The organism is Pseudomonas synxantha (genome assembly GCF_900105675.1).
GTDB lineage: Bacteria > Pseudomonadota > Gammaproteobacteria > Pseudomonadales > Pseudomonadaceae > Aquipseudomonas > Aquipseudomonas synxantha.
Window position 1 is genome coordinate 4674696 of the sequence record NZ_LT629786.1, and the last position, 57671, is coordinate 4732366.

General features: G+C 60.5%; 49 protein-coding genes and 2 tRNA genes (2 of these 51 cut by a window edge). 23 read left to right on the forward strand and 28 right to left on the reverse strand.

What is annotated here, in order from left to right; all coding sequences use genetic code 11:
* The 3 genes from BLU48_RS21660 to BLU48_RS21670 all read left to right on the forward strand — a co-directional run.
* Nucleotides 1-264 carry the 3' portion of a biliverdin-producing heme oxygenase gene (locus BLU48_RS21660; protein WP_046069376.1) on the forward strand. Its footprint begins 345 nt before the window's first position, so only the last 264 of its 609 coding nucleotides appear in the window; its start codon lies off the left edge, out of view; its stop codon occupies nt 262-264.
* Between the two features lie 159 nt (nt 265-423).
* Nucleotides 424-825, forward strand: coding sequence for a YbaN family protein (locus BLU48_RS21665; protein WP_057021646.1), 402 nt, complete (start codon nt 424-426; stop codon nt 823-825).
* A gap of 137 nt (nt 826-962) precedes the next feature.
* The gene (locus BLU48_RS21670) at nt 963-3101 is read left to right on the forward strand and encodes a methyl-accepting chemotaxis protein (RefSeq protein WP_057021647.1); all 2139 of its coding nucleotides are present in this window, start codon (nt 963-965) and stop codon (nt 3099-3101) included.
* Nucleotides 3102-3839: 738 nt separating this feature from the next.
* Here the strand turns inward: BLU48_RS21670 and BLU48_RS21680 are convergent.
* The gene (locus BLU48_RS21680) at nt 3840-4403 is read right to left on the reverse strand and encodes an NAD(P)H nitroreductase (protein WP_057021649.1); all 564 of its coding nucleotides are present in this window, start codon (nt 4401-4403) and stop codon (nt 3840-3842) included.
* 140 nt (nt 4404-4543) lie between these two features.
* Here BLU48_RS21680 and BLU48_RS21685 point away from each other — a divergent pair, with 140 nt between their 5' ends.
* Genes BLU48_RS21685 through BLU48_RS21695 form a run of 3 tightly spaced genes read left to right on the forward strand, consistent with a single transcriptional unit; the run spans nt 4544 to nt 8179 of the window.
* Nucleotides 4544-5983 carry a di-heme oxidoreductase family protein gene (locus BLU48_RS21685; RefSeq protein ID WP_057021650.1) on the forward strand — a complete coding sequence of 480 codons (1440 nt, stop codon included), beginning with the start codon at nt 4544-4546 and terminating at the stop codon, nt 5981-5983.
* Nucleotides 5984-6014: 31 nt separating this feature from the next.
* Nucleotides 6015-7079 carry an imelysin family protein gene (locus BLU48_RS21690; RefSeq protein ID WP_057021651.1) on the forward strand — a complete coding sequence of 355 codons (1065 nt, stop codon included), beginning with the start codon at nt 6015-6017 and terminating at the stop codon, nt 7077-7079.
* Between the two features lie 2 nt (nt 7080-7081).
* Nucleotides 7082-8179: a DUF1513 domain-containing protein gene (locus BLU48_RS21695; protein WP_057021793.1), complete on the forward strand. Its 1098-nt coding sequence runs from the start codon at nt 7082-7084 to the stop codon at nt 8177-8179.
* Nucleotides 8180-8255: 76 nt separating this feature from the next.
* Here the strand turns inward: BLU48_RS21695 and BLU48_RS21700 are convergent, their stop codons facing one another.
* From BLU48_RS21700 to colR, 5 genes are all read right to left on the reverse strand, one after another.
* The gene (locus BLU48_RS21700) at nt 8256-8483 is read right to left on the reverse strand and encodes a hypothetical protein (RefSeq protein ID WP_043051098.1); all 228 of its coding nucleotides are present in this window, start codon (nt 8481-8483) and stop codon (nt 8256-8258) included.
* Nucleotides 8480-9199: a lipopolysaccharide kinase InaA family protein gene (locus BLU48_RS21705; RefSeq protein ID WP_057013231.1), complete on the reverse strand. Its 720-nt coding sequence runs from the start codon at nt 9197-9199 to the stop codon at nt 8480-8482. The genes BLU48_RS21700 and BLU48_RS21705 overlap by 4 nt, the downstream gene beginning before the upstream one ends.
* A gap of 4 nt (nt 9200-9203) precedes the next feature.
* On the reverse strand, nt 9204-9884 hold the full coding sequence (locus BLU48_RS21710) for a class I SAM-dependent methyltransferase (RefSeq protein WP_057013230.1): 681 nt from the start codon (nt 9882-9884) through the stop codon (nt 9204-9206).
* Nucleotides 9885-10072: 188 nt separating this feature from the next.
* Complete coding sequence (locus BLU48_RS21715) at nt 10073-11353, reverse strand: sensor histidine kinase (RefSeq protein WP_057021652.1); 1281 nt, start codon at nt 11351-11353, stop codon at nt 10073-10075.
* On the reverse strand, nt 11343-12026 hold the full coding sequence (colR, locus tag BLU48_RS21720) for a two-component system response regulator ColR (protein ID WP_003208587.1): 684 nt from the start codon (nt 12024-12026) through the stop codon (nt 11343-11345). The genes BLU48_RS21715 and colR overlap by 11 nt, the downstream gene beginning before the upstream one ends.
* Before the next feature lie 200 nt (nt 12027-12226).
* On the opposite strand from colR, the gene BLU48_RS21725 reads away from it, so the two are divergent.
* On the forward strand, nt 12227-14176 hold the full coding sequence (locus BLU48_RS21725; RefSeq protein ID WP_057021653.1) for an LTA synthase family protein: 1950 nt from the start codon (nt 12227-12229) through the stop codon (nt 14174-14176).
* Nucleotides 14177-14227: 51 nt separating this feature from the next.
* A complete protein-coding gene (locus BLU48_RS21730; RefSeq protein ID WP_057021654.1) occupies nt 14228-14962 on the forward strand; it encodes a phosphatase PAP2 family protein in 735 nt (244 codons plus the stop codon).
* Nucleotides 14963-15018: 56 nt separating this feature from the next.
* Here the strand turns inward: BLU48_RS21730 and groL are convergent, their stop codons facing one another.
* The 5 genes from groL to BLU48_RS21755 form a co-directional block, all read right to left on the reverse strand.
* Entirely contained in the window at nt 15019-16665 is a 1647-nt protein-coding gene (gene groL, locus BLU48_RS21735) for a chaperonin GroEL (protein WP_057021655.1), read from the reverse strand.
* A 49-nt stretch (nt 16666-16714) separates the two neighbouring features.
* Entirely contained in the window at nt 16715-17008 is a 294-nt protein-coding gene (locus BLU48_RS21740) for a co-chaperone GroES (protein ID WP_043051598.1), read from the reverse strand.
* A gap of 247 nt (nt 17009-17255) precedes the next feature.
* Complete coding sequence (locus BLU48_RS21745; protein ID WP_043051599.1) at nt 17256-17732, reverse strand: FxsA family protein; 477 nt, start codon at nt 17730-17732, stop codon at nt 17256-17258.
* 66 nt (nt 17733-17798) lie between these two features.
* On the reverse strand, nt 17799-18530 hold the full coding sequence (locus BLU48_RS21750; protein WP_057021656.1) for a HugZ family pyridoxamine 5'-phosphate oxidase: 732 nt from the start codon (nt 18528-18530) through the stop codon (nt 17799-17801).
* Nucleotides 18531-18632: 102 nt separating this feature from the next.
* Nucleotides 18633-19640 (reverse strand): DUF481 domain-containing protein, encoded by a 1008-nt coding sequence (locus tag BLU48_RS21755; RefSeq protein ID WP_056847589.1) that lies wholly within the window; start codon nt 19638-19640, stop codon nt 18633-18635.
* A gap of 196 nt (nt 19641-19836) precedes the next feature.
* Here BLU48_RS21755 and BLU48_RS21760 point away from each other — a divergent pair, with 196 nt between their 5' ends.
* The 4 genes from BLU48_RS21760 (at nt 19837) to BLU48_RS21775 (ending at nt 24618) form a co-directional block, all read left to right on the forward strand.
* A complete protein-coding gene (locus BLU48_RS21760; protein ID WP_057021657.1) occupies nt 19837-20151 on the forward strand; it encodes an MGMT family protein in 315 nt (104 codons plus the stop codon).
* A gap of 43 nt (nt 20152-20194) precedes the next feature.
* The gene (locus tag BLU48_RS21765; protein ID WP_057021658.1) at nt 20195-21727 is read left to right on the forward strand and encodes an AmpG family muropeptide MFS transporter; all 1533 of its coding nucleotides are present in this window, start codon (nt 20195-20197) and stop codon (nt 21725-21727) included.
* A gap of 202 nt (nt 21728-21929) precedes the next feature.
* On the forward strand, nt 21930-23645 hold the full coding sequence (locus BLU48_RS21770; RefSeq protein WP_043051604.1) for a proline--tRNA ligase: 1716 nt from the start codon (nt 21930-21932) through the stop codon (nt 23643-23645).
* Nucleotides 23646-23664: 19 nt separating this feature from the next.
* A complete protein-coding gene (locus tag BLU48_RS21775) occupies nt 23665-24618 on the forward strand; it encodes a hypothetical protein (protein WP_057021659.1) in 954 nt (317 codons plus the stop codon).
* A 129-nt stretch (nt 24619-24747) separates the two neighbouring features.
* Here BLU48_RS21775 and dinB read toward each other — a convergent pair whose 3' ends face one another.
* Entirely contained in the window at nt 24748-25806 is a 1059-nt protein-coding gene (dinB, locus tag BLU48_RS21780; protein ID WP_057021660.1) for a DNA polymerase IV, read from the reverse strand.
* Between the two features lie 278 nt (nt 25807-26084).
* Between dinB and BLU48_RS21785 the strand changes: the two genes are divergently transcribed.
* The 4 genes from BLU48_RS21785 to BLU48_RS21800 all read left to right on the forward strand — a co-directional run bounded on the left by BLU48_RS21785 (nt 26085) and on the right by BLU48_RS21800 (nt 30616).
* Nucleotides 26085-26161: transfer RNA gene (locus BLU48_RS21785), tRNA-Met, on the forward strand.
* 176 nt (nt 26162-26337) lie between these two features.
* Nucleotides 26338-26414, forward strand: a tRNA-Met gene (locus BLU48_RS21790).
* 279 nt (nt 26415-26693) lie between these two features.
* The gene (mprF, locus tag BLU48_RS21795) at nt 26694-29336 is read left to right on the forward strand and encodes a bifunctional lysylphosphatidylglycerol flippase/synthetase MprF (RefSeq protein ID WP_057021661.1); all 2643 of its coding nucleotides are present in this window, start codon (nt 26694-26696) and stop codon (nt 29334-29336) included.
* Nucleotides 29336-30616 carry a virulence factor family protein gene (locus tag BLU48_RS21800; protein WP_057021662.1) on the forward strand — a complete coding sequence of 427 codons (1281 nt, stop codon included), beginning with the start codon at nt 29336-29338 and terminating at the stop codon, nt 30614-30616. Before mprF ends, BLU48_RS21800 begins: the two co-directional genes overlap by 1 nt.
* Nucleotides 30617-30752: 136 nt before the next feature.
* Here the strand turns inward: BLU48_RS21800 and recJ are convergent, their stop codons facing one another.
* Both recJ and BLU48_RS21810 read right to left on the reverse strand, forming a co-directional pair.
* On the reverse strand, nt 30753-32462 hold the full coding sequence (gene recJ / locus BLU48_RS21805; RefSeq protein WP_057021663.1) for a single-stranded-DNA-specific exonuclease RecJ: 1710 nt from the start codon (nt 32460-32462) through the stop codon (nt 30753-30755).
* A 157-nt stretch (nt 32463-32619) separates the two neighbouring features.
* The gene (locus tag BLU48_RS21810) at nt 32620-33162 is read right to left on the reverse strand and encodes a YaeQ family protein (RefSeq protein WP_003193952.1); all 543 of its coding nucleotides are present in this window, start codon (nt 33160-33162) and stop codon (nt 32620-32622) included.
* A 137-nt stretch (nt 33163-33299) separates the two neighbouring features.
* On the opposite strand from BLU48_RS21810, the gene BLU48_RS21815 reads away from it, so the two are divergent.
* A complete protein-coding gene (locus BLU48_RS21815) occupies nt 33300-34499 on the forward strand; it encodes a CaiB/BaiF CoA transferase family protein (protein ID WP_043046867.1) in 1200 nt (399 codons plus the stop codon).
* A gap of 172 nt (nt 34500-34671) precedes the next feature.
* Here BLU48_RS21815 and BLU48_RS21820 read toward each other — a convergent pair whose 3' ends face one another.
* Nucleotides 34672-34956 carry a DUF3509 domain-containing protein gene (locus BLU48_RS21820; RefSeq protein ID WP_046069398.1) on the reverse strand — a complete coding sequence of 95 codons (285 nt, stop codon included), beginning with the start codon at nt 34954-34956 and terminating at the stop codon, nt 34672-34674.
* A gap of 207 nt (nt 34957-35163) precedes the next feature.
* Here BLU48_RS21820 and BLU48_RS21825 point away from each other — a divergent pair, with 207 nt between their 5' ends.
* Nucleotides 35164-35826: a response regulator gene (locus BLU48_RS21825; protein WP_057013216.1), complete on the forward strand. Its 663-nt coding sequence runs from the start codon at nt 35164-35166 to the stop codon at nt 35824-35826.
* On the opposite strand, the gene BLU48_RS21830 is transcribed toward BLU48_RS21825, so the two are convergent.
* Nucleotides 35795-37039: an EAL domain-containing response regulator gene (locus tag BLU48_RS21830; protein WP_057021664.1), complete on the reverse strand. Its 1245-nt coding sequence runs from the start codon at nt 37037-37039 to the stop codon at nt 35795-35797. The two genes, BLU48_RS21825 and BLU48_RS21830, sit on opposite strands and share 32 nt — an antisense overlap.
* 547 nt (nt 37040-37586) lie before the next feature.
* Here BLU48_RS21830 and BLU48_RS32740 point away from each other — a divergent pair.
* Nucleotides 37587-37952 carry a hypothetical protein gene (locus tag BLU48_RS32740; RefSeq protein WP_156422407.1) on the forward strand — a complete coding sequence of 122 codons (366 nt, stop codon included), beginning with the start codon at nt 37587-37589 and terminating at the stop codon, nt 37950-37952.
* Nucleotides 37953-38227: 275 nt separating this feature from the next.
* On the opposite strand, the gene BLU48_RS21840 is transcribed toward BLU48_RS32740, so the two are convergent.
* From BLU48_RS21840 to xerD, 5 genes are all read right to left on the reverse strand, one after another.
* The gene (locus tag BLU48_RS21840; RefSeq protein WP_057021666.1) at nt 38228-41797 is read right to left on the reverse strand and encodes an ATP-binding protein; all 3570 of its coding nucleotides are present in this window, start codon (nt 41795-41797) and stop codon (nt 38228-38230) included.
* A gap of 128 nt (nt 41798-41925) precedes the next feature.
* Nucleotides 41926-43335: a threonine synthase gene (gene thrC / locus BLU48_RS21845; protein ID WP_057021667.1), complete on the reverse strand. Its 1410-nt coding sequence runs from the start codon at nt 43333-43335 to the stop codon at nt 41926-41928.
* Between the two features lie 66 nt (nt 43336-43401).
* Nucleotides 43402-44706, reverse strand: a complete 1305-nt coding sequence (locus BLU48_RS21850) for a homoserine dehydrogenase (protein ID WP_043046862.1) — start codon at nt 44704-44706, stop codon at nt 43402-43404.
* Nucleotides 44707-44834: 128 nt separating this feature from the next.
* Nucleotides 44835-45566 carry a thioredoxin fold domain-containing protein gene (locus BLU48_RS21855; protein WP_043046861.1) on the reverse strand — a complete coding sequence of 244 codons (732 nt, stop codon included), beginning with the start codon at nt 45564-45566 and terminating at the stop codon, nt 44835-44837.
* 149 nt (nt 45567-45715) lie between these two features.
* Nucleotides 45716-46612 carry a site-specific tyrosine recombinase XerD gene (gene xerD / locus BLU48_RS21860; RefSeq protein ID WP_046069403.1) on the reverse strand — a complete coding sequence of 299 codons (897 nt, stop codon included), beginning with the start codon at nt 46610-46612 and terminating at the stop codon, nt 45716-45718.
* Between the two features lie 106 nt (nt 46613-46718).
* Here xerD and BLU48_RS21865 point away from each other — a divergent pair, with 106 nt between their 5' ends.
* Nucleotides 46719-48527, forward strand: coding sequence for a cation:proton antiporter (locus tag BLU48_RS21865; RefSeq protein ID WP_057021668.1), 1809 nt, complete (start codon nt 46719-46721; stop codon nt 48525-48527).
* Here the strand turns inward: BLU48_RS21865 and BLU48_RS21870 are convergent, their stop codons facing one another.
* The 6 genes from BLU48_RS21870 to ffh form a co-directional block, all read right to left on the reverse strand.
* Nucleotides 48528-48941, reverse strand: a complete 414-nt coding sequence (locus BLU48_RS21870; protein ID WP_034115851.1) for an acyl-CoA thioesterase — start codon at nt 48939-48941, stop codon at nt 48528-48530.
* An 82-nt stretch (nt 48942-49023) separates the two neighbouring features.
* Nucleotides 49024-49374 carry a 50S ribosomal protein L19 gene (rplS, locus tag BLU48_RS21875; RefSeq protein ID WP_003175895.1) on the reverse strand — a complete coding sequence of 117 codons (351 nt, stop codon included), beginning with the start codon at nt 49372-49374 and terminating at the stop codon, nt 49024-49026.
* 45 nt (nt 49375-49419) lie between these two features.
* Complete coding sequence (gene trmD, locus BLU48_RS21880) at nt 49420-50193, reverse strand: tRNA (guanosine(37)-N1)-methyltransferase TrmD (RefSeq protein ID WP_172833430.1); 774 nt, start codon at nt 50191-50193, stop codon at nt 49420-49422.
* Nucleotides 50175-50711, reverse strand: a complete 537-nt coding sequence (gene rimM, locus BLU48_RS21885; RefSeq protein WP_003175898.1) for a ribosome maturation factor RimM — start codon at nt 50709-50711, stop codon at nt 50175-50177. Before rimM ends, trmD begins: the two co-directional genes overlap by 19 nt.
* A 5-nt stretch (nt 50712-50716) precedes the next feature.
* Nucleotides 50717-50968, reverse strand: a complete 252-nt coding sequence (rpsP, locus tag BLU48_RS21890; protein WP_003175899.1) for a 30S ribosomal protein S16 — start codon at nt 50966-50968, stop codon at nt 50717-50719.
* Between the two features lie 251 nt (nt 50969-51219).
* On the reverse strand, nt 51220-52596 hold the full coding sequence (gene ffh / locus BLU48_RS21895; RefSeq protein ID WP_010207982.1) for a signal recognition particle protein: 1377 nt from the start codon (nt 52594-52596) through the stop codon (nt 51220-51222).
* A 219-nt stretch (nt 52597-52815) separates the two neighbouring features.
* Here ffh and BLU48_RS21900 point away from each other — a divergent pair, with 219 nt between their 5' ends.
* From BLU48_RS21900 to BLU48_RS21910, 3 genes are all read left to right on the forward strand, one after another.
* On the forward strand, nt 52816-53628 hold the full coding sequence (locus BLU48_RS21900; RefSeq protein ID WP_057013212.1) for a cytochrome C assembly family protein: 813 nt from the start codon (nt 52816-52818) through the stop codon (nt 53626-53628).
* Between the two features lie 12 nt (nt 53629-53640).
* On the forward strand, nt 53641-54879 hold the full coding sequence (locus tag BLU48_RS21905) for a transporter associated domain-containing protein (RefSeq protein ID WP_057021669.1): 1239 nt from the start codon (nt 53641-53643) through the stop codon (nt 54877-54879).
* 368 nt (nt 54880-55247) lie between these two features.
* The gene (locus BLU48_RS21910) at nt 55248-56558 is read left to right on the forward strand and encodes an MFS transporter (RefSeq protein WP_057021670.1); all 1311 of its coding nucleotides are present in this window, start codon (nt 55248-55250) and stop codon (nt 56556-56558) included.
* A gap of 103 nt (nt 56559-56661) precedes the next feature.
* Here BLU48_RS21910 and purT read toward each other — a convergent pair whose 3' ends face one another.
* Nucleotides 56662-57671, reverse strand: the 3' portion of a protein-coding gene (gene purT, locus BLU48_RS21915) for a formate-dependent phosphoribosylglycinamide formyltransferase (protein ID WP_057021671.1). 172 nt of this gene lie beyond the right edge of the window; the window shows 1010 of its 1182 coding nt (coding positions 173-1182); the start codon falls outside the window, past its right edge; its stop codon occupies nt 56662-56664.

Below are 57671 nucleotides of genomic sequence, written 5' to 3' on the forward strand. Positions count from 1 at the left end.
GTGTCCGAAGGCTCCAAACTGGGCGCCGCGTTCCTGATCAAGCGCGCCGTGGGCTTGGGCCTGAGTGAAACCTTCGGCGCCCGTCACCTGGGCGAACCGGCCGGCGGTCGCGCCGAAGGCTGGAAAAGCTTCACCCGCACCCTCGACAGCCTGGAATTCAGCGCAGAAGAAGAAGCTGCGGTAGAAAAAGGCGCGATCGATGCGTTTGTGCGCTTCACCGTGTTGCTGGAACAGGCGTACGCTAGCGCCCCTGAAATGGCCTGACCTCCAGATTGAAATGCAATCAGAAAATGTGGGAGGGGGCTTGCTCCCGATGGCAGTGTGCCAGCTAAACATAAGCTGACTGACACTCTGCCATCGGGAGCAAGCCCCCTCCCACACTGAGCACTCATTTCACATTGATTTTCTGTGATATTCCTACCTATGACCGGCAAAACCCAATCCACCTCCAAAGTCGCCCAAGTCCTCTTCGGCCTGCTGGCCTACGCCAGCCTGGGGATCGGCCTGGTGGCGATTGTCATACCGGGTTTGCCGACCACCGAATTCATCCTGCTCGCCGCCTGGGCCGCCACCAAAAGCTCACCGCGCCTGAGCGCCTGGCTGGAAAACCACCGCCTGTTCGGGCCGATCCTGTTCAACTGGCGCAACGGCAAGATCATTGCGCGCCGGGCCAAGGTCAGCGCCACCGTGAGTATGTTGCTGTGTGCCATCCTGATGCTGGTGATGCTGGATCACGGCTGGCCGGTGTACCTGGCCATTGCCGGGATGAGCCTGGGCAACCTGTGGATCTGGTCTCGCCCCGAGCAGCTGGCACGGCCCATATAGGGCTGCATGTAGGCGTTATCCTACCGCTCATCGCCTATTTCTCATGAATCGATTTGTGACGCCGATGTTTCAGGCATGGCGCCGAATGGACTTGGCTCTGCTGCCTGCATTCCAACAAGTCATTCGTGAGTGAACCTATGTTCGACACCCTCTCCATTCGCTTGAAAATCGTGCTGCTGTCCGGTCTTTGCCTGTTGGGGGTCATTGCACTGGTGGTCGGCATCAATATCTACAACACCAACCAGAATGACCTATTGGTCAGTGACTCAAGCTCACGAATGCTGACCGCCAGCGTGGAACAGCTGCTGCAAGCCAAGGCAGCCGAACAGGCCGGGCACTTACAAAAGACCTTCGGTGAAAACCTGCTGGTGGTTACTGCCCTCGCCGACCAGATCAAAGACCTGCGTCAGCTGGGGACCAAGCGCTCTCTTGAAGCCGGCGCCCTGCGCGAAGAAATCAACCAGAGCGTAAAAACCGCATTCGAGCGCAACACCAAGGTACTGGGTATCTGGCTGTCATTCGAACCCAACGGGCTGGACGGCAAAGACAGCGAATTCGTCGACGACAAAGCGCGCGTCTCCAACGAAAAAGGCCGCTTTTCCAGCTACTGGAGCCGTGCAGGTGGTGAAGGCCTCAACACCATCATGGTCGAGGATGACTTGACCAAGACCACCCTCAACCTCAGCGGCACGCCCTACAACATTTGGTATACCTGCCCACGGGACACCCGCAGCACCTGCCTGCTGGACCCGTACGAAGACACTGTGGCTGGCAAACCTGTGCTGATGACCACCATTTCCCTGCCACTGATCGTCGATGGCAAAGTCATTGGCGTCGTCGGCATCGATATCGCCCTCACGGCCCTGCAAGCGACTACCGATGCCGCGCAGAAAGATCTTTTCAACGGCGCAGCGCACCTGGAGATTCTGTCCAGCACTGGCTTGATCGCGGCCTATAGCGGTGAACCGGCCAAGGTAGGCAAGAACCTGATCGATAGCCTCGGCGCCGAAGGCAAGGAAATCGTGCAACTGCTCGCCAATGACCGGCCAGTGATCCGCGGGCAGAACGACATCATTCGCGCCGTGTACCCGGTCAAGCCGATTGCCGACGCCAAGTCCTGGGGCGTGGTGATCAAACTGCCGAAAGCCGTGATGCTGGCCGATAACGTCAAGCTGCAAGCGGTACTCGACGAAGCCCAGGCCAGCGGTACCCTCAAAGCCTTGCTGGTGGCGGCGGCTGCCGGCCTGTTGGGCTTGCTGCTGATCTGGCTGACCGCCACCGGCGTCACCCGGCCGATCAACAGCGTCGCCGCGATGCTCAAGGACATCGCCAGCGGCGACGGCGACCTCACCCAACGCCTGGCGTACGCCAAGAAAGACGAACTGGGCGAGTTGGTGAACTGGTTCAACCGCTTCCTCGACAAGCTGCAACCGACCATCGCGCAGATCAAGCAAAGCATTACCGAAGCCCGTGGTACGGCGGATCAGTCCTCGGCCATTGCGCGCCAGACCAGCGAAGGCATGCAGGTGCAGTTCCGCGAAATCGACCAGGTGGCGACCGCCTCCAATGAAATGAGCGCCACTGCCCATGACGTCGCCAACAGCGCCTCGAATGCTGCCAGCGCGGCACGCGGTGCCGATCAGTCGGCCCGCGAAGGCATGTCGATCATCGAGCAGAGCACCCGTGATATCACCACCCTTGCCGAGGAAGTCAGCAAAGCGGTGACCGAAGTCGAAGCCCTGGCGGTCAACAGTGAACAGATTGGCTCGGTTCTGGAGGTGATCCGCAGCATCGCCGAACAGACCAACCTGCTTGCATTGAACGCCGCGATTGAAGCGGCACGCGCCGGCGAAAGCGGGCGTGGCTTTGCGGTGGTTGCCGACGAAGTACGCAACCTGGCCAAGCGCACCCAGGATTCGGTCGAGGAAATCCGCCTGGTGATCGAACGTATCCAGAGCGGCACCCGAGGCGTGGTAGCGACCATGCACTCCAGCCAGCAACAGGCCCAGAGCAATGCCGGGCAGATCCACCAGGCGGTGCAGGCCCTGGGCAAGATCAGTGACGCGGTCACGGTGATCAGCGACATGAACCTGCAAATCGCCAGTGCCGCCGAAGAGCAGAGCGCAGTGGCCGAAGAGGTCAACCGCAACGTCTCGGCGATTCGCACCGTGACCGAAACCCTCACCGGCCAGGCCACGGAATCGGCGGCGATCAGCAGCCAGCTCAATGCACTGGCCAGCCAGCAGATGAAGTTGATGGATCAGTTCAGGGTGTAATTCACACCACAGGTCCAATGTGGGAGGGGGCTGCGCGACAGCCCCATGTTGACGATGTGACCGGTCCGTACAAACAGCGCAAAAGTAAGCAAAACGCTCTTGCCCAACCACTCAGCACCTCGCCCAGGCTCGGTGTGCCCGTAATCCGACATTGATTTGGGGGGCCGCCTGAGATCAAAAGCACAGCGAGGCGGCCTTAGAGCCGACCTGATCGTTGAGGCGTACGCGTACCTCTGTGGGAGCGGGCTTACCCGCGATGGTCGTTAACGATGACGCGGGAGATCAGAATGAACGCGGCGCCCTCAAGTTTTTCGCGGGCAAGCCCGCTCCCACAGAAAAGCAAAGGCGCCCCAAGCGTATCCACGATGCGAAGCGAGTCGCTCTTGATCTTGATCTCAGGCGCCCCGTTAAACCACGCTGGCCGAACGCAGGCTTGAATCCGTGGGTAACCCGGCAGGACGCCGGGTTAGCCGCCCCGCGCCATGGATGGCGCGTGGCGGCGGCCCACGGATTCAAGCCGGAGAGAGGGCATGCCGAGCCTAGGCGAGGCACCGAGTGGTGGGGCGAGGACCTTTTGCTTACTTTTGGGTCCTTCCAAAAGTAAGCCGCTGTAAGAGCGGAACCAATAGCAGCCGTGACCTAAATAACGGATATGTACTCGGTCCCCCCCAACATCCTGGTTAGCTGTCAGGCCGCCATCGGGGGCAAGCCCCCTCCCACATTTTGACCGCACACCGCTTAGCGTCCGGTCCAGGCCTGGACGAACGGCGTCAGGTCTTCCTTCGGCGCCGTACGCGGCGGGTTCTGCGGCGTACCGAGGTAAAGAAAGCCAATCACTTCTTCACCCGCCGTCAGCCCCAAGCCTTTGGCCACATGGGCCGAGTAGGACAACTCCCCGGTCCGCCACACCGCACCAATCCCCTGCGCATAGGCCGCCAACAGGATGCCGTGGGCCGCACAGGCCGCCGCCAGCAATTGCTCGGACTTGGGCACCTTGAAGTGCTCCTGCAGGCGTGCAATCACCACCACCACCAACGGCGCACGCAGCGGGCCGTTCTGGGCCTTGTCGATGACCGCCTGGGGAGCGTCGGCATCCTGCAGGCGGGCGGCCTCGGCCAACAGCGCGCCCATCTGCTCACGGGCTGCGCCTTCTACGGTAAGGAAACGCCAAGGGCGCAGCTGACCGTGGTCGGGCGCACGCATGGCGGCGGCGAACAACAGGTCGCGCTGCTCCTGGGTCGGTGCCGGTTCCAGCAGACGTGGCACGGAAACACGGTTGAGCAAAGCGTCGAGAGCCTGCATTGGCCACCTCCAGAAAAAAATGTGCAGTCATTCTAGCGGGAATGAATCCGGATGCCACCAAACGATAATTGCTCTTATTCAAACCGCCCTGCCCTGTTAGACTTTGCGACCGTATTTTCCGCCCTTGTCCAGGAATCTCGATGTTCCGTTCGCTCCTCTGCCTGTCCGCAGCGTTGATGGCTTTAAGCCTGACCGCTTGCGACGATGCCCCCCGCTTCACCAAGGCCGAGCCTGGTGAGTCGCGGTCAGGTGGTGCAACGACGGTGAACAAGCGCGACCAGAACGCCTTTTCCCTGCCCTCGGCCAACCTGGCGCCCACCCGCCGCCTGGATTTCAGCGTCGGTAACAGTTTCTTCCGCAGCCCCTGGGTGATTGCGCCGTCCACCACCACGGCACGGGATGGCCTGGGCCCGCTGTTCAATACCAACGCCTGCCAGAACTGCCATATCAAGGACGGTCGGGGCCATCCGCCGCTGCCTGATGCGCCGAATGCGGTGTCGATGCTGGTGCGCCTCTCCATCCCTCTCTCCATTACAGAGCAGCCCCCCTACGCCAAGCTCATCGAACAGCTCGGCGTGGTGCCCGAGCCGGTGTATGGCGGGCAGTTGCAGGACATGTCCGTGCCGGGCGTCGTGCCGGAAGGCAAGGTGCGGGTCGACTACAGCCCTGTCCAGGTCAGCTTCAAGGACGGCACCGTCGTCGAACTGCGCAAACCCGACCTGCAAATAACCCAGCTCGGCTACGGCCCGATGCATCCTGATACGCGCTTCTCCGCCCGGGTGGCACCGCCGATGATCGGCCTGGGCCTGCTCGAAGCAATCAGTGACGCCGATATCCTGCGCAACACCGACCCCAAGACCGCCGACAAAGACGCCATCGTCGGCCGCGCCAACTGGGTCTGGGATGACGCCCAGCATAAAAGCGTACTCGGGCGTTTTGGCTGGAAAGCCGGGCAACCCAACCTCAACCAACAAAATGTTCACGCGTTCTCTGGTGATATGGGCCTCACGACCTCCCTGAGACCCTTCGATGATTGCACCGATGCCCAAGTGGCCTGCAAGCAGGCGCCCAACGGCAATGGCCCAGATGGCGAGCCGGAAGTCAGCGACAACATCCTGCGCCTGGTGCTGTTCTACACCCGCAACCTCGCGGTGCCCGCGCGCCGAGGCGTCAACACGCCGCAGGTGCTGGCCGGCAAGAACCTGTTCTACCAGGCCGGTTGCCAGGGCTGTCACAAGCCGACATTCACCACGGCCGCCAACGCCGCCGAACCGGAGCTGGCCAACCAGGTGATACGCCCCTACAGCGACCTGTTGTTGCACGATATGGGCGAAGGCCTGGCCGACCACCGTACCGAATTCAAAGCCACTGGCCGTGACTGGCGCACCCCGCCGTTGTGGGGCATTGGCCTGACGCAAGCCGTGAGTGGTCACACCCAGTTCCTGCATGACGGCCGCGCCCGCAACCTGCTCGAGGCCGTGCTGTGGCATGGCGGGCAAGCACAAGCGGCGCAGCAACATGTGTTGTCGTTCAATGCCGAGCAGCGTGCCGCGTTGCTGGCGTTCCTGAATTCTTTATAAGCTTTGCCCCACTTACAGAAGGGAGCTCGACATGTTTCGTCCCAAGTTGTTGTTCACCAGCCTGGCCGCCCTGGCGCTCGGTGCCTGCTCGCCCCAGGACCCGCAAGCGGTGACCTCGGCGGCCATCGCCAAGCAAGTGATCCTGCCGACCTACAGCCGCTGGGTTGAAGCCGACCGCCAACTGGCCGTCAGCGCCCTGGCCTACTGCCAGGGCAAGGAAAGCCTGGACACCGCCCGTGCCGACTTCCTGCACGCGCAAAAAGCCTGGGCCGAGTTGCAACCACTGTTGATCGGTCCGCTGGCCGAGGGCAACCGTGCCTGGCAGGTGCAGTTCTGGCCGGACAAGAAGAACCTGGTCGGTCGCCAGGTCGAGCAACTGGTCAGCGCCCAGCCGCAGATCGATGCCGCCGCCCTGGCTAAATCCAGTGTCGTGGTGCAGGGCCTGTCGGCCTACGAATACATCCTCTACGACGCCAAGCCGGACGTCGCCGACCAAGCACAGAAAGCCCGCTACTGCCCACTGTTGATGGCGATCGGCGAACGCCAGAAAGTCCTGGCCGAAGAGATTCTCGCCAGCTGGAACAGCACCGACGGCATGCTCGCGCAGATGACCAAGTTCCCGAACCAGCGCTACGCTGATTCCCACGAGGCCATTGCCGACCTGCTGCGCGTGCAAGTGACTGCCCTGGACACCCTGAAGAAAAAACTCGGCACGCCCATGGGCCGCCAGACCAAGGGCATCCCGCAACCGTTCCAGGCCGATGCATGGCGCAGCCAGTCGTCGCTGCAAAGCCTGGAGGCGAGCCTCGCCGCGGCCCAGACCGTGTGGGTCGGCGTCGACAACAAAGGCTTGCGTGGCCTGCTGCCGGCGGATCAGAAGCCGTTGGCCGAGAAGATCGACGCTGCCTATGCCGCATCTCTGAAACTGTTCGCCAGCAACCAGCGCAGCCTCAACGAACTATTGAACGATGACGCCGGGCGCCAGCAGCTCAACGACATCTACGACAGCCTCAACGTGGTCCACCGCCTGCACGAAGGCGAGCTGGCCAAGGCCCTGGGAATCCAACTGGGCTTCAACGCCAACGACGGTGACTGATGATGCTCAGGCGACAGGCTTTGGCGGTGGGCAGCGTGCTGCTCAGCGCCCTTACGTTGGGCGGCTGGACGCTGTTCAAAGGCAAGGATAAAGGCCCGCTGCTGCTGTCGGCGCGGGATGATGCCGACGGCAAGCACTACGCCGTCGGCTATCGCCTGGATGGCAAGCAGGTGTTTGCCACCCAGGTCGACCAGCGTTGCCACGACATCGTCAACCATCCGACGCTGCCGATTGCGCTGTTCGTCGCCCGCCGCCCGGGCACCGAGAGTTACCTGATCGACCTGCGTGATGGCGCGCTGCTGCAAACCATCAGTTCGAACGCCAACCGCCATTTCTACGGGCATGCGGTGATCCATAGGAGCGGCGACTGGCTGTACGCCACCGAGAACGACACGTCCGACCCCGGCCGCGGCCTGTTGGGTGTGTATAAGTTCGAAGGCGAGCGGCTGGTGCATAGTGGCGAGATTTCCACCCACGGCATCGGCCCGCATCAGGTCTCCTGGATGCCCGACGGCGAAACCCTGGTGGTGGCCAACGGCGGTATTCGTACCGAAGCCGAAAGCCGGATAGAGATGAATCTCAACGCCATGGAGCCGAGCCTGGTGCTGATGCATCGCGATGGCACCTTGATCAGCAAGGAAACCCTGGGCCAGCAGATGAACAGCGTGCGCCATATGGGCATCGCCAACGATGGCACTATCCTTACCGGGCAGCAGTTCATGGGGCCGTCCCAGGAACGCTCGGAGTTGCTGGCGATCAAGCGCCCAGGCCAGCCTTTCGTGGCGTTCCCGGTGGCTGATGAGCAGTTGCAGGCGATGGGGCACTACACCGCCAGCGTAGCGGTACACAGCGAACTGCGCCTGGTGGCCCTGACCGCGCCACGGGGCAATCGTTTCTTCATTTGGGACATGGACAGCGCCGAGCTGCGCCTGGATGGGCCGCTCCCCGACTGCGCCGGTGTGGGTGCAGTGGCCGATGGGTTCGTCGTCACGTCAGGCCAAGGGCGTTGCCGCTTCTATGATTGCCGCCAGACAACGTTGCTGGCCAAGCCGCTGGAATTACCGGCCGGCTTTTGGGATAACCACCTGCACCTGATCTGAAATCCCCCTCTGTAGGAGCTTCAGGCGTAAAAAAAGGGCCTCGCATCGCAAGGCCCTTTTTTTGAGGGCAATCGTTTCAACTCTGCGGCTTCATCGCTTGAGACATCCCGAACATGAATAACAGCAACTCATGATCAGGCTTGGCCGCCACACTTGCCTTGGCAATGCGTGGCAACAGGCATTGCCCACCGCCATCTACCGCACTGAGCACTTGTGTGCGAGGTTGTTCCCACACCGCCAGGGCCAGGGCTGAAACGCCCAACGCCCCGACCAGGAACAAACCTCGTGCTATTTCTAGCTTCATCTGATTAAACCCTTGATAGCGCTGCCAAACGCCGTCTCGTAAAAGTAGCTGAGTTTTTTCCAGTCGGTATCATTCCACGACGAATGGCGGCGCAATTGCAGCATGTCATGGGAGGCGGCCCGATAAGCGGTCAAGCGTTGGCGACATTTTTCAAAGTCCAACAGGGCCACTTCTACAGTCGCCGCCTCGGGCTCGCCGGTGACCCGCACGAAGATGTGCTTGATATACAAGCAACCGTGCTGCCAGCGGCCTTTGTGCATGCGGGCCAGGGTGCCGGCCAATTCCTGCAGCAAGCGCTCGTGGACGGCCTCGCCATACTGCTCACGGCCGCCAGCGGCGTACCAGTTTTCGATCTCGTCGAAACCGTCCAGGGACGCAGTGACCAGCAGGGCCTTCCATTGGTGCTCCGGGTCGCGTCGCGCCTCGCAGAACACCAGCTCCGGCACGCGCACATCCAGCAAACGCAGGCCCTTGAGGGCATCACGTTCACGTAGCACGGTCGGGCGCCCAAAGGGGTGCAGCCAACTGCGGTAAATGTGGCCGGTCTGGCGCTTGCTATAGAGCAACCGCCCGTTGGGGCCTACCACACGCTGCACGCCGCTTTCGCCACCACGTCGGCGATTGGGTTCTTCAACCCACTCGCCTTGCTGACGCCAGAAAAAATCAAATCGTTCTTCGGGAGCTACATGACTGCCTGCTACGCACTCAACTGCCATCCTGTTACCTCTTGCGCAATACATATACTCGCCACATGGCGTAGAGCGGTATGAAGTCCAGGGATTCCTGAACACGGAAACCGGCCTGCTCGAATTCTGCCTCGACAGTAGCAGCCGGTAACACAAACCGGTTTTGGTAACCTTCCTGCTCACCTCGTTTGCGACGACGTACTTCGCTGCGCTTGCGCTTCCAGGCCTTGAAATTGCCGTCTACCCACAGCGAAATAATCACGCTGTCACGGGTAACCCGCTGAAACTCGCGCAATATTGTCAGCCTGTGCTCAGGTTCACCGATGTGGTGCATCAAGCGCATGCAGAAAATACTGTCGACGGAGTTATCTGGCAAATCGATATCAAAGGCAGATGTCTGCAAAGGGCGTACCCGTTTCACCACATCCGCCGGTTGGGCGGTGGTGGCGATCTTTAACATCGACGCCGAATTGTCAGCCCCGATAATTACACGATTGGGTTTTTCGGCCAGCAACGGCCAGAAGCGTCCAGCGCCACAAGGCAGATCCAGCACCAGGCCGGGTTCACCGGCCATGGCCAGCGCACCGCGCGCCAGTTGCTCGTCGCGTTTGTGGGACAACCGGCGAGCCAGATTGTCCTGATGTTTGAGCAAATATTGTTGCGCGTGTTGATCGTCGTACTTTTCGGAAAATTCCAACTTGATTGGGGAAGGCATCGCACGTCTCCAGTAACTGATGCCTACAACCTTATGCAGCGAACTGTGATCAACAGGTCAACTCATTGTGAAAATCTTGTCCTGTCCAACTGCATACATTTCAAGACTTTACAGAAACATTCAGTAGCATGGGGCCATCTTCGCTGAAAAGCGGGCAGTCTGCATTAGCAAAACGACAGACTGAACGGTCAGCTTTTGACCTGGCTCAATTCCACATGAAAACGACAGCCATTGGGCTCCATCGTCGTCAAGCTCACGCTCCAGCCCTGGCTCTCGCAGATCCGTTGCACCAGCGACAGGCCGAGCCCCAGCCCCTCGCCACGGTTCTCGCTGCCGCGTACAAACGGCTCGAACATCGCTTCGCGTTTTTCTTCGGGAATGCCGACACCGGTGTCCTCCACCACGAAGCCACTGGGCTCCAACGTGAGGCGGATAAACCCGTGCTCGGTGTAGTGCAGGGCGTTGCGCAGCAGGTTGCCCATCACCGCATGCAAGAAGGTGGTGTTGTAGCGGGTGTCCAGCGGGTTGCCTGGTCGGTAGATCAACTCCAGGCCTTTTTTCTCGATAGGCTCACGCCAGATGCCGAGCAGGTCTTCGGCGACCTGGCTGAGGTTGCCCTGGGGCGCAACGGCAGCATCATCGTGCTTGGCGCGTGCCAGCATCAGGAAGGTCTGCACCAGCTCGCGCATTTCTTCACAGGCACGGGCGATGCGCTCCACCTGGCGGCGGCCACGCTCATCAATGGCCGGGTTTTCCAGCAACAGTTCGCAGGAGCTGGCCAATACCATCAAGGGCGTGCGCAACTCGTGGCTCACGTCGCTGGTAAACAGTTGCTCGCGAGACAGCGCCTGGCGCAAGCGGCCCAGGGTGGCGTCGAACGCCACCGCCAGCTCGCCCACTTCATCGGCAGCATAATCCGGAGCCAGGGGCGGGGCCAGGCCCAGCAGTTGGTCACGGTGACGCACCTGACGAGCCAACCGCACCACCGGCGCCATCACCTTGCGGGCCAGCACCCAGCCGAGGAATACCGCCAGCGCCAGGCTGAGCACGAACCCCACCAGCACCACGGCAAACAGCACACGCTCACGTTCTTCGAAATCGCTCTGGTCTTGCAACAACACATAACGCCGGCCATCAATCACTTCGACCATGGCGTGGTACGACAGCGACTCGCGAAACACCTCGTGAAAACCCGGCTCCAGGTGGCGCAGATCCTTGGGCAGTTCGAAATCGCCGCGCCCGCCACTGAAGTAAAACAGCTGGTCCGGCTCCGGCCGGTGGCTCCAGTCTTCGACGCTGTCCATCAACAGCAGGCGTTGCAGGTCACCGCCCAGGCCCGCCGAGATCAACTTCTCTTCCACCAGGTGCACCGTCGCAACGATCCCCATGGCGAAGGCCCCCGCCACCAACGCACTCATCAAGGCAAAGGCGATGATGATCCGCTGGGCAAGGCTTTGCTTAAACTCCATCACGACCCTCGGCCAAGCGGTAACCCACGCCGTGCACCGTTTGCAGCAACGGCTTGGCGAATGGCTTATCGATCACCTGGCGCAATTGGTGAACGTGGCTGCGCAGGCTGTCGCTGTCCGGGCAATCATCGCCCCACAGCGCTTCTTCGAGTATTTCCCGGCGCAGTACGTGCGGGCTCTTCTGCATCAACACCGCAAGCAATTTCAGGCCAACGGGGTTGAGCTTGAGCAGGCGCCCTTCGCGGGTGACTTCCAATGTGTCGAGGTCGTAGTTCAGGTCACCCACCTGCAGGGCACGGCGTCCGCCACCCTGGGCACGACGCAGCACCGCCTCGATACGCGCGGCCAGTTCCGACAAGGCGAATGGCTTGAGCAAGTAATCATCGGCGCCAGACTTGAAGCCCTGCAGGCGGTCGTCCAACTGGTCACGGGCGGTGAGCATGATCACCGGCGTATCGCGGCGCGCGTCCTCGCGCAGGCGTTTGCAAAGGGTGTAGCCATCAATGCCGGGCAGCATGATATCGAGCACGATCAGGTCGTAATGCTCGGTGGCCGCCAGGTGCAGGCCCGACAAGCCGTCCTGCGCACAGTCCACTGTGTAGCCTTTAAGCCCCAGGTAATCGGCCAGGTTGGCGAGGATATCGCGGTTGTCTTCAACCAATAGAATTCGCATGGGCAGTGTCTCCGTACGCGGTAACAGCCGTGTTGGCTCGCGCAGCTTAAGGCCAAGCGGGGCTCAGGGATAGAGCTGAAAGACCCACCGATAACGGTATTCAACTGATTACAGGAGTAAACGAGTTTTTCACTATAGCTTCACAAACCCACCACAGCTTCAGGCAGAAGATCGCGCCCATCGATTTCAGGAACATAGATATGGGCCTTCTCAAAACAGCGCCAATGCGCTATCTGCTGTTGATAACCGGCGCCTGGTTATTAGTGTTCCTGCTCACTCGCAGCGTGCTGCTCGTGACTCATGTGAATGAAGTGGGCGGCAATTGGCTGCCGGTGTTTGGCGTGGGAATGCTCTACGACCTGGCCTTCCTTGCCTACGCAGCTTTACCGCTGGGCCTGTATTTACTGCTCTGCCCACCTGCACTCTGGCGCCGCCGAGGTCATCGCTGGTTCCTGCAGGCGCTGCTGACGGCCAGCCTGTTCGCCATGCTGTTTACTTCGGTGGCCGAATGGCTGTTCTGGGATGAGTTTGGCGTACGCTTCAACTTTATTGCCGTTGACTATCTGGTGTATTCCGATGAGGTGCTGAACAACCTGCTGGAATCCTATCCGATCGGCAAGTTGCTGAGCCTGTTGGCAATGCTGGCGATCCTCATGAGCCTGGCCCTGCGTAAACCTTTCAATGCCGCCATGGCAGCGCCGTTGCCGGCACTGCGTGGCCGGCTGCTTAATGGTCTGGGATTATTGGTGGTCGCCGGCCTCAGCCTGCAACTGATCAGCCAGGACAGCCCACGTGCCCAAGGCGGCAACGCCTACAAGAACGAATTGGCCAGCAACGGCCCTTACCAATTCTTCGCTGCGTTCCGCAATAACGAACTGGACTACACCCAGTTCTACAAAAGCCTGCCTACCGACGTGGTCGCCCGGCAATTGCGCGCCGAACTCAGCGAGCCGAATGCCCGCTTTATCGACCCGGACCCGCTGGATATTCGCCGCGCCATCACCAACCCGGGCACGCTGCGCAAGCCCAACATCGTGCTGGTCACCATCGAAAGCTTCAGTGCCAAGTACATGGGCAGCAACGGCGATCAACGCAACCTCACGCCCAACCTGGATGCATTGCGCAAACAAAGCCTGTACTTCAATAACTTCTATGCCACCGGTACACGAACCGACCGGGGCCTGGAAGCCATTACCCTGGCCATTCCACCAACGCCAGGTCGTTCGATCGTCAAGCGCATCGGCCGTGAAAGCGGGTTCGCCAGCCTTGGGCAACAACTCAAGGCCATCGGCTATGACAGCGTGTTTGTCTACGGCGGGCGCGGTTACTTCGACAATATGAACGCGTTTTTCAGCGGCAATGGCTATCGGGTCGTAGACCAGAGCAGCGTGCCTGAGTCAGACATCTCATTCAAAAATGCCTGGGGCATGGCCGACGAGGACCTGTTCAAACAGACCCTGACACTGGCCGACGCCGACTACGCCAAGCAGCAGCCGTTCTTGCTGCAGCTGATGACCACCTCTAACCACCGCCCCTACACCTACCCGGACGGGCGTATCGATATCAAGTCAGGCAAGGGCCGCGACGGTGCGGTGAAATACACCGACTACGCCATCGGCCAATTCCTCGAGGCCGCACGCCAGAAACCGTGGTTCGATAACACGATCTTCGTGTTCGTCGCCGACCACACCGCCGGCAGCGCAGGCAAGGAAGACCTGCCGATCACCAACTACCAGATTCCTTTGTTTGTCTATGCGCCCAAGCTGATCGACCCACGGGAATCCGCCCAACTGGCCAGCCAGATCGACCTTGCACCGACCTTGCTGGGTCTGATCAACCTGAGTTACGAATCGACCTTCTTTGGCCGCAACCTGTTGCAAGACAACCCGCTGCCACCGCGAGTGGTGATCGGCAATTACCAGCATTTGGGCTTGTTTGACGGCAAGGACCTGGCGATCCTCAGCCCACGCCAAGGGCTGCGTCGCCACGACCAAGCCCTTGGGGAGAGCCAGGAGTTGCGCGTGGGCAGCGATGATCCATTGGTCCAACGGGCGATTACCTACTACCAAGCCGCCAGTTACGACTTCAAACAACAACTGCTGAGTTGGAGGGTGCCCAAGGACGCGGCCCCGACGCTGAGCACACGCTGAACAGAGCGTCTCGTACAGGTCAGTACGGGACGGTTTACATTAAGGTCTGCCATGCGCTCTCACCCCGCTGCACCGGCTTCCAAGCCCCTTGATTTCTGGCTGTGCCTGGGTATTCCCATCGCCGCTGCGCTGGTATTGCTGATGCTGGAGCTGACTTCGCTGGACATGGATCTTGCCAAGCAGTTCTACAACGCAGCCGATGGAGGCTTCATCGGTCGCTACAGCTTCTTCCTCGAAGACATCCTGCATGACCGTGCCAAGGAGTTGGTGATCCTGTTTTCGGTCCTGGCGATCCTTGGGTTTGTCGGCACCTTTATCTTGCAGCGCCTCAAGCCTTACCGCCGCGAACTGGGGTGCCTGGTGCTTTCCCTGGGGCTGGCGACAGCCTTCGTATCGCCGCTGAAAACCATCACCGCCGTGCAGTGCCCCTGGAGTCTCAAGGAATTTGGCGGCCAGGAAACCTATAGCGAACTGCTAAGCCCTCGCCCGCCTACCGACAAGCCAGGTCGCTGCTGGCCCGGTGGGCATGCGGCAACCGGGTTTGCCTTGTTCGCCTGGTTCTTTGCCCTGAGGGATCGCAAGCCGAAGATGGCGCGCAACGCGTTCATCGTTGCAGTCGGTTTGGGCAGTGTCTTTTCGGTGAGCCGCATGCTTCAAGGGGCGCACTTCTTTTCCCACAATGTGTGGACAGCAATTTTTTGCTGGCTGATTTGCCTGGCCATGTATTGCCTGCTGCTGTACCGGCCATCAAGGCAAACAACATCCATCGCTACCCACCCCCTATAAAAAAACCCCGCCTGCATCACTGCAGGCGGGGTTTTTCAGTGCCGGGTAAGGCTGGCTTACATCATGCCGCCCATGCCACCCATGCCGCCCATGTCTGGCATGCCGCCGCCAGCTGCGCCTTCAGCCTTCGGCTTTTCAGCGATGGCAGCTTCGGTGGTCAGGATCAGGCCACCGATGGAGGCTGCCGCTTGCAGCGCCGAACGAGTCACCTTGGTAGGGTCCAGGATGCCCATTTCGATCATGTCGCCGTAGATGCCAGTCGCAGCGTTGTAACCGTAGTTACCCTTGCCGTTCTTGACTTCGTTGACCACAACGCTTGGCTCGTCACCGGAGTTGGCAGCGATCTGGCGCAGCGGTGCTTCAACGGCACGACGCAGTACCGCGATACCGACGTTCTGGTCAGCGTTGTCGCCGGTCAGGTTAGTCAAGGCTTCCAGAGCACGGATCAGCGCAACGCCGCCGCCAGGTACCACGCCTTCTTCAACGGCTGCACGGGTTGCGTGCAGGGCGTCTTCAACGCGGGCTTTCTTTTCTTTCATTTCGACTTCGGAACCAGCGCCAACCTTGATCACTGCAACGCCGCCGGACAGCTTGGCCAGACGCTCTTGCAGTTTTTCACGGTCGTAGTCCGAGGAGGTTTCAGCAACCTGTGCGCGGATCTGGGCGATACGGGACTCGATGTCGCCTTCAACGCCAGCACCGTCAACGATGATGGTGTTTTCCTTGGAGATGGTTACGCGCTTGGCGCTACCCAGGTTTTCCAGGGTGGCGCTTTCCAGGCTCAGGCCGATCTCTTCGGAGATAACGGTACCGCCGGTCAATACAGCGATGTCCTGCAGCATGGCCTTGCGACGATCGCCGAAGCCTGGAGCCTTGACGGCCGCGACTTTAACGATGCCACGCATGTTGTTCACGACCAGGGTCGCCAGGGCTTCGCCTTCAACGTCTTCGGAAACGATCAGCAGTGGGCGGCCGGCTTTGGCAACGGCTTCCAGCACTGGCAGCATTTCGCGGATGTTGGAGATCTTCTTGTCGACCAGCAGGATCAGCGGGTTGTCCAGTTCGGCAACCATGGTCTCAGGCTTGTTGACGAAGTACGGGGACAGGTAGCCGCGGTCGAACTGCATGCCTTCTACAACCGACAGTTCGTTTTCCAGGCCCGAGCCTTCTTCAACGGTGATCACGCCTTCTTTACCGACTTTTTCCATCGCTTGGGCAATGATGTCGCCGATGGAGCTGTCGGAGTTGGCGGAGATGGTGCCTACCTGAGCGATGGCCTTGGTGTCGGCGCATGGCTTGGACAGGTTCTTCAGCTCAGCGACGACGGCGATGGTCGCCTTGTCGATGCCGCGCTTGAGGTCCATCGGGTTCATGCCGGCAGCGACGGCCTTGTAGCCTTCGTTGACGATCGCCTGGGCCAGGACGGTAGCGGTGGTGGTGCCGTCGCCTGCGTCATCGTTGGCACGGGAGGCAACGTCTTTGACCAGCTGCGCACCCATGTTTTCGAAACGGTCTTCCAGTTCGATCTCTTTGGCTACGGAAACGCCGTCCTTGGTGATGGTCGGAGCGCCGAAGCTCTTCTCGATGATCACGTTACGACCTTTCGGGCCGAGGGTCGCTTTTACTGCGTCAGCCAGGACGTTGACACCGGTGAGCATTTTCTTGCGGGCGGAATCGCCGAATTTAACTTCTTTAGCAGCCATGATCGATATTCCTTAAATACTTTGTAGTAACGGGAAAATGAACGGGGAATCAGTCTTCCAGAACGGCGAGAATCTCGCTCTCGCTCATGACCAGCAGGTCTTCGCCGTCGATTTTCACAGTGTTGCTGCCGGAGTAAGGGCCGAAAACAACCTTGTCACCCACTTTCACGGCCAGCGCACGTACTTCACCGTTTTCCAGAGCCTTGCCTGGACCCGCAGCAAGAATCACACCGTGGTTGGCTTTTTCAGCAGCCGAACCTGGCAGGACGATGCCGCCAGCGGTTTTCTTTTCTTCTTCACTGCGACGGATGACGACGCGGTCATGCAGAGGACGAAGCTTCATTGTCGATCTCTCCTAATTGTGATTTTCATCGGCCGGTATCAATTCCGGCGGGTTAAATTCCGGCGGTGCCGGTCGCGACTCGCTGGGCGAATCGCGGAAGTCTGTCTAGTGTCACCACCAGAAACCTTGCGGTGACCGTTACATAAGGGCGGCTGTGGTTATTACAAGGGGGCAAGGATGAAATTTTTTGTGTCGGCGGCGGGGTGAATGCAACACGGCACCCGAGGGTGCCGTGCCAGTGAATCGGTTATTTGCTGTCGCGGTGTTCGAATTCGCCTTCGATCACATCGCCTTCGCGTCCCAGGGGCTGGCGCGGGGCCGGACCGCCACGCGGTTGCAGGTCGTCGGCGAAGGCGCGTTGGCGAATCGCGGCTTCTTCGGCGCGCTGGCGCATCTTGCCGGCCAGCAGCTTGCGCGTGAACGGCAGCAGCAGGACCAGGCCGACCACATCGCTGACAAAGCCCGGCAGGATCAACAAGCCACCTGCCAGCGCCATCATCAAGCCCTCCAGCATGGTCTGGGCGGGTAACTCGCCGCGGTTCAGGCTCTCACGGGCACGCAACGCCGTAGCCAGGCCGGCGACGCGCAGCACGAGGACGCCGAGCATCGAGCCGGCGATGATCAACAGCAATGCCGGGAAAAACCCGATCGCACCGCTGACTTGAACGAATACGAACAGCTCCAACACCGGGAACAGCAGAAAGAGCAATAAAAAAGGGCGCATCAAATGGTTCCTCAACGCAAGAATGCCTTGCCAGTCCACCTTAGATGACGTCGCCATTTCGTGAATTCAAGCATTGGCGGCGGTTATTTTCGGCCAGGCCTCGGCGTGAGCCAACGAAACCAAGGCTTCGCGCACTTGTGTCGGCGTGTTGCAAGGCGTTGCGAAGGGCAACCAATGCAGGGACTGGCCGATACGCAGGTGCATGCCTTCGCTGTCGATGCCAGCCAATTGCGCAGGCTCGGACGCGGGCAACCCGCTGAGCTCGACGTAATGGGCAATGGCCTTGGTGTGATCGCTGTTCATGTGCTCGATCATGCTGCGTTCGGCCTTGCCGGCAAACGGGTTGGCCAAGGTCAACTGATCGACCCAGTGAATCGCGCCAAACCCGCCGATATACCGGTGGCGCACCGGCTTGAGCATCCAGAAATCGAAATCGTGGGCCTTGTGGTAGTTGGCCGAATCGGGGAAATAGCGGTAATAACGCTCGGCAGCGGCTTCAATCGCTGCTTGGTCTTCAAGCTTTTCGGCTTCGGCCAGGTAGGTCAGGCGCCCCACGGCCTGCACATCATCGGCCCCGCGCTCACCTACCAGCAGCGAGCACTTGGGATCTTTTTGCAGGTTGTGGGTGTGCTGGGCGATGCGGCTGATCAGGATCAGCGGGCGGCCTTGTTCGTCAAGGCAATAGGGCACGACCGAGCCAAAGGGAAACCCGGGCATGGCCTTGGACAGTGTGGAGAGAGCCCCACGGTATTCCTTGAGCAACAGCTCTCGGGCGTTCTTGGCAACGTGCGCGCTCAACGTATGACTCCTCGGTGTTGCGCCGTCCATGGCATATGGGAATGGATCTCAACACAAGGTAATCAATATCCGCGCAGGTTGCCAGGGTGGCCGACGCAGGTTTTACCAGGCCACACCAAAGCCTGCGGTGTAGCGGGTCTTGCTCAAGCTGCTGTCGGAGTTGCCGCTGACCTCGTTGCGCTCAGCCTTCAAGTTCAGCGAAGCCCACTCGGTGACCTTGTAGCGCAGGCCCATCTCGGCATCCAGGGAATACTCGGCCGGTCCGGCCAGGGGCTTGCCCAATTCACCGTTGGTGAAGAATTCAACGGTCTTGCCCACCAGGTAGCGGTTGTAGTTCCACTTCATGGCCAGGGAATAGAAGTTGTCCTTGCCGCCGTCGGCATATTCATAATCGGTGCGGTTGACCAGCGAACCCAGGGAGAAGGCGCCCAGCTCATCGTCCCAGAACTGATAGCCCGGGCCGGTACCGACAACGCGCTGGCGAGCCAGGTCTTCGACCTTGTCGCGCTTGTAGGTCAAGCGGCCCTGCCAGAACCAGTGCTCGGTGATGAAGCGGTCCAGGCTGTATTCCAGCGCCCAGTTGTCGGTGGTGGTGACGTCATCCTGGAACTCGCGGTTGTATTCACCCTTGCCCGTATGACGCCACTGGCCGTGACGGGCCGAGGTCTTGAAGTCGACGTCGTAGTCGTTGGTGTCTTTGTCCGCACGCTTGTAGTCGAGCGCCAGGTCGACGTTGCCCTTCCACACCAGGTCTTCGATCACTGGCTTGGGCTTCATGATCTGTTGGATACTTGCCAGCTCCACGGTCTTGGGTGCCTCGCCATTGGCCAGCACCACCTTCCCATCATCCGAGGCGTGCAAGGACTTGGCCTTTTCACCGCTGTAGGCGTCCTGCTTGACCAGCAGCTCCTGGTCGCTTTCCAGGGTCTTGACCTGCTTCCAGTCCACCGGGATAGAGCCTGCGTAGGTTGTCTGGATCAGCAATTTGCCGCCGTCGAAGACTTTGATCTTGCCGGTCAGGCGGTCACCGTTTTTCAACCACACGGTATCGGCGAGCAAGGGCGTGGAAGCACTGAAAACAGCAAGGCACAACAGGGTTCTGGACAACATAAGCAGATACGGGGCTCAGGGGTGGCGAAAATAAGGGGCGTTATAGTGTTACATGGCTAGAACTGACTCAAGGATTTATATTGAGTTCAATTCTCATCGCCATGTTTACAGACGTTTCTGACAAAACAACGACGATCTCAACGGATATCCCCACATAGTGAATCTACCTGCCGATACGCCGCAGAACCCCGCCGACATGCGTCGTACCGCCTTGTACCTGACACTGGCGCAAGTGCCGGAAGGCTGCGTGGTGAGCTACGGCGAGCTGGCCCAACTGGCCGGCCTGGGCCGCGCCGCCCGCTGGGTCGGGCGCACCCTGAGCCAGTTGCCCGAGGACACGCGATTGCCCTGGCATCGGGTGTTGGGTGCCGGCGGTCGGATAAGCCTGCCGGTGGGCAGTGCCTCGGGTGACGAACAACGTGCGCGTTTGCGTAGCGAAGGCATCACTATCCTGAACAATCGCGTTGATATTCAGCGTCATGGCTGGCGCCCGGTAGAGCACAGCGGTTAGAGTGCGCGCTTTGTTTCCGCAAATCTGAGGCAGACTCCAGCCCATGCCCCGTAAAACCTGGCGCGCCGCGCTCGCCGCCTATGCCAGCCCCTCGACGTTAGTGCTGTTGTTGCTCGGTTTCGCCGCCGGCATGCCTTACATGTTGGTGTTCTCGACGCTTTCCGTGTGGCTGCGTGAAGCCGGTGTGGCTCGCGAGACCATCGGCTATGCGAGCCTGATCGGTCTGGCCTACGCCTTCAAATGGGTCTGGTCGCCGCTGCTCGACCAATGGCGCCTGCCGTTACTCGGAAAACTGGGGCGTCGTCGTTCCTGGCTGGTGCTGGCCCAGTCGCTGGTGATCCTCGGATTGATCGGCATGGGCTTCTGCGATCCGCAAAAACACTTGTCCTGGTTGATCGCCATTGCGGTGGTAGTCGCGTTCGCGTCGGCCACCCAAGACATTGCCGTCGATGCCTATCGCCTGGAAATTGCCGACGACAGCCGCCAGGCCGCCCTAGCCGCAAGCTATATGTCCGGTTATCGCATCGCCGCCCTGCTGGCCACGGCCGGCGCACTGTTCTTTGCCGAAGGCTTCGGCTCCACCGGCTTCAACTATAAACACTCGGCCTGGACCGGCACCTATGTGCTGTTCGGCGTGCTGATGGTTCCGGCGCTGCTGACCACGCTGTTGATGCGTGAGCCCGATGTGCCCCTACGCACCCAGTTGCAGGCCGGGCGCTACAGCTTCGTGCACCAACTGGTGTCGGTGTTCGTGTTGATCGTGCTGCTGGTGTCGGTGCCCGCGATGTTCACCCAGCTGTACAACACTGACTTCGCCAGCGTGCTGTTCCAGGGTGTGAGCCTATGGGAATTGCTGATGGAAGACCGCGCATTCCTGCGCGCCATCCTCTATATCACGCTCACTTCGCTGTGCCTTTCGGCCATGGGTCGCCGGGGCCTGGCGCCGGTGCTGACGCCGGTCAACGACTTTATCCTGCGTTATCGCTGGCAGGCACTGTTGCTGCTCGGGCTGATTGCCACCTATCGCATGTCCGACACGGTGATGGGCGTGATGGCCAACGTGTTCTACATCGACCAGGGCTTTACCAAGGACCAGATCGCCGGGGTGAGCAAGATCTTCGGCCTGATCATGACCCTGGTCGGCGCCGGCATGGGCGGCCTGTTGATTGTGCGGTTCGGTATCCTGCCGATCCTGTTCATCGGCGGCGTGGCCTCGGCCGGCACCAACCTGTTGTTCGTGATGCTCGCCGACATGGGCCCCGACCTGCAGATGCTGATCGTCACCATTTCCCTGGATAACTTCAGCTCGGGCCTTGCCACGTCGGCGTTTGTCGCCTACCTGTCGAGCCTGACCAACCTCAAGTTCTCCGCCACCCAGTACGCGTTGCTCAGCTCGATCATGCTGTTGCTGCCACGCCTGATCGGTGGGTATTCGGGGGTGATGGTGGAGAAGTTCGGTTACCACAACTTCTTCATGATCACCTGCCTGCTGGGCCTGCCGACGCTGTTCCTGATTGCGTTGCACTGGTTCCAGGAAAACCGGCGTGCACAGCTGAATCCGCCGCAGGAAGATTGAAATGTGGGAGGGGGCTTGCCCTCGATGGGAGTGTGTCTGTCAGTACATCTGACACTGACACACCGCCATCGAGGGCAAGCCCCCTCCCACATTGGATCTCCCACAGTCAGTCAGCCCCCGCAACGTCACGCCTGTACTCCAGCAGCAAGCGCCCGTACAATCCCAAGTCATTTCAAGTCCAAGCAACCGACAACGGCCTACCATGCGTACCAGTCAATATTTGCTCGCCACACAGAAAGAAACGCCTTCCGACGCGGTAGTGATCAGCCACCAGCTGATGCTGCGCGCCGGTATGATCCGCAAACTGGCCTCCGGCCTGTACACCTGGTTGCCCATGGGCTTGAAGGTGATGCGCAAGGTCGAAGCCATCGTTCGTGAAGAAATGAACGCCGCCGGCTCTCTGGAAGTGTTGATGCCGAGCACCCAACCGGCTGAGTTATGGCAGGAATCCGGGCGCTGGGAAGAGTACGGCCCTGAGTTGCTGCGCTTCAAGGACCGTCATGGCCGCGATTTCTGCGCCGGCCCGACCCATGAAGAGGTCATCACCGATCTGATGCGCAACGAGTTGAGCAGCTATAAGCAGTTGCCACTGAACCTGTATCAGATCCAGACCAAGTTCCGTGATGAAATCCGCCCACGCTTCGGCCTGATGCGTGGCCGCGAGTTCATCATGAAGGATGCTTATTCCTTCCACGCCGACCTCGCGTCGCTGCAGGTCACCTACGATCGCATGCACCAGGCCTATTGCAACGTGTTCACGCGCCTGGGCCTGAAATTCCGCCCGGTTGAAGCGGACAATGGCTCCATCGGCGGTGCCGGCTCCCACGAATTCCACGTGCTGGCCGAATCCGGCGAAGACGATATCGTGTTCAGCAACGGTTCCGACTACGCGGCCAACATCGAGAAAGCCGAAGCCGTGCCACGGGAAACTTCCCGCCCCGCACCGGCCGAGGAACTGCGCCTGGTCGATACCCCTGACACCAAGACCATCGCGGCACTGGTGGAAAAATTCAATCTGCCGATTGAAAAGACCATCAAGACCTTGATCGTGCACGCCGAAGAAGAAGGCAAGCTGATCGCCCTGGTCATCCGTGGCGACCATGAGCTCAACGAAATCAAGGCGGCCAACCAACCTGGCGTGGCCAGCCCACTGGTCATGGCCTCCGACGCCGAACTGCGTGACGCCATCGGCGCTGGCGCCGGCTCCCTGGGCCCGCTGAACCTGCCCCTGCCGATCATCATCGACCGTTCGGTGGAGCTGATGAGCGACTTCGGCATCGGCGCGAACATCGACGACAAGCACTACTTTGGCGTGAACTGGGAGCGCGACCTGCCGGTTCCGACCGTGGCCGACCTGCGTAACGTTGTCGCCGGCGACCCAAGCCCGGATGGCAAGGGCACCCTGGAAATCAAGCGCGGCATCGAAGTCGGGCATATCTTCCAGCTGGGCAACAAGTACAGCAAGGCGATGAAGTGCGAAGTGCTGGGCGAGAACGGCAAGCCGATCACCCTGGAAATGGGTTGCTACGGCATCGGCGTTTCTCGTGTGGTAGCCGCTGCCATCGAACAGAATAACGACGAAAAAGGCATTATCTGGAGTGACGCCCTGGCACCGTTCCAGGTGGCTCTGGTGCCACTGCGCTACGAAACCGAGCAGGTACGCGAAGCCACCGACAAACTGTATGCCGAACTGACGGCCGCCGGTTTTGAAGTGCTGCTGGATGACCGGGACAAGAAGACCAGCCCGGGTATCAAGTTTGCCGACATGGAACTGATTGGCATCCCGCACCGGATCGTGGTCAGTGACCGCGGCCTGGCCGATGGCAACCTGGAATACAAGAGCCGGACCGAAGCCGAAGCCCAACCGTTGCCGGTGGCTGACGTGCTGTCTTTCCTCCAGGCGCGCATTCGTCGCTGAAACCAGACCAAGAGACGTCATGTTCAAGCCACACAGCAGAACCCTGGGGGGCGCCGCCTTGTGCGGCGCCCTGCTGGTCAGCGGCTGCGCCAATCAGATGTCGCAACGCAGTGAGCACGAGGAGCGGATCGAGCGCAAGTTGCTCGACCACAGCCTGCAGATCGATGTCGGCGAACCCAAAGTGTTGGAGCTGCCGCAACGCCGGGTTCGCATTCATGAGCAGAAGACCTTCGAGGTCACCGAATTCGAAGTCACCCGTCGTTACGACCGCTACACGCCCTACCAGCCCTGGCGCAAACTCTACGAGATGCCGCTGGGCGCCGTGGCGTTGGTGGCCGGCGTGGGCGCCAACGTGGCGAATATCTTCGCCCTCGGCAACTTGCCCACGAGCGTGACCCGTGACTGGTTGAGCTACGGCGTGGACGGCATCAACCCGTTCATGAACGTGCAATCCCACGGCCGTGCGCAACAGAACCTGGCAGCTATCGATGAAGTCCAGCGTGACAAGCGCCTGGAGTACTCGAGCCTGCCCTGGAGCGAACGCCCGGTACAGGTCACCGCCGGCAAGCAGACCCATGAGCTGACCACCGACCGCAACGGCATACTACGCCTGAACCTGTTGGACAGCCCATTTGCCGAGCAAGACCTGAACCGCGTCACCACCTTGAAGATCAGCGTCGAAGACGGCCAGGATGACGTGCATACGGACTCGTCCCTGGCGGTCAGCAACAGCCTGCGCGGCAAATTGCTGGAAGCCCATGGGCTGATCTACGACGACCTGGAAGATGACGAAGTGAACCAGTGGGTACACCGGGTCAAGCGCCTGTCGGAACTGGGCCTGGAAGAAGAGGCCAGCGAACTGGAACAAAGCCTGATTGAACTGACCCGCAATGATCCGGAATTGCAGCAGGAATTCCTGCAGGCGTTGACCAAGGATGCGGGGCGGTTGGTGGCGGATCCTGGCGCACGCTGATCGCGCAATACCTGTGAAGATCAAACTGTGGGAGCTGGCTTGCCTGCGATAGCGGTGTATCAGTTAAAGCATTCTTGACTGACACTCCGCTATCGCAGGCAAGCCAGCTCCCACATTTGTTTCGGGTTTCTACCAGGAAAATTCGAGCTGTTCGTTACCGCCGCTCAGGTCCAGCAACCGCACCCCAATCCCCAGCAATCGCACCGGTTTCCCCCCACGGTTAAACGCCTGGGTCAGCAACTGTTGATAACTCTCCAGATCCCGCCCTGCCCCGGCCTGTTCCAGTGTCGTCTGGGTAAAGTCATGAAACTTCACTTTTACAAACGGCTTGCCCGCCCGGTAGCTGCTGTCTATGCGCGCCATCCGCCCGGCCAGGGTTTCCATCAGCTCAGGCAGTTTCGCCAGGCAGCTTGAGAGATCCGGCAAGTCCACGTCGTAGGTATTTTCCACACTGATGGATTGTCGACGGCTGTCGTTCTGCACCACGCGGTCATCAATCCCACGGGCCAGGCTCCACAGGCGCTCGCCAAAACTGCCGAATTCGCGCACCAGCGCCAGTTTGTTCCACTCGCGCAACTGCAGGCAGTCTTCGATACCCAGGCGTGCGAGCTTATCCGCCGTGACCTTGCCGACGCCGTGCAACTTGCTGACGCGCAACTGCGAAACAAAGTTTTCGACTTGGTCCGGGGTGATCACGAATAGGCCGTTAGGTTTTTTCCAGTCGCTGGCGATCTTGGCCAAAAACTTGTTCGGCGCCACACCGGCAGACACGGTGATATGCAGCTGGTTGGAAACGCGGCGGCGTATATCCTGGGCAATGCGCGTGGCACTGCCGCCAAAATGCGGGCTGTCGGAGACATCAAGGTAGGCTTCATCCAGCGACAACGGCTCGATCAAGTCGGTGTAGTCGCGAAAGATCGTCTGGATTTCCTTCGATGCTTCTTTATAGGCATCCATGCGCGGCTTGACGATGGTCAGGTCCGGGCACAGCTTCAAGGCGTGGCGCGACGACATGGCAGAACGAACCCCGTACGCCCGCGCCTCGTAGTTACAGGTAGCGATCACGCCCCGACGGTCCGCCGAGCCACCCACGGCCAAGGGCTTTTGCGCCAGGCTCGGGTCATCGCGCATCTCAATGGCGGCGTAGAAGCAATCACAATCGACGTGTATGATTTTGCGCTGCGTCATATAAACGGGGTGTGAACCAACGGGTGGGCAGTATCGCATTCACACCTGTATATAGCACCAGTAGTTTGATTCTTCCTTCCAAATGGTAGGAAGTTTCCCAGATGAATTTATTTTCTCAATCGAATTCAGCCTTCCGATAGAGCTGAAAGCCTCGGCCTGACTGGCCCCGAGCGGTTCAAGGCCGCACTTTGCTGAGCTAACCGATTGAAGCACAAGCGCTTTTCTTCGATTAACGGGTTGACACACTCGCGTTCCTCTGTAGAATGCCGACACACAGACGCGGGATGGAGCAGTCTGGTAGCTCGTCGGGCTCATAACCCGAAGGTCGTCGGTTCAAATCCGGCTCCCGCAACCAAACATCAAGAAAGGCTACTCGAAAGAGTGGCCTTTTTTGTGCGCGTCTGTTTTTCATCACCCCTCTTACCAAAAACGCGCCAACGCCTTGATTTCAGGATAATTCGCACTAATTGGCCCCATCGGTGCATTAACGGTTGACACCTTGCCGCTGGACTGTAGAATGCCGCCCACAGACGCGGGATGGAGCAGTCTGGTAGCTCGTCGGGCTCATAACCCGAAGGTCGTCGGTTCAAATCCGGCTCCCGCAACCAAACATCAAAAAAGGCTACTCGAAAGAGTGGCCTTTTTTGTATCCGGTGAAAAAGTTCTCCTGAAACAATGACATGGCATCTTTCATGAAACCGTACAGGGTTTGTAGAGTCCATCTCATTGCACGCTAGGCTCAATGCTCAAGCGCTTCCCTCTACGACCAATGGCCGCAGTCGCCCCACCCGGTGATCCGCGTTAATATTTGTAATTATTTTGTCCATAGGGATTGGTAACTTGGCTGGATACCCCCATCCTGTCGCGCACAATCCACGAGGTGATTGATGCGCGCCAACTCGTCTGAACCACAAGACACTGTCACAGCAGAACAACCGATCACGCCCACCCGCTTGCGCTGGCTGGATCTGTTGAGCAAGTACCGGCAGCCCATCGGCCTGGCGGTTACGCTGCTGTTGTTTGCTATCGCCCTGATCGCTTGCCGACACCTGCTGCTGGAACTGGATCTCTATGCCCTGCATGACTCGATCCTGGAGGTGCCCAAGCCAGCCCTGCTCGGCGCGTTTGCAGCGGCGGTCGCCGGCTTCGTCATCCTGCTCGGCTATGAATTCTCCGGTGCCCGTTATGCCGGGGTGAAGTTGCCCGCCAAGACCCTGGCCCTGGGTGGCTTCACCGCCTTTGCCATCGGCAACGCCATTGGTTTGTCGATGCTCTCGGGCGGCTCGGTGCGCTACCGTCTATATGCACGGCATGGCATCGGCGCGTCGGAAGTGGCGCACATGACCGTGTTCGCCAGCCTGGCCCTGGGCTGTGCCCTGCCGCCACTGGCCGCATTGGCCACCTTGAGCAACCTGCCGGCGGCCTCGACTTACCTGCACTTACCGCAAGGCCTGCTCGGCGGCATCGCCGGTGCCGTGCTGCTGCTGTCAGCCGCGTTGTGCATCGGTATCTATCGCCGCCGCCTGCCGGAACAGCCCTATCCCGACAACCTGCTGGTCAAGGCCGGACGCCGTACGCTGCGCCTGCCTGGCCGTCGCCTGACCTTCCTGCAGCTGATCATCACCGCATTGGACGTCGCCGCTGCCGCCACCGTCCTTTATATGTTGTTGCCGGAAGCACCGCCCTTCGGTCCGTTCCTGCTGGTGTACCTGCTGGCCCTGGCCGCCGGCGTGCTCAGCCATGTGCCGGGAGGCGTGGGTGTATTCGAAGCGATCCTGCTGGCGGCCTTCGCCGACAAACTCGGTGCCGCGCCCCTGGCTGCAGCCTTGCTGCTGTACCGGATGATCTATGTGGTCCTGCCGCTGTTGATCGCCTGTGTGTTCCTGCTGGTCAACGAGGCCCAGCGTCTATTCCAGACCCAGCAAAGCCTGCGGGTGGCCTCGGGGCTGGCGGCGCCAGTACTGGCCGTACTGGTTTTTTTGTCCGGCGTGGTCCTGCTGTTTTCCGGCGCCACGCCAGAAATCGACTCACGCCTGGAAAACATCGGCTTCCTGATTCCCCACCGCCTGATTGACGCTTCGCACTTTGGTGCCAGCCTGATCGGCGTGTTGTGCCTGCTGCTTGCCCAGGGCCTGCGTCGACGTTTGTCGGCAGCCTGGATGCTGACCATGGTGTTGCTGCTGGTGGGGGCCCTGCTCTCGCTGCTTAAAGGTTTCGACTGGGAAGAAGCCAGCCTGATGACCATGACAGCGGTGCTGCTGGCGATCTTCCGTCGCTCGTTCTACCGCGCCAGCCGCCTGACCGAATTGCCTTTTTCGCCGCTGTACCTGGTGGCCAGTGTCTGTGTACTCGGCGCTTCGATCTGGCTGCTGCTGTTCGCCTATCAGGACGTGCCCTACAGCCATCAACTGTGGTGGCAGTTCACCCTCGACGCCAACGCCCCACGTGGCTTGCGCTCATTGCTGGGTGCCGCGGTACTGCTGGTAATCGTGTCGCTGACCTGGCTACTGCGCACTGCACGCCCGGTCATCCACTTGCCGACGTCGGAAGAACTGGAGCGCGCCACCAAGATCCTGATGGCCTCCTCCCAGCCCGACGGCGGCCTGGCGCTGACTGGCGACAAGGCGCTGCTGTTCCACCCCAACGACGAAGCCTTCCTGATGTACGCTCGTCGCGGACGCAGCCTGGTGGCCCTGTACGACCCGATCGGCCCGACCCAACCGCGTGCCGAGATGATCTGGCAGTTCCGTGACCTGTGCGACATCCATCATGCCCGCCCGGTGTTCTATCAGGTCCGTGCCGAGAACCTGCCGTACTACATGGACATCGGCCTCACCGCGATCAAGTTGGGCGAAGAAGCCCGCGTCGACCTGAAACGCTTTGACCTGGAAGCCAAGGGCAAAGAGATGAAGGATTTGCGCTACACCTGGAACCGTGGCACCCGGGACGGCCTGTCCCTGGAAATCTTCGAACCCGGCCAGGCGCCGATGGATGAATTAAAAGTTATCTCCGATGCCTGGCTGACAGGTAAGAATGTGCGGGAAAAGGGCTTCTCCCTGGGCCGTTTCAGCGACGACTACCTCAAGCACTTCCGTATTGCGATCATTCGCTTCGAAGGGCGCCCGGTGGCCTTTGCCAACCTGCTCGAAACCTACAACCATGACCTGGCCAGCCTTGACCTGATGCGTGCCCACCCGGACGCGCCCAAGCTGACCATGGAGTTCATGATGGTGGGCCTGATTCAACATTATAAGAACCACGGCTACGCCCGCTTCAGCCTCGGCATGGTGCCGCTGTCGGGCCTGCAACCGCGGCGTGGCGCACCGTTGACCCAGCGCCTGGGCTCGATGGTGTTCCGTCGTGGCGAGCAACTGTATAACTTTCAAGGTCTGCGCCGCTTCAAAGACAAGTTCCAGCCTGACTGGGAACCCCGTTACATGGCCGTGCCCGCAGGACTTGATCCGCTGGTGGCACTGGCCGATACCGCCGCCCTGATCGCGGGCGGCTTGACTGGATTGGTGAAACGCTGATGATTCGACGCTCCTGGCGGTATGTATTGGCCTTTGTAGTGCTGCTCGCCCTGATCCTGGGTGGCGGCTATTGGTACTGGAACCGCCCTGCTCCGCAACCGACCCTGGAGCAATTGCCCCAGGCCGACGGCTCGGTGATGACCCGCGTGACCCCGGCCAGCACCGCGAAAGCTCGTGTAGCCGTGGCGGTGATGGCTGATGAAGCCCTGACCGACAGCCAGCTGATTGCCCTGAGCCAGGGTGGCGCGGCACAGATCATCCAGGTGGTGCTGCCCAAGGCTGACTGCACAGTGCAGGAACAAGCCCTGCAAGGCGCCCTGGCCCAGCTTAAGGGCCCGGCGACCCTGGTCAGCGGCATCGGCCCTGGCGCCGCACTCGCCTGGCGCTGGCTGGCCACCCAGAACGATGACAAGGCCAACGCCATCTCGGTGGGCTTCGCATTGACCCAGGAAGGCTGCAAGGACCCGCTGCCGAAAACCGCCGCCCATGGCAACTGGCTAGTGGCGTGGAACGATAATCCTGACGATGAAAGCGCCAGCTTCGTACGCGACACACCGCGTGCTACTACCAGCATCAGCGACTACGACATTCATTACCCGCAAATCCTGAACAACGAGCTGCGCAAGCAACTGGTAGGTTCGGACAACGGCGGCCTGGCCATTCCAGTGGTGGAAGTACCCGCTGGCCAAGCCAAGGACACCGTGACCCTGTTTCTCTCCGGTGACGGCGGCTGGCGCGACCTGGACCGCGACGTGGCCGGCGAGATGGCCAAGATCGGTTACCCGGTGGTCGGCATCGACACCCTGCGCTACTACTGGCAGCACAAGACCCCGGAACAAAGCGCCAAGGACCTCACTGAGCTGATGCAGCACTACCGGCAGAAATGGGGCACCAAACGCTTCGTGCTGACCGGTTATTCGTTCGGCGCCGATGTACTGCCAGCCATTTACAACCGTATGCCGGAAAACGAACAGCAACGGGTCGACGCAATCATCCTGCTGGCCTTCGCCCGCACCGGCAGCTTTGAAATCGAAGTGGAAGGTTGGCTGGGCAACGCCGGCAAAGAAGCCGCCACCGGCCCGGAAATGGCCAAGCTGCCACCTGAGAAGGTCGTGTGCATCTATGGTGCAGAGGAAGTCGACGAGAGTGGCTGCACCGACAAGACCGCAGTGGGCGAAGCCATGAAGCTGCCGGGCGGGCATCACTTCGATGAGAACTACCCGGCGCTGGCCAAGCGCTTGGTGGATATTATCGTCAAGCACCAGGCCAAAGCCGAGTAGCTCCAGGCTGCACACAGGACCCAATGTGGGAGGGGGCTTGCTCCCGATAGCAGGGTGTCAGTCAATGATGTATGACTGATCCACCGCTATCGGGAGCAAGCCCCCTCCCACATTTGTCTTGCATTGTCAGGAATATCTAACGTGGTTCGATGTGGGCAATCATCAGCTGTACAGTCTCATTGCCGCGAAACTCGTTCACATCCAGCTTATAAGCCAACTCTACCCACCGCACGGTCGGGTTCGGCCACACCTCGCGGTCCACGCCAAAGGCGATACCATCGAGCTTCACTGACCCGCATTCGCTCTTGAGCACCACCTTCAGGTGCCGCTCCCCCACTACCCGCTGCTCCACCAACTGGAACACACCGTGAAACAACGGCTCCGGAAAGTGTTGCCCCCAAGGACCGGCGTGACGCAGGGCGCGGGCCAGTTCCAGGTGAAACTCTTCCACAGCCAAAGTGCCGTCGGAGAGCAAGCGGCCGGTAAGGTCTTCTTCGCGCAGCTGCCGGCGCACTTCGGCATCAAAGGCTTGCGCAAACAGCGGGAAGTTCGCCTCGGGCAGGGTCAGCCCGGCGGCCATGGCGTGACCGCCGTACTTGCTGATCAGGTTGGGATGCTGGCTGGCGACAACCGCCAGCGCATCGCGGATATGAAAGCCTTGCACCGAACGCCCAGAACCCTTGAGCAGGCCGTCACCCGCGTCAGCAAAGGCAATGGTCGGGCGGAAGTAACGTTCTTTCATGCGCGACGCGAGGATGCCGATCACCCCCTGGTGCCACTCCGGGTCGAACAGGCACAAGCCGTACGGCATCGACTCCACCGGCAAGTCCTTGAGCTGGGCCAGAGCCTCGCGCTGCATGCCTTGTTCGATGGATTTGCGGTCCTGATTCATGCCGTCCAGTTGCGCGGCCATTTCCCGTGCGGCGGCAACGTCAGTAGTGAGCAGGCATTCGATGCCCAGGCTCATATCATCCAGGCGCCCGGCGGCGTTCAGACGCGGGCCGAGGATAAAACCCAGGTCGGTGGAGGTGATGCGGGCATGATCGCGCTTGGCTACTTCGAGGATCGCCTTGATCCCGGGTCGCGCCCGACCCGCACGGATACGCTCCAGGCCCTGATGGACGAGGATGCGGTTGTTGGCGTCCAGCGGCACCACGTCGGCGACACTGCCCAGGGCCACCAGGTCGAGCAGTTCACCGATGTTCGGCTGTGGGCTGTTGTCATACCAGCCCAAGCTGCGCAAACGCGCACGCAAGGCCATCAGCACGTAGAAAATCACCCCGACCCCGGCCAGGGCCTTGCTGGGAAACCCGCAGCCCGGCTGGTTCGGATTGACGATGGCGTCCGCCGCTGGCAGTTCATCGCCCGGCAAGTGGTGGTCGGTCACCAGCACCTTCAATCCCGCGGCCTTTGCCGCCGCCACGCCTTCGACGCTGGAGATACCGTTGTCCACGGTGATCAGCAACTGCGGCTCGCGTTGCAGCGCCACCGCGACAATCTCCGGAGTCAGGCCGTAGCCGTATTCGAAGCGGTTGGGCACCAGATAATCGACATGGGCCGCCCCGAGCAGACGCAGGCCCAGGGTGCCCACGGTGCTCGCCGTGGCGCCATCGGCGTCGAAGTCACCAACGATCAGGATGCGCTGGCGCTGCTCCAAGGCGGTCACCAACAAGTCCACCGCCGCGTCGATGCCTTTGAGCTGCTGGTAGGGAATCAACCGCGCCAGGCTCTTGTCCAGCTCGGCTTCCGATTGCACCCCGCGTGCGGCGTAGAGACGGGTCAACAGCGGTGGCAATTCACCGAGGAATGGCAGGACGGCGGGCAATGGGCGGGGATCGATACGCATGGGGTGACGGGTGCTTCTCTTCTAATACATCGGTTAAACACAGATATTGAACGCAACAAAGATCAAGTGTGGGAGCTGGCTTGCCTGCGATGGCATCCACTCGGTGTGTCTGATGTACCGAGTGGTATGCATCGCAGGCATGCCAGCTCCCACCTTTTCAACCACGCTCGCCAACCAACCATTGTAGTTGCACTTCATGCTGGCCACGGTCGTCGGTCACGAAGATTGTGCCTTCACTGATCATCACGTCCCACTTGATCACCCGCGGCATGTCCTTGGCCAGGGTCTCGAGCACTTCCTGGGGCACGGCGGCGATGTGCACGTTCTTCAGGTTGTTGGCCACCGGCACCACCTTGCCTTCCCACACACGCAGGCTGCCATAGGCCAGCAGGCTGGTGCGCTCGGTGCGGCGCGAGCACCAGGTCAGGCGGTCGGCATCCGGCTGGCCGACTTCGATCCAGTGCAAAACCCGATCATCCAGGCTTTTTTCCCACAGGGCCGGCTCGTCTACATCTGACAGGCCACGCCCGAACGCCAACTGCTCGTTGTACCAAAGGGCGTAGGCCAGCAGGCGCACGGTCATGCGCTCTTCGGTTTCCGAAGGGTGGCGGGCGATGGTCTGTTTGACGCTCTCATACACCGAGCGGTCGAGGTCGGTGAGGTTGAGTTCGAATTTGTAGGTCGTGGACGGCTGGGCCATGAACGGGCTTCTAGAGACAAGGAAAGGAGGCCAGTCTAACCGATGGCGAGGTCATTCAACGAATACTGCGCTGCATCCGGGCAGCTCGCCTATGTTAAAAAGCAAGATACCTCCGTCCCGCACTTGTAAGGATCCCCATGTCGCTGAATGCCAAACCCCTTGCCGGTCTGAAAGTCATAGAACTGGGCACATTGATCGCCGGCCCATTCGCGTCGCGGATCTGCGCTGAATTCGGTGCCGAGGTGATCAAGGTCGAATCGCCGGACGGCGGCGACCCGCTGCGCAAATGGCGCAAGCTGTATGAGGGCACCTCGTTGTGGTGGTTCGTGCAGGCGCGTAACAAGCAGTCGCTGACCCTCAACCTCAAGCACCCCGATGGCCTGGCGATCCTCAAGCAACTGCTGGCCGACGCCGACATCCTGATCGAAAACTTCCGCCCCGGCGTGCTGGAAAAGCTCGGCCTGAGCTGGGAAACCCTGCATGCATTGAACCCCAAGCTGGTGATGGTGCGCCTCTCGGGTTTCGGCCAGACCGGGCCGATGAAGGATCAGCCCGGGTTTGGTGCGGTGGGCGAGTCCATGGGGGGCTTGCGCTATATCACCGGCTTCGAGGACCGCCCGCCCGTGCGCACCGGGATCTCCATCGGCGACTCGATTGCCGCGTTGTGGGCCGTGATCGGTGCGTTGATGGCGCTGCGTCATCGCGAAGTCAACGGCGGCCTGGGCCAGGTGGTGGATGTGGCGTTGTATGAAGCCATCTTCGCCATGATGGAAAGCATGATCCCCGAGTTCGACGTATTCGGGTTTATTCGCGAACGCACCGGCAACATCATGCCCGGCATCACCCCCTCCTCGATCCACACCAGTGCGGACGGTAAGCATGTGCAGATCGGCGCCAACGGCGATGCGATTTTCAAACGCTTCATGGCCACCATCGGGCGTGACGACTTGGCGAATGACCCACAGTTGGCCAGCAATGACGGGCGAGACCTGCGCCGCGACGAGCTGTACGGCGTGATCGACCGCTGGGTCAATTCGCTGCCGCTGGACCAGGTGGTTGAGCAACTGAACAAGGCCGAGGTGCCCGCCAGCCGCATCTACAGCGCCGAAGACATGCTGGGCGACCCGCAATTCCTGGCCCGGGAAATGTTCCTCAAGGCGCAACTTCCAGGCGGCAAGGACTTCAAGATGCCGGGCATAGTGCCCAAGCTCTCGGATACACCGGGCAGCTGCGAATGGGTCGGGCCGCAATTGGGTGAACACAACAGCGTGGTGCTCAATGCCCTGGGCTACGACGCGGCGGCTATTACCCGCCTGCGTGAGAATGGTGCGATCTAAAAATCGCGGGCAAAAAGAAACCCCGAGCAGTGGGGAGACAACTCGGGGTTAAACGTGGCCTACAAAAAAGGCCCGCACAGCAAGCAACAAACACCGGAGCACAATGATTGCTCTTGCTGATACCAACTCTGACTGACCGCCCCGTAGGAAGGTTCCGAAGAAAAATAATGTTTCATGCCAGTGCGCCGCCTCGGGTCTGGGCGGCGTTGCGCAAGGCTGCAATGACCGAGGGTTCCAGACGCCCTTCGGCGATCTTCAGGTCGCGAAGCAGGCAATCCACCACATCTACCAACGCACGTTTATCGATCAACTGCCCACGGTCGACTTCACGTTCAACCACAATGGCGCCACCGGGATTCTTCACGGTTACCAGGCAGTCGTCCCGCACACCAGAAGTGGTCAGCGTAACCTGATAAGGGCTCAGTGCCTCACTGAGCAATAGGTTGATACTTTCCATCTCGATCACCACTCAATCATTCGAAAAAGGTTCGAAAAACAAAAATGTCACGAAGATGCTGACATTCAAGTGACCCGTGCTCAAAGCAGAAAGCTCTACCTTTTGTGTAATCCGCTGCTTGAGGGAAACGAGCATGCACGGAAAACATGACAGAGAAAAAACACCCGCTCACAGGCTAGAATCCCTGGATTATCCTGGGAGCCTGCCTTGAGAGCCGCGTCTGAAACACCTTTGCGCGTCGTCATTGCCGACGATCATCCGATTTTCCTGATTGGCCTGCGCGCCGTGCTCGAGCGTGACCCGCACCTCAGCATTGTCGGCGAGGCGAACTCACCCCAGGCTCTCAGTGCGTTACTGCAACACTGTGCCTGCGATGTGCTGGTGACCGACTTCATGATGCCCGCCGAACCGGAGGCCGACGGGTTGCGCCTGATCGAGCAACTGCGCCGGCACCATCCGAACCTGCCCGTTGTGGTGGTGACCATGCTCAATAACGCCGGGCTGTTTCATTCCATCCTGGCGTTGGGCGTCATGGGCCTGCTGAGTAAGGCCAGCCTGGCCGATGAATTGCCGCAGGCAATCCGCCAAGTGCGCCAGCAACGCACCTATGTGGCCCAGACCATTCGCCAGGCGCTGAGCCTGGCCGGGGAAGTCGGCGCTGATCGCCTGCATTCCCAGGAACAGCTGTCACCCCGGGAGCTGGAAGTGATTCGCCTGTTAGCCAGTGGCATGACCGTAGGCGCGATCGCTGCACACCTGCATCGCAGCAAACAAACCGTCAGTGCGCAAAAAGTCAGCGCCATGCGCAAGCTGGGGCTGGGCAACGATGCCGCACTGTTTATTTATGTGCAGGAACACGGGCTGGCCTAGCCTGGAACGCGATCCATTGCTTGAGCGCCTCGGCGTCCATCGGTCGGGCAATGAAGCAGCCTTGCAGCCACGCCGCTCCCAGCTCACTCACAGCGTGATAATCGGCGGCAGTTTCCACGCCAGTGACCACCACGGCGATGTTCAGCCGCTTGGCCATGCTCATGGCACCCGCCACCACCGCGGCCTTACGATCGTCATTGGCCATCCCGCAGGCAAAGGCCGGGGGGATCTTCAGTTCGGTGAACGGCAATTCCAGCAAATGTTGCAAGCTGGTGCCGCCCATGCCGAAATCACCGATAGATAACTGGCAACCCAACATGCGCAGGCGCAGCAGGCCGGTGACATGCGCGCTGTCGGTTTTCAACGTTGAGGTTTCCACCAGTTCCAGGGTCAGGCTGTGGGCGGGCACGCCGTGAAGTTGCAGCAAGCCTTGCAGCACCTGGGGAAAGTGCGCTCGCTCGAGCATGCGCCCAGGAATGTTCACCGCTACCGGCAACACTTGGCCGGTCTCGCCCATGACCAGGTTCGCGAGGCCGAGCGCCTGTTCCAGCACGTGCCAGGTAAAGGCCTCCTCCATGCCGGCAAACTCGAGCACCGGCAGGAATTCATCAGGCAGCAACAGTTCGCCTTCCGATAACTGCCAACGCGCTAGCGCCTCTACACCTTGAAGCACACCGGCCTGGCTGACGATGGGCTGATACCAGACCCTGCCACACGCCGCGATAGTGGCCTGGCTGATATCGGCCGACGGCGGCAACTGCTCGCTGTCGCTCAAGCCCAGCAACTGGCGCACGCGCTCCCAGGACAGCACCAGTGGCCCAGGGCGCAAGTGCGCCTGGCAGTCGGCCAAGACTTGCCCGATCAACGTTGCCGAGGCCGGCTTGGGCAGGCACGCCAATACCTTGAGTCCCATCTGCCGTGCCATATTCGCAACGCCTTCCAACACATCAGGCTCGGCATTACTGAGCAGAACCAGCACTTGGGCCAGACGGCGCTCGGCCAATTCGCGGATCAGCTCCAGGCCATCGCCCTGCTCCAGGTATAGATCGCAAATGGCGATATCCACCGGGCCTTTGCTGTCCAGGGATTGGCGGGCCGTTTCGACATTCTCGGCGGTCAGTACGTTGAACACGCCATTGGCATTGAGCATCTGGTGCAGTGCCATCAGTTGAAACGGGTTGTCTTCGAGGATCAGGACGTTGAGAGAGCGCATGGGTCATTGAGTCGGCATTGGGGCAGAGGCTGACACGCTACTCAGATGTCCCGCACAGCCCCATAGGACATGTCCTAAATGCAGTCTCAGGGATGATCAAATGTGGGAGTCCCCACCACATCTTCGATGTGACACTGTCGCGCAGCAAACCAGGGAGCTTGCTCCCGTGGCGGCCTGACAGCCGAGGATGTTGGTTTTCGTCCTGGGTACATATCCGTTGTTTAGGTAACGGCCACTATGGGTTCCGCTTTTACAGCGGGTCACTTTTGAAAAGAGCCCAAAAGTAACCAAAAGGCTCTTGCCCCACCACTCGGCACCTCGCCCAGGCTCGGTGTGCCCGTAATCCGACATTGATTTGGGGGGCCGCCGCCACGCGCCATCCATGGCGCGGGGCGGCTAAACCGGCATCCCTGCCGGTTTACCCCCCAAATCCCTGTCGAATTCCGGCCAGCGTGGTTTAACGGGGCGCCTGAGATCAAAAACACAGCGAGGCGGCTTTATAGCCGACCTGAGCGTTGAAGTGTGCGCGTACCCCGTGGGAGCGGGCTTGCCCGCGAAGGTCGTTAACGATGAGACGGGCAACCAGAAAGAACGCGGCGTTCTCAGGTTTTTCGCGAGCAAGCTCGCTCCTACGGAAAAGCAGAAGCGCCGCCAGCGTATCTGCGATGCGCAGCGAGTCGCCTTTGATCTTGATCTCTGGCGCCCCGTTAAACCACGCTGGCCGAACGCAGGCTTGAAGCCGTGGGCAACCCGGCAGGACGCCGGGTTAGCCGTCCTGGGCCAAGGATGGCCCATGACGGCGGCCCACGGATTCAAGCCGGAGAGAGGGCACACCGAGCCTGGGCGAGGTGCCGAGTGGTGGGGCAAGAGCGTTTTGCTTACTTTGCCGCTTTTGCAAAGTGAGCCGCCGTAAGGGCGGAACCCATAGACGCCGTTACCTAAATAACGGATATGTACTCGGTCTGATCCAACATCCTGGTCGGCTCTCAGGCCGCCATCGGGAGCAAGCCCCCTCCCATACTTGGATCGCGGTGCATCAATCATATAGCTATAAGCTGCCAGGGAGCAGCAGCGCACCAAAGTTGTGTAGATACCTATGCCCCGATGAGGGAGTGTCAGCAAGCAAATCTGTGACTGACCCGCCGCCATTGGGGGCAACCCCCCTCCCACATTGCATGGCATCGGCAGTCAATCCAGATAGGGCTGCAGGTCGCGACGAAACACCTTCAATACCTCGGACAACTTCAACCAAGGCTCCTCCAGATCGGCGCCGCGCTGTTCGCGCGCACATTTTTCCAGGGCCATGCACGCCTTGGCCAGTGGCAGGGCATCCACCAGCGAGCAAATGCCCTTGAGCCGATGCAGCGCCGCATTCAGGCGCGCAACGTCACGCTCGGCCAGGGCGCTCGCCAATACCTCATGTTCGTGATCCAGGCTCTTCGCCAGTTCCTGCAACATGCTGCGCAGCACCGGCCCGTCGGCCTGGGTCATGGTGCGCAAGGCCTGGATGTCGAACGACCGCTGCGACGCCACGCGGGCCAGCACACGGGTCCAGTGCTCCAGGGTCACAGGCTTGACCAGCAGCTCATCCATGCCAGCCTCCTCGCAGCGTTGCAGCTCATCGTTCATGGCGTTCGCGGTACAACCGATCACAGCGCAACGAGACCGTTGTTGCTCGGCTTCGATGCACCGGATAGCCTCGCTCAAGGCATACCCGGACATGCCCGGCATCTGGCAATCGGTCACCAGCACGTCGAAATGTTGCTCACGCCAACGTTGCAACGCGGCGTCGGCTGAATCCAAGGCAATCACCTGATGCCCGAGGAACTGCAACTGCTGGGCCAGCACCAGGCGATTGGCCGCCAGGTCATCGACCACCAGCACCGAGAGGCTGCACCCCATGGGTGGCAACGTTGCGGTCGGCGTCGCCGGCACATCATCGGTGCTGACCCGATCCAGGCGCAGGTCAATGCACACCACCGTGCCCTCGCCCACCACGCTGTCGAGGTGAATGCGCCCGCCCATCAACTCCACCAATTGCTTGCAGATACTCAGGCCCAACCCGGTACCGCCATGTTCCGCCGCGGTCAATGCGCTCACCTGGGTAAACGGCTTGAACACTCGCGGCTGCTGCTCGGCGCTGATCCCCGGGCCGCTGTCCTCGACGCAAAGGTGCAGATGCTCGGCTTCGTTCTCATCGCGCTGGCAACTGACACTGAGGCGAACCCCGCCCCGCTCGGTAAACTTCAACGCGTTGCCCAACAGGTTGTGCATGACCTGGCGCAAGCGCAGCGGGTCGAACCAGTAATAGCCCTGGGCGGCCGGATCAAATGCCAGGGTCAAATGCAGGCCCTTTTTTTGTGCCGTTGCTTCGAACAGGCGCTGGATGCCTTCAAAAAAGCCCTTCAACTCGACGGTCTGCGGAACCAGTTGCAGGTGACCGGCCTCGATCTTGGCCAGGTCCAGGCTGTCACCCATCAAGGCGATCAGCTCGCGTGCCGAACGATGGGCCACCTGCAGCGCTTCAGACACCGCCTGGCCGCTTGCCAGGCAGCGCTCTTGTTCCAGCTCGAGCAAACCGATGATGGCGGTCATGGGTGTACGAATCTCGTGGCTCAAGGAGGAGAGAAAGGCACTTTTGGCGTAGTTCGCTTCGTCGGCGGCCTGGCGGGCATCCATCAGTTGGTGCTCCAGGTCTTTGCGCTCGCTGATGTCGATCCAACCGCCCAGCAGCCCCTGCAAGCGGCCCTGGGCGTCAAAGAAGGGGACGGTCCACTGATAGACGTGCAAGCTGCCGCCGTTGAACTCCAGCTGCCGGTCGACAAACAACGGCTGCTGCGTGGCCAGTTGCTCCATGTGGCCTGCGTGCAAGCGCGCCGCCGTGGCTTCGGGCATGACCCCGCTCTCCATCAGCGTCAGGCCCTGAATCAACTCCAGCCGGGTCGCCAGTTGCTGTTCATAACTCTTGTTGCAGGTCATCAGCCGTCCGGCCAGGTCGCGGACGAACAGCGGGTTGGGCATGCCATCGAGCAAGGCGCGCTTGAACGCCAATTGGTCATTGAGGCGCTGCTCGGCTTCCAGCCGCTGGCGGATCTGGCGCTTGAGCCGGCTGTTCCACACCAGCGACACCAGCACAAACAACAGCGCCGTGGCCACCGTCCAATAAGCCCATGACGGCACCCGCTGCCAGGCCGGCAACGGAATCGCCACGGCGCCGATCCAACGCAGGCGCAACGCGCTCAACTCGGCCACCGGCAAGGCCTCCAGGGCTTTGTTCAGGATGCTCAACAGCTCAGGCTGATCCTTGCGCGCCGACAGGCAGTTTGACGACCACTTGCCATCGACACTGCGGCCGATTCGCAAACCGTCCTCGGTATAACTCTGTACCTCCACTTCGGTCTGCACGGTGGCGGCCGCTTCACCCCGTTGCACCAACTCACGGGCCTGGGCGTAATTGTCCACCAGCCGCAGCTCGATCCGGGGATACATCTGGCGGATATCATTCTCCAGCACATGGCGCGCCGGCAGCGCCAGGACCTTGCCCTCCAACTGCTTCAAGCCGGTCAGCGGCGCCGTATCGGCGCGTTCGACAAACACCCAGCCGGAGCCGCCAAAACCGTGGCTGAAGTCGAGCAACGCCCTGCGTTCCTGATTCGCCGCCAGGGTGGTGTTCATCTGCGCCCTGCCCGTTTCCAGCCACTCCAGGGTTTGCGCGGTGGAATGCACTTCTTCGATGACAAACTGCAAACCGGTCATGCGCGAAATACGATGCAACAGGTCGACGTTCAAGCCCACCCAGTGACCGTCTTTGTCCTTGAATATGTAGGGCGACATCTGTTGGGCCACTACCACGACATGGGGATGCTGCAATAACCAGGTGCGCTCCGAGGCCGACAGTTCAACACGCTCGCCACTGAAACCGACGCCGAGTCCGGTGGTCCAGCGTGCGAGAATTTCGCGCTGCACCGACTCGTCGATACTCGCCAGGGCACGGTTCATCATCGCCCCCAGCAATGGCTCGGCCGCACGGGTGGCGAAGGCAAAGCCGATGGGCGCCAGCCGGCTCTGCTCCTTGATCTGCAAGCCCAGATAGGGCCGCAGCGACTTGTAGGCGCGCACGATCACTTCATTACCGATAAACGCATCGGCATCGCCTTGCTTGAGTGCTTCCAGGCCGCTGTAAAGGTTGGGCGCAAGCATGATGTGGCTGTCGGGATAGGCAGCTTGCACGTTATGCACATTGGCGTAGCCGTCGAGCAACACCACTTTCTTGCCCACCAGGTCGTCGTCTTGAAACTCGTCACGACGCAACACCACCACGGATTGATCGGGCATGTAGTCCTGGGTGAAGTGCAACCCGGGGACATCGCGTTCATAGCCATTGGCGCTGGTCAGGATATCGATGGCCCCACTGCGTAGCGCCTCAACCGCCTGGGCCCGCTCGGCAAAGCCCAGTACCTGCATGGGCACCTGCAACCGAGCACCGACCAGGCTCAGGTAATCGGCGCTGATGCCCTGGTAGCGATTGCGGTCGCGGGTGATATCAATCGGCTGATAGTCATCAATGGAAATACCCACCTTCAATGTTCGGTGCGTCGCCAGCCACTGCTGCTCGGCGGGCGCCAGGGGCAACGGTTCAAGGGGGATAAATGCCGGCACCAGTTTGAAGGGCAGACTCACGGCCGCCAGGCCTGCCGGTATTTGGGTAAGCCACAGCATGCACATCAGCCGCCATGTCCATTGGATCAAAACCTGCACCGATTGGATTTCCTTGATTGGGCAAGTGAGCAAGTATGGCTCGCCAAAATAAAAAGCCCGTCACGAGGACGGGCTTGGCCGACTGCAAAAAAGCTAACTGCCGGATGTAATCTGATCAACTGCGGGCATCAGAGCGGCTTGCCGCGATTACCGTGTTGGCTGACAAACGCCTGCACTGCCTTCAGGTCGTTAGCCAGCACGGTGCAGCGCTCTTCACGTTCGAACAGGTCGACCAAGTGCTCCGGCAATTCCAAAGCCTTGCCAACACCGGCCTTCTCCACCGCTTCGGGGAATTTCACCGGGTGCGCAGTGCCGAGGATCACCATCGGGATGTCCAGGCTGCGGCGGCATTCGCGGGCGGCCTTCACACCGATGGCCGTGTGCGGGTCGAGCACTTCGCCGGTCTGGGCATAGACCTCAGCAATGGTTTGGCAAGTCTGCGCATCGTCCACGGCCAGGGAGTCGAACAGCTTGCGGGTTTCGGTCCAGCGTTCCTCATCAACGCTGAAACCGCCACCTTGCTTGAAGCTGCTCATCAGTTCGGCCAGGGCCGCGCCGTTGCGACCGTGCATGTCGAACAGCAGGCGTTCGAAGTTCGACGACACCATGATGTCCATGGACGGCGACAGCGTGGCGTGCAGGGTTTCCTTGACGTACTGGTTACCGCTCATGAAGCGGTGCAGGATGTCGTTGCGGTTGGTGGCGACGATCAGCTGGTTGATCGGCAGGCCCATGTTGCGCGCCAGGTAACCGGCGAAGATGTCGCCGAAGTTGCCGGTGGGCACCGAGAACGACACCGAACGCGCCGGGCCGCCCAGTTGCAGGGAGGCGTGGAAGTAGTAGACGATCTGGGCCATGATCCGCGCCCAGTTGATCGAGTTCACTGCCACCAGGCGTGTGCCCTTGAGGAAACTCTGGTCAGCGAAGCTGTTCTTGACCATTTCCTGGCAGTCGTCGAAGTTGCCTTCGATGGCGATGTTGTGGATGTTCTCGCCGAAAATGGTGGTCATCTGCCGGCGCTGCACTTCCGACACGCGCTTGTGCGGGTGCAGGATGAAGATGTCGACGTTTTCGCAGTGCTTGCACCCTTCGATGGCCGCCGAGCCGGTATCACCGGAAGTGGCGCCGATGATCACCACGCGTTCGCCGCGCTTCTCCAGCACATAATCGAGCAAACGCCCCAGCAGTTGCAGGGCGAAGTCCTTGAACGCCAGGGTCGGGCCGTGGAACAGTTCCAGCACCCATTCGTTGCCGTTCAGCTGGCGCAGGGGTGCGATGGCGTTGTGGGAAAACACGCCGTACGTCTCTTCCAGGATCTTCTTGAAATCCGCATCCGGGATGCTGCCGGTGACGAACGGGCGCATCACCCGGAACGCCAGCTCGTGGTAAGGCAGGCCAGCCCACGAGGCGATTTCTTCCTGGGTGAAACGTGGCAGGTTTTCCGGCACGTACAGGCCGCCGTCAGTGGCAAGGCCTGCCAGCAGGACGTCTTCGAAATTCAGGGCCGGTGCCTGGCCGCGAGTGCTGATGTAACGCATGACTGGCTCCTCTAAAACATTCTCGAACAGGGGCCGCCGAAGAGACGGGGCCCCTGGAACAAATCGTTAGTTCAGGTGTTCGACGCGAATACGCACCACCGGGCCAACCACACCTTGCAGGGCTTCCAGGGCGTGGATGGCATCGTTGATATGCTGCTCGAGCACGCGGTGGGTCAGCAGGATCATCGGCACCTGGCCGTTTTGCTCCTCGACTTCCTTCTGCATGATCGACTCGATGTTGATACCACGCTCCGACAGGATGCTCGCCACCTGGGCCAGCACGCCGGGGTGATCCTGGGCCTGGATGCGCAGGTAGTAGGCGCTTTCGCAGGCTTCGATCGGCAGGATCGGATGGGCCGACAGCGAGTCCGGCTGGAAGGCCAGGTGCGGTACGCGGTTTTCCGGGTCGCTGGTCATGGCGCGGACCACGTCCACCAGGTCGGCGATCACCGACGAGGCGGTCGGCTCCATGCCGGCGCCGGCGCCGTAGAACAGGGTGGAGCCAGCGGCGTCGCCGTTGACCATCACCGCATTCATCACGCCATTGACGTTGGCGATCAGGCGGTCGGCCGGGATCAGCGTCGGGTGCACACGCAACTCGATGCCTGCCGGGGTGCTGCGCGCCACGCCCAGGTGCTTGATGCGGTAGCCCAGGGCTTCGGCGTAGTTCACGTCGGCAGTGGTCAGCTTGGTGATGCCTTCGGTGTAGGCCTTGTCGAACTGCAGCGGGATACCAAAGGCAATGGAGGCCAGGATGGTCAGCTTGTGCGCTGCGTCGATGCCTTCCACGTCAAAGGTAGGGTCGGCTTCGGCGTAACCCAGGGCCTGGGCTTCGGCCAGTACGTCTTCGAAGGTACGGCCCTTCTCGCGCATTTCGGTGAGGATGAAGTTACCGGTGCCGTTGATGATGCCAGCCACCCAGTTGATACGGTTGGCAGACAGGCCTTCACGGATCGCCTTGATCACCGGGATACCACCGGCCACCGCGGCTTCGAACGCGACGATCACGCCTTTTTCGCGGGCCTTGGCGAAGATCTCGTTGCCATGCACGGCGATCAGCGCCTTGTTGGCGGTGACCACGTGCTTGCCGTTCTCGATGGCCTTGAGCACCAGCTCGCGGGCCACGGTATAGCCGCCCACCAGTTCGATGACGATATCGATTTCAGGGTTGGTGGCTACGGCGAAGACATCGTTGGTAATAGCAATACCGGTCGTTTCGTACTGAGGCTTTGGCGAACGCGTGGCAATTTGCGCCACTTCAATCCCACGCCCTGCACGGCGGGAAATTTCTTCAGCGTTACGCTGAAGTACGTTGAAGGTACCGCCACCGACGGTCCCTAACCCACAGATGCCTACTTTGACCGGTTTCACTGAAGAACTCCCCATGAAACGGCCGACTCAAGGTCGGCCGTGAAAACAGCCGCACAACTGCGGCTCTCAATTAATGACCCGTCGACGGTTCGCCGGGTCATGATCGTCAAAGGCTCGACGATTAATGCTTACTTGGCACCCAGTGCCAGTTTGGCAACTTGCGGCGCCGGCTGGTAGCCCGGAATCACCTGGCCGTCGGCCAAAACGATGGCCGGTGTACCGTTCACACCAATGGACTGGCCGAGGGCGAACTGCTTGGAAACCGGGTTGGCGCATTTGGCCGCCTTGATTTCCTTGCCGTCGACCATCTTGTCCATGGCCGCTTTCTTGTCGGCCGAGCACCATACGGCTTGCAACTGCTCGTCACCCGGCGAACCCAGGCCCTGGCGCGGGAAGGCGACGTAGCGCACCTCCACCCCCAGCTTGTTCAGCGCAGGCACTTCGGCATGCAGCTTGTGGCAGTACGGGCAGGTAGTATCGGTGAATACGGTGATATGGGTCTTGGTTTCGCCGATGGCCGGGTAAACCACGGTTTCCGCTACCGGGATACCGTTGATCAGCTTGGACACGCCCAGGCGCTCGGCTTTCTCGGTCAGGTTGACCGGCTTGCCATCCTTGAGCTGGAACAGGTAGCCCTGGACGATGTACTGGCCGTCGGCACTGGCGTACAGCACACGGCTGCCCTTGAGCTTGACTTCATACAGGCCGGCCATGGGGCTGGCGCTGATGCTTTCGATAGGGGTGTCGAGCGCCAGGTTGGCCAGGCTCTTGCGAATGGTCTGCTCGGCCGCATCATCGGCGACGGCAAAGGTGGAAACCAACGCAATGGCTGCGGCGGCAATAATCTGGGTCAAGCGCATGGGAACTCCTGAAGGCAGAGGCAGGGACGGGGGCAGAATATCGATCTGGAACCCAACTCGGGTCGTCCCCTTTGCGAACCGGCAAAGCCTACCACAGTTGGGCCGAGGGGCAGACTGTGGCAGGTAAATTGGGCCGTTTCCGACAGTTTTTATCCCCGTGGGTGATGCTTGGCGTGCATGTCCTGCAAACGTGCGCGGGCCACATGGGTGTAGATCTGCGTGGTGGATAAGTCGCTGTGACCGAGCAGCATTTGAACTACACGCAAATCGGCGCCGTGGTTGAGCAAATGGGTGGCGAATGCATGGCGCAAGGTGTGGGGCGACAGGGCTTTGCCGATCCCGGCCACTTTGGCCTGATGTTTGATGCGGTGCCAGAAGGTCTGGCGCGTCATCTGCTCGCCGCGCAGGCTGGGAAACAGCACATCGCTGGGGCGCCCGCCGAGCAGCTCGTGGCGCGCATCGCGCATGTAGCGCTCGACCCACACAATAGCCTCCTCGCCCATGGGCACCAGCCGCTCCTTGCTGCCCTTGCCCATCACCCGCAGCACGCCCTGGCGCAGGTTGACTTGCTCCAGGGTCAGGCTGATCAGCTCGGTCACACGCAGGCCGCAGGCGTACAACACTTCCAGCATGGCGCGGTCGCGTTGACCGATGGCTTCACTGAGATCCGGCGCAGCCAACAGAGCATCCACGTCAGCTTCCGACAAAGATTTAGGAAGAGGCCTACCTAATTGCGGCATATCGATTTGTAGAGTGGGATCGGTCGCAATGAGCTTTTCCCGCAGCAGGTAGCGGTAAAAGCCGCGCACGCCGGACAGGAATCGTGCGGTGGAGCGTGGTTTGTAGTTCTGCTCAAGGCGCCACGCCAGATGATCGAGGATCAGCTCACGCCCGGCGTTGATCAACTCAAGGTTTTTGTCCTGCAACCAGCCATTGAACAGGGCCAGGTCGCTGCGATACGCCTGGCGCGTGTTGTCCGACAGGCCTTTTTCCAGCCAGAGGGCGTCAAGGAAACGGTCGATCAAAGGGTGGTCGATGGCGGGCATGGGTACTCAAGGCAGCGCAGCATGGGGCTGTGCGAATTATTTAGTGAACTGTGGCAAGGGCCGCTAGTCTTTCATAGCCCGCTACTTCAAGGAACAGGAAGCTTCAATGAATGAACAACAGATTTTGCTGGCCTTTGGCGGCATTGGAGTGGCGGCATTGGGTTGCCAATGGCTGGCGTGGCGGCTCAAGTTGCCGGCGATCCTGTTTCTGTTATTGACGGGTATTTTGGCGGGGCCGGTACTGGGCTGGCTCGACCCGCAGGAGATGTTCGGCCCTCTGTTAATGCCGTTGGTGTCCCTGGCCGTGGCGTTGATCCTGTTCGAAGGCAGCCTGACCCTGCACCTTTCGGAGTGGAAGGAGATCGGCAGTGTGGTACATCGCCTGGTAACGGTCGGCGCCCTGTCGACCTGGGCAGTGATCACCCTGGCCACCCACTGGCTGCTGGGGTTCGACTGGATGCTCGCCCTGCTGTTCGGCACCCTGACCCTGGTGACCGGGCCGACCGTGATCGTGCCCATGCTGCGCGTAGTACGCCCCAAGGCCTCCATTGCCAACATCCTGCGCTGGGAGGGCATCGTCATCGACCCGATTGGCGCGCTGCTGGCGGTAGTGGTCTACAGCTTCATCATTGCCCGGGCTGCGGGCGACGGTTTGAGCCATAGCCTGCTGACCTTCGGCGGTGTGATCCTGTGCGGCAGCCTGTTCGGCATTGCCGGCGGCTGGGTACTGGGGCAGATCATGCGCCGGCAATGGTTGCCGGAATATCTGCATAACCTGGCGACGCTTGCCGGCGTGCTGGGCATCTTTATCGCTGCCAACCAGGTGATGCATGAATCCGGCCTGCTGGCGGTCACGCTGATGGGCATGTGGATGGCGAATATGAAGGGCGTGGATGTCAGGCACATCCTGCATTTCAAGGAAAACCTCAGTGTGTTGCTGATTTCCGGGCTGTTCATCCTGCTAGCGGCGCGCCTGGACTTGAATGCCTTGATCGCATTGGGCCCATTCGTGTTGATCTTGCTGCTGATCATCCAGTTTATTGCGCGCCCGTTGAACGTGGCGCTTTCAACGTTTGGCTCCGGGCTGAACTGGCGCGAGCGCGCGCTGCTGGCCTGGATCGCCCCACGGGGCATTGTGGCCGCGGCAGTGTCGGCGATCTTTGCGATCCGCCTGGATGAGGCGGGTCATGAAGGCGCCTTGCTGCTGGTACCACTGACTTTCGCAGTCATCATCGGCACGGTGGTGCTGCAAAGCGCCACGGCACGCCCCTTGGCGCGCCTGCTGAAAGTCGCCGAGCCTGCGCCCAGCGGTTTCCTGATTGTCGGCGCAAACGGCCCGGCGCGGGCGCTCGGCAAGGCGTTGCAACAATTGGGCAGCCGCGTGTTGCTGACGGATTCGAGCTGGGAAAATATCCGCGCCAGTCGCATGGAGGGGCTGCCCACTTATTTCGGTAACCCCGCTTCCCAGCATGCCGAATCCCATCTGGACCTGGTCGGCCTGGGGCATTTGCTCGCGCTCTCGCCTTCCGGCGAACTGAACGCCTTGGCCACCATGCGTTTTCGCCATGACTTCGGCCATCGCCTATTCGCCCTGGCCAGCAGCCAGGAAAACCGCCGCACCGACAAACACAAGGCCAGCCACGAACACCGCGGCCAACTGCTGGGCAGCCAACCCTTGAGCTACACCAAGCTGGCCAGCCTGTTGGGCCAAGGCGCCGAGCTATATAGCACTAACCTCACAGACGGCTTCGGCTGGGAGCAGTACCAGGCACTGCATGGAGAGCGCGCCACCCTGCTGTTTGCCCGCGACACCAGCGGCTGGGTGCATGTGGTCACGCCCCAGAGCAGCTTGAAACCTGTGGCCGGCTGGACCTTACTGGCCGTGATTCAGCCAGAGAACAGCACTGCCACGTAATCAGTCGGCAAACCCAGGCAATACCGGTACAGGGCGTTTGTCCGCGTCAATAGCGACAAAGCTGAACACGCCCTGGATCGCCTTTTCACGGCCATCGACACTCATGCTCTCGACAAACACCTCTACTTCGACCTTGAGGCTGGTGTTGCCGACCTTGATCACCCGACCGATCAGCTCAACGATGGAGCCGGCCGGGATTGCGTGATTGAAGTCGATACGGTCGGTGGACACCGTCACCAAGGGCAAGCGGCAGAAACGCGTGGCAGTGATGAACGACACTTCGTCCATCCACGCCAGGGCGGTGCCGCCGAACAGGGTGTTGTGGTGGTTGGTGGTGGGCGGGAACACGGCCTTGGTCACGTGGGTAACGGACAGGTCGGTGCGGCGCTGGATTTCTTCTAGGCGGGTGGTCATGGACAAATACCGGCAGATAGACAAATTTCAGGCACAAAAAAGCAGCCCGTAGGCTGCTTTTTTCTGCATCGGGAAGCTGGACTTAAGCCAGTTTTTCCTTGATGCGAGCTGCTTTACCGGACAGGTCACGCAGGTAGTACAGCTTGGCTTTACGTACGTCACCGCGACGCTTAACGGCCATGCTGTCGATTTGCGGGCTGTAGGTCTGGAAAGTACGCTCTACGCCAACACCGTTGGAGATTTTACGAACAGTGAAAGCACTGTTCACACCACGGTTACGCTTGGCGATTACCACGCCTTCGAACGCTTGCAGACGCGAACGGTCGCCTTCCTTCACTTTCACCTGAACGACAATGGTGTCGCCCGGGGCAAAGGTAGGGATCTCTTTGGTCATCTGCTCTGCTTCGAGTGCAAGGATGATTTTGTTAGTCATGCTGTGCTCCTAAGGTAAGTCAATGGACCTACCATCGATACGTTGTTAACTATCGTCCCGCGCGAGGATGTATTCCTCGAGCAGCTTCTTCTCTTCTCCAGAAAGCGAGCGGCTTTCCAGAAGATCGGCGCGTCGTTCATAGGTCCGACCAAGGGACTGCTGTAAACGCCAACGCCGGATGTGTGCGTGATTGCCACTTAGCAATACGTCGGGAACACGCTGATCCGCATACACCTCCGGTCGGGTGTAGTGCGGGCAATCCAGCAAACCATCCGTGAAGGAATCTTCCTCCGCAGAGTCCACATGCCCTAAAGCTCCAGGCAGCAGTCGTGTAACCGCATCTATCAGGACCATTGCCGGCAGCTCGCCGCCAGACAATACATAGTCCCCAATCGACCACTCTTCATCGACATGAGCTTCAATAAAACGCTCGTCAATGCCTTCATAGCGACCGGCAATCAGGATCAAACTTTCCTCATTCGCCAGTTCGCGTACCGCCGCCTGTTTCAGCTGACGGCCTTGAGGGGACAGGTAAATCACCTTCGCCTTCTCCCCGGCGGCTGCCTTGGCCTGAACCAACGCATCTTCCAGGGGCTTGATCTTCATCACCATGCCCGGGCCACCGCCAAATGGGCGGTCATCCACAGTGTGATGTCGATCCGTCGTGTAGTCTCGCGGGTTCCAACAGGTAAGCTGCAACAGCCCCTGTTTCACCGCCCGACTGGTGATGCCGTACTCGCTGATGGCGGAAAACATCTCGGGAAACAAACTGATCACTTCAATGCGCAAATTAGCCACGCCTAGAAGTCCGCGTCCCATTCCACCTTCATCTCGCCCGCTGCCAGGTCGACGGCCAACACGCATTGCTCGGTATAGGGCAACAGGCGTTCGCGATCATCCAGGCTGCCAGCGCAAGGCTTGACCACCATTACATCATTGGCGCCGGTTTCCAGAAGATGGTCGATTTTCCCCAGCAATTGCCCGAGTTGATCGATAACCTTCAGACCTTCGAGCTGGTACCAGTAGTACTCGCCGTCGGTCAATTCAGGGAACAGGTTGCGCGGCACGCAGATCTCATAACCGGCCAGAAGACGAGCTTCTTCACGATCATCAAGACCCTTGAGCTTCGCGACCAGGAACTTATCGCTCCCGCGTCCACTGACCAGCTCAACCTGTTTCACACTACCCTCGCGCTTGAGCGTCCAGGTCTTGTACTGCAACAGGTTTTCAGTCGGATCAGTAAAGGAATACACCTTCACTTCGCCGCGAACGCCATGAACAGAGTAAATCTTGCCGATAACGATCAAATCATCAGCAACAGCTGGCGTCGCGTTCATATTGCTCAGGCTGCGGCCTTAGCCGAGTCCTTCAACAGTTTTGCAACGCGCTCGGATGGCTGTGCGCCAACGCTCAGCCAGTAGGCTACGCGCTCTTGGTTCACGGACAGACGAACTTCTTGACCACGAGCAACAGGGTTGAAGAAACCAACCTGTTCCTTGTGCGAACCGTCGCGCGGGTTGCGGCTGTCGGTTACGGTCAAGTGGTAAAACGGGCGCTTTTTGGAGCCGCCAAGGGCAAGACGGATTGTTAGCATGTGAACATCGTTCCTGTAGTCGGTGCTGCAAATCTAAATGCACAGCGGGCATAGGTGCCCGAAAGGCCGCATATTCTAAGGAATATCCGGACTTTTGCAAATGTCTTTTTCTGGCGCCTAGTCAGCGTGCCACTCAGATCTGCTATAGAGCCGTCGGTTAAAACGGCGAGTCAGCCCCCGCCAACGGCGGGTTTGCTGGAGATCCCACATCCCTGTGGGTCGGAGCAGGAGTGAACTCCCGCTCGAAACTTTTACATTTTCGGCATGCCGCCGCCGGGCAACATACCGCCCATGCCGCGCATCATCTTGGCCATACCGCCTTTGGCGGAGAATTTCTTCATCATCTTCTGCATTTGCTTGTGCTGCTTGATCAAGCGACCGATGTCCTGCACCTGGGTGCCGGAGCCCATGGCGATCCGACGCTTGCGCGAACCGCTGATCAGCTCAGGGTCGCGGCGCTCGGCCGGGGTCATGGAGTTGATGATGGCTTCCATCTGCTTGAACTGCTTCTCTGCCGCGCCCTGGGCATTGCCCATCTGCGCCAGGTTCACACCACCGATGTTCGGCAGCTTGTCCATCAGGCCGCCGAGGCCGCCCATGTTCTTCATCTGTTGCAACTGGTCACGGAAGTCTTCGAGATCGAAGCCCTTACCCTTCTTCAGTTTCTTGGCCAGCTTGTCGGCCTTGTCCTTGTCCAGCGTGGCTTCGGCCTGCTCGATCAGGCTGAGCACGTCGCCCATGCCGAGGATGCGCGAAGCGATACGCTCGGGGTGGAACGGCTCGAGCGCGTCACTCTTCTCGCCCATACCGATGAACTTGATCGGCTTGCCGGTGATGGCACGCACCGACAGCGCAGCACCGCCGCGGGCGTCGCCGTCGACCTTGGTGAGGATCACGCCGGTCAGCGGCAGTGCGTCGCCAAAGGCCTTGGCGGTGTTGGCCGCATCCTGGCCGGTCATGGCATCGACCACGAACAGCGTCTCGACCGGGTTGATCGCGGCATGCAGCGCCTTGATCTCGCCCATCATTTCTTCGTCGATGTGCAGGCGACCGGCGGTATCGACGATGACCACGTCGATGAACTTGAGCTTGGCTTCTTTAATCGCCGCGTTGGCAATGTCGACCGGCTTCTGGCTCAGGTCGGACGGGAAGAAGGTCACGCCCACTTCGCCTGCGAGCATTTCCAACTGCTTGATGGCCGCCGGACGGTACACGTCGGCCGACACCACCATCACGGATTTCTTCTTGCGCTCTTTAAGGAAGCGCGCCAGCTTGCCGGCGGTGGTGGTTTTACCCGCGCCCTGCAAACCGGCCATCAGCACGACAGCCGGTGGCACGGCGCTGAGGTTCAAATCTTCGTTGGCCGCGCCCATCAGGCTTTCGAGCTCGGCCTGGACGATCTTCACAAAGGCCTGGCCCGGGGTCAGGCTGCGGGACACTTCAGTGCCGACCGCACGTTCCTTGACCGAGTTGACGAAGTCCTTCACCACCGGCAAGGCCACGTCGGCTTCCAGCAACGCCATGCGCACTTCACGCAGGGTGTCTTTGATATTGTCCTCGGTCAGCTTGGCCTTGCCGGTAACGTGGCGCAGCGTCTGCGAGAGACGGTCAGTCAGGTTTTCAAACATGCGCGATCCTTTCAGGCCCTAAGATAGACCGAGGTAATGGCGGCCCAGGCTGTGGTAAATCGCTATTAAAAACAGCGCTCGGCGAGCCTGCGGCGTGGGCAGGTCGCGGATTATAGCGAAGACTGCGCCCATGCACACCCGCTGTCTGGCCCGGGAGTCTTTCTTGCAGCGCAGGTGTGTGCCAAACTCAGCGCCTTTCGGGCTTGTCTATCAGGATTTATGCTCCCCTTGTCACCCAGTTTGCTACCCAGCCTCGCCGCCGCCATCTTGTATGCCGCTGCGACCCTCTATCAGGGCACTCGTCTGGCCCAAGGCACCAAAGCGGACAAACGTCTGCTCGTCGGCCTTGGCGTGCTGGCCCTGCTGGCCCATGCCGCCAGCCTGTTCACCCACCTGATGACCCCGGTGGGCCTGGGCCTGGACTTTTTCAGCGCCGCCAGCCTGATCGCCGCGGCCGTCATCGCGCTGACGCTGCTGGCCTGCTACCGCATTCCAGTCGAGAACCTGCTGGTGCTGCTATTCCCCTTGGGCATGCTGACAGTGCTGCTGGCGCAGTTCGCGCCCACTGGCACCGTGCAGGTGATTGACGAGGAACCGGGCATCCTTGCCCATATCCTGTTGTCGATCCTCGCCTACGGCATGTTCACCATCGCGGTGTTCCAGGCCCTGCTCCTGCTGCTGCAGGACCACCAGCTCAAGCACAAGCACCCGTCCGGGCTGATCAAGAACTTCCCGCCGCTGCAAACCATGGAAAGCCTGCTGTTCGGGTTCCTGTGGGCCGGCTGGACCCTGCTGTCGCTGTCGCTGATCTCCGGCTGGCTGTTCGTCGAGAACCTGTTCGCCCAGCACCTGGTGCACAAGACCTTGCTGGCGTGCCTGGCCTGGGTGGTGTTCAGCGTGTTGCTGTGGGGCCGCAACCGCCTCGGCTGGCGCGGCCACAAGGCAATCCGCTGGACCCTGGCCGGTTTCTGCCTGCTGATGCTGGCCTATTTCGGCAGCAAGCTGGTTCGCGAATACATCCTGCATATCTGACGAGCGGCGATCATGGACAACTTGCCCTTAGGGCCGATGCTCGCCGTAATTGCCTTGCTGGTTTTATGGGCGGCGCTGTTTACCGCCATTGAAGCCGCGCAGCAACACCTGCTGGCCCTGCGCCCCGGTACACGCCAGGGCGACAAGGCAGCCGCACGCCTGAGCTTCCCGCGCCATAGCCTGATCCTGTGCAACAGCCTGTGCCGTGCCGCGGTGGTGATCCTCTGCACGCTGCTGGCAATCTATGCCTGGGCGCAGAACGGCCCATGGCTGGGCTGGCTGATCTCCTGCGCCCTGCTGCTGATACTGGCTGACTACCTGCCCCGCGCCCTGGCCACCCGCCATCCGCAAGCGGTGCTGGGTTTCGGTAACACCCTGCTGGGTGTACCGCTGAAAATCCTTTACCCCCTGGCCTGGCTGCTCAATGGCATCAGCCTGTTGCTGCTGCGCCCGTTTGCCCGCAAGGCCGGCGTGGTGAAACACAGCGACGAGCCCCAACCCCACCACGACAACGAACCGCAGCCCGAAGCCGACGAAGACCGCATGCCCGGCATGCCTGGTATCCACGCCCTGGATAACATCACCGTCAACGACATCCTGGTGCCGCGCAGCGAAGTGGACGGTATCAACCTGGATGACTCGATCGAGGAAATCATCGAGCAACTGCGCAGCTCCCAACGCACTCGCCTGCCAGTGTTCCACAGCGATATCAACCAGGTCGAAGCGGTGCTCAACACCCGGCAGGTCCAGCACCTGCTGCCCGACGCCAGCCTGACCAAAGAGGCGCTTCTGGCTGCCTGCCACGAACCTTACTTCGTCCCCGAAAGCACGCCATTGCAACTGCAACTGCTGAACTTCCACAAGCAGCAGCGGCGCATGGGCATGGTGGTGGACGAATACGGCGAAGTGCTGGGCATCGTTACCCTGGAAGACATTCTTGAAGAGATCGTCGGCGAATTCGAAAGCGACCAGGCTGTGGATAACCCGCATATCGAAGCCCAGACCGATGGCCGCTACATCATCGACGGCGCTGCCTCGATCCGCGAACTGAACAAGAGCCTGGGCTGGCACCTGCCTAGCGATGGCCCCAAAACCCTCAACGGCCTGGTGACCGAGGCGCTGGAAACCATCCCGGATTGCGCGGTGTGCCTGAAGATCGGCCGCTATCGCCTGGAAATCCTCGAAACCGAGGACAACCGGGTGAGCAAGGTATTGATCTGGCATACCAGCCATGTGCCCGTCGCTGCATAATCCCTGACACACCAAATCCAATGTGGGAGGGGCGGTGCGACGGTTCGACTTGCTCCCGATAGCAGAGCGCCAGTCACTGCAGTAGGTGACTGATAAACCGCTATCGGGAGCAAGCCCCCTCCCACATTTTGATTTGTGGTACTCCAACCACTTGTTGTAATTCCAACCCCCTTCCTATAATCCATCCGGCTTACCCAAGCCCCGCCCGACCGCGTGCTACCCGCACTCAGCGCGTCCAGGCACCGCTTCATCATGTCCGACCGGTGTTTGCTCCCATCCCGAGCCGCTCCGCGCATAGCCCTGATCCATGGGTGTTCGACCAATAATAATCCGCGTCCAAACGCGCAATGACCGTCAGGGATACTGCCATGAGCACCACCTACCAAGAGGCTGCGACCGCCGCCCCTACCAATTCGACCGCCCGTGTGGCCACGGCGAGCATCGTCGGCACCGCCATCGAGTTCTACGATTTCTATATCTACGCCACGGCTGCCGCACTGGTGATCGGCCCGGTGTTCTTTCCCCAGAGTTCCGGTACGGCGCAGATGCTGGCCTCGTTCCTGACCTTCGGCATCGCCTTTATCGCCCGCCCGCTGGGCTCGGCGTTGTTCGGCCACTTCGGCGACCGTATCGGGCGTAAATCCACGCTGGTGGCCTCGCTGCTGCTGATGGGCGTGTGCACCACCTTGATCGGCTTGCTGCCGGGCTACGACAGCATCGGCGCCTGGGCACCGATCCTCTTGTGCGTATTGCGCTTCGGCCAGGGCCTGGGCCTTGGCGGGGAATGGGGCGGCGCGGCATTGCTGGCGACCGAGAATGCGCCCAAGGGCAAGCGCGCCTGGTTTGGCATGTTCCCGCAATTGGGCCCATCGATTGGCTTTTTGGCGGCCAATGGCTTGTTCCTGATCTTGGCCATGAGCCTGGATGACGAGCAGTTCCGTAGCTGGGGCTGGCGTATTCCGTTCATTCTCAGCGCCGCACTGGTGATGGTGGGCCTGTATGCACGCCTGAAGCTGCATGAAACCCCAGTATTCGCCAACTCCGTAGCCAAAGAAGCACCGGTGAAGGTGCCACTGGTGGAACTGTTCAGCCAACATTGGCTGCCGGTGCTGCTGGGCGCTGCGTCGATGGTGGTGTGCTACGCGCTGTTCTACATCACCACGGCGTTTTCCCTGAGCTACGGCGTTTCCACACTGGGCTACAGCCGCGAGACGTTCCTCGGCTTGCTGTGCTTTGCCGTGCTGTTCATGGGCTTGGCGACGCCGCTGGCAGCGCTGGCCAGTGATCGTTATGGACGTAAGCCGGTGCTGATCGTTGGGGCGATCCTGGCGATTCTCTCGGGCTTTACCATGGAGCCACTGCTGACCCACGGCTCGACCTGGGCCGTGGCGCTGTTCCTGGCGTTGGAGCTGTTTCTGATGGGTGTGACCTTCGCACCGATGGGTGCCCTGCTGCCGGAGTTGTTCCCGACGCGTGTGCGTTATACCGGTGCTTCGGCGGCGTATAACCTGGGTGGGATTGTCGGGGCATCGGCGGCACCGTTCTTCGCGACCAAGCTGGTGGCGATGGGTGGGCTCAGTTATGTCGGTGGGTATGTGTCGGCGGCAGCGTTGTTGAGCTTGATTGCGGTGCTGTGCCTGAAAGAGACGCGGGATAATGATTTGAATCGCGTGGGCTGATAGACCGCTATCGGGAGCAAGCCCCCTCCCACATTTGAATGTATTCACAAATCTAACTCAGTGAACTGGATCAAGTGTGGGAGGGGGCTTGCCCCCGATGCTTTTAGAGCTCTACCACCACTGCCTGGGAAGCCCGGGTCGCCTTGGCACGAGCCGCTTCAATCGACTCATCCCGCGCCAGTGCCACACCCATGCGGCGCTGGCCATTCACTTCTGGCTTGCCAAACAGGCGCAATGCCGTATCTGGCTCACTCAACGCCGCGCCCAGGTTGGCAAACGCCGTCTGGGTCGATTGCCCTTCCACCAGGATCACCGCCGACGCCGAAGGCCCGAACTGACGGATCAATGGGATCGGCAGGCCGAGGATGGCGCGGGCGTGCAGGGCAAACTGCGAAAGGTCCTGGGAAATCAGGGTCACCAGGCCAGTGTCATGGGGGCGCGGCGACACTTCGCTGAACCACACCTGATCGCCCTTGATGAACAATTCCACGCCAAACAGGCCACGGCCACCCAGGGCTTCGGTCACTGCCTTGGCAATACGTTCGGACTCGGCCAGGGCAATCGGGCTCATGGCCTGTGGCTGCCAGGATTCCTGGTAGTCGCCCTTTTCCTGACGATGACCGACCGGGGCGCAGAAGGTGGTGCCACCGACATGGCGCACGGTCAGCAAGGTGATTTCGTAGTCGAAGTCGATAAAACCTTCGATGATCACCCGGCCTTTACCGGCACGCCCGCCTTCCTGGGCGTAGTCCCAGGCTTTCTGTACGTCATCAGCGCTGCGCAGCAAGCTCTGGCCCTTGCCCGACGAACTCATCACCGGCTTGACCACGCAGGGGAAACCCAGGTCCTGGACGGCCTTGCTGTAGTCTTCAAAGGTGTCGGCGAAGTGATACGGCGAGGTCGGCAGATCCAGCTCTTCGGCGGCCAGGCGACGGATGCCTTCACGGTTCATGGTCAGTGATGCGGCACGCGCGGTCGGGATCACGGTGAAGCCTTCGGCTTCCAATTCCACCAGGGTCGCAGTGGCGATGGCTTCGATTTCCGGCACGATGAAATGCGGCTTCTCCGCCTCGATCACCGCACGCAGAGCGGCGCCGTCGAGCATGTTGATCA

What these genes read in the sequence shown, in the direction of transcription:
- BLU48_RS21695 (WP_057021793.1), top strand. Translation starts at nt 7,082, where the DNA reads ATGCTCAGGCGACAGGCTTTGGCGGTGGGCAGCGTGCTGCTCAGCGCC.
- thrC (WP_057021667.1), bottom strand. Translation starts at nt 43,335, where the DNA reads ATGCGTTACATCAGCACTCGCGGCCAGGCACCGGCCCTGAATTTCGAA.
- BLU48_RS21755 (WP_056847589.1), bottom strand. Translation starts at nt 19,640, where the DNA reads ATGTTGTCCAGAACCCTGTTGTGCCTTGCTGTTTTCAGTGCTTCCACG.
- BLU48_RS21710 (WP_057013230.1), bottom strand. Translation starts at nt 9,884, where the DNA reads ATGCCTTCCCCAATCAAGTTGGAATTTTCCGAAAAGTACGACGATCAA.
- BLU48_RS21810 (WP_003193952.1), bottom strand. Translation starts at nt 33,162, where the DNA reads ATGGCCCAGCCGTCCACGACCTACAAATTCGAACTCAACCTCACCGAC.
- BLU48_RS21765 (WP_057021658.1), top strand. Translation starts at nt 20,195, where the DNA reads ATGCCCCGTAAAACCTGGCGCGCCGCGCTCGCCGCCTATGCCAGCCCC.
- BLU48_RS21670 (WP_057021647.1), top strand. Translation starts at nt 963, where the DNA reads ATGTTCGACACCCTCTCCATTCGCTTGAAAATCGTGCTGCTGTCCGGT.
- BLU48_RS21855 (WP_043046861.1), bottom strand. Translation starts at nt 45,566, where the DNA reads ATGCGCTTGACCCAGATTATTGCCGCCGCAGCCATTGCGTTGGTTTCC.
- BLU48_RS21870 (WP_034115851.1), bottom strand. Translation starts at nt 48,941, where the DNA reads ATGACCACCCGCCTAGAAGAAATCCAGCGCCGCACCGACCTGTCCGTT.
- BLU48_RS21815 (WP_043046867.1), top strand. Translation starts at nt 33,300, where the DNA reads ATGTCGCTGAATGCCAAACCCCTTGCCGGTCTGAAAGTCATAGAACTG.
- trmD (WP_172833430.1), bottom strand. Translation starts at nt 50,193, where the DNA reads ATGGGACGCGGACTTCTAGGCGTGGCTAATTTGCGCATTGAAGTGATC.
- BLU48_RS21760 (WP_057021657.1), top strand. Translation starts at nt 19,837, where the DNA reads ATGCGTCGTACCGCCTTGTACCTGACACTGGCGCAAGTGCCGGAAGGC.
- colR (WP_003208587.1), bottom strand. Translation starts at nt 12,026, where the DNA reads ATGCGAATTCTATTGGTTGAAGACAACCGCGATATCCTCGCCAACCTG.
- BLU48_RS21740 (WP_043051598.1), bottom strand. Translation starts at nt 17,008, where the DNA reads ATGAAGCTTCGTCCTCTGCATGACCGCGTCGTCATCCGTCGCAGTGAA.
- BLU48_RS21685 (WP_057021650.1), top strand. Translation starts at nt 4,544, where the DNA reads ATGTTCCGTTCGCTCCTCTGCCTGTCCGCAGCGTTGATGGCTTTAAGC.
- xerD (WP_046069403.1), bottom strand. Translation starts at nt 46,612, where the DNA reads ATGCCCGCCATCGACCACCCTTTGATCGACCGTTTCCTTGACGCCCTC.
- BLU48_RS21680 (WP_057021649.1), bottom strand. Translation starts at nt 4,403, where the DNA reads ATGCAGGCTCTCGACGCTTTGCTCAACCGTGTTTCCGTGCCACGTCTG.
- BLU48_RS21770 (WP_043051604.1), top strand. Translation starts at nt 21,930, where the DNA reads ATGCGTACCAGTCAATATTTGCTCGCCACACAGAAAGAAACGCCTTCC.
- BLU48_RS21700 (WP_043051098.1), bottom strand. Translation starts at nt 8,483, where the DNA reads ATGAAGCTAGAAATAGCACGAGGTTTGTTCCTGGTCGGGGCGTTGGGC.
- ffh (WP_010207982.1), bottom strand. Translation starts at nt 52,596, where the DNA reads ATGTTTGAAAACCTGACTGACCGTCTCTCGCAGACGCTGCGCCACGTT.
- rplS (WP_003175895.1), bottom strand. Translation starts at nt 49,374, where the DNA reads ATGACTAACAAAATCATCCTTGCACTCGAAGCAGAGCAGATGACCAAA.
- BLU48_RS21905 (WP_057021669.1), top strand. Translation starts at nt 53,641, where the DNA reads ATGGACAACTTGCCCTTAGGGCCGATGCTCGCCGTAATTGCCTTGCTG.
- BLU48_RS21690 (WP_057021651.1), top strand. Translation starts at nt 6,015, where the DNA reads ATGTTTCGTCCCAAGTTGTTGTTCACCAGCCTGGCCGCCCTGGCGCTC.
- BLU48_RS21705 (WP_057013231.1), bottom strand. Translation starts at nt 9,199, where the DNA reads ATGGCAGTTGAGTGCGTAGCAGGCAGTCATGTAGCTCCCGAAGAACGA.
- BLU48_RS21820 (WP_046069398.1), bottom strand. Translation starts at nt 34,956, where the DNA reads ATGGAAAGTATCAACCTATTGCTCAGTGAGGCACTGAGCCCTTATCAG.
- BLU48_RS21665 (WP_057021646.1), top strand. Translation starts at nt 424, where the DNA reads ATGACCGGCAAAACCCAATCCACCTCCAAAGTCGCCCAAGTCCTCTTC.
- BLU48_RS21775 (WP_057021659.1), top strand. Translation starts at nt 23,665, where the DNA reads ATGTTCAAGCCACACAGCAGAACCCTGGGGGGCGCCGCCTTGTGCGGC.
- BLU48_RS21865 (WP_057021668.1), top strand. Translation starts at nt 46,719, where the DNA reads ATGAATGAACAACAGATTTTGCTGGCCTTTGGCGGCATTGGAGTGGCG.
- BLU48_RS21745 (WP_043051599.1), bottom strand. Translation starts at nt 17,732, where the DNA reads ATGCGCCCTTTTTTATTGCTCTTTCTGCTGTTCCCGGTGTTGGAGCTG.
- dinB (WP_057021660.1), bottom strand. Translation starts at nt 25,806, where the DNA reads ATGACGCAGCGCAAAATCATACACGTCGATTGTGATTGCTTCTACGCC.
- BLU48_RS21910 (WP_057021670.1), top strand. Translation starts at nt 55,248, where the DNA reads ATGAGCACCACCTACCAAGAGGCTGCGACCGCCGCCCCTACCAATTCG.
- rpsP (WP_003175899.1), bottom strand. Translation starts at nt 50,968, where the DNA reads ATGCTAACAATCCGTCTTGCCCTTGGCGGCTCCAAAAAGCGCCCGTTT.
- mprF (WP_057021661.1), top strand. Translation starts at nt 26,694, where the DNA reads ATGCGCGCCAACTCGTCTGAACCACAAGACACTGTCACAGCAGAACAA.
- groL (WP_057021655.1), bottom strand. Translation starts at nt 16,665, where the DNA reads ATGGCTGCTAAAGAAGTTAAATTCGGCGATTCCGCCCGCAAGAAAATG.
- BLU48_RS21800 (WP_057021662.1), top strand. Translation starts at nt 29,336, where the DNA reads ATGATTCGACGCTCCTGGCGGTATGTATTGGCCTTTGTAGTGCTGCTC.
- BLU48_RS21715 (WP_057021652.1), bottom strand. Translation starts at nt 11,353, where the DNA reads ATGGAGTTTAAGCAAAGCCTTGCCCAGCGGATCATCATCGCCTTTGCC.
- BLU48_RS21900 (WP_057013212.1), top strand. Translation starts at nt 52,816, where the DNA reads ATGCTCCCCTTGTCACCCAGTTTGCTACCCAGCCTCGCCGCCGCCATC.
- BLU48_RS21830 (WP_057021664.1), bottom strand. Translation starts at nt 37,039, where the DNA reads ATGCGCTCTCTCAACGTCCTGATCCTCGAAGACAACCCGTTTCAACTG.
- rimM (WP_003175898.1), bottom strand. Translation starts at nt 50,711, where the DNA reads ATGAACGCGACGCCAGCTGTTGCTGATGATTTGATCGTTATCGGCAAG.
- BLU48_RS21730 (WP_057021654.1), top strand. Translation starts at nt 14,228, where the DNA reads ATGCGCTCTCACCCCGCTGCACCGGCTTCCAAGCCCCTTGATTTCTGG.
- BLU48_RS21725 (WP_057021653.1), top strand. Translation starts at nt 12,227, where the DNA reads ATGGGCCTTCTCAAAACAGCGCCAATGCGCTATCTGCTGTTGATAACC.
- recJ (WP_057021663.1), bottom strand. Translation starts at nt 32,462, where the DNA reads ATGCGTATCGATCCCCGCCCATTGCCCGCCGTCCTGCCATTCCTCGGT.